The 57,671-nt window shown below is 72.5% G+C and carries 45 protein-coding genes, 1 pseudogene and 1 riboswitch (1 of these 47 running past the window's edge); of the genes and pseudogenes, 12 read left to right on the forward strand and 34 right to left on the reverse strand.

Annotated features, from left to right (window positions below; all coding sequences use genetic code 11):
• A pseudogene (locus ABZ449_RS22735) lies at positions 1 to 210 on the forward strand (ATP-binding protein); the annotation flags it as partial.
• Positions 211 to 277: 67 nt separating this feature from the next.
• Here ABZ449_RS22735 and cimA read toward each other — a convergent pair.
• The 23 genes from cimA to ABZ449_RS22850 form a co-directional block, all read right to left on the reverse strand.
• A complete protein-coding gene (cimA, locus tag ABZ449_RS22740; protein ID WP_360348702.1) occupies positions 278 to 1,882 on the reverse strand; it encodes a citramalate synthase in 1,605 nt (534 codons plus the stop codon).
• 330 nt (positions 1,883 to 2,212) lie between these two features.
• Positions 2,213 to 2,752 (reverse strand): Uma2 family endonuclease, encoded by a 540-nt coding sequence (locus ABZ449_RS22745; RefSeq protein WP_360348869.1) that lies wholly within the window; start codon positions 2,750 to 2,752, stop codon positions 2,213 to 2,215.
• Positions 2,753 to 2,878: 126 nt separating this feature from the next.
• Positions 2,879 to 3,991, reverse strand: coding sequence for a branched-chain amino acid aminotransferase (locus ABZ449_RS22750; RefSeq protein WP_360348705.1), 1,113 nt, complete (start codon positions 3,989 to 3,991; stop codon positions 2,879 to 2,881).
• 247 nt (positions 3,992 to 4,238) lie between these two features.
• Positions 4,239 to 5,276: a 3-isopropylmalate dehydrogenase gene (locus tag ABZ449_RS22755; protein ID WP_360348708.1), complete on the reverse strand. Its 1,038-nt coding sequence runs from the start codon at positions 5,274 to 5,276 to the stop codon at positions 4,239 to 4,241.
• A 220-nt stretch (positions 5,277 to 5,496) separates the two neighbouring features.
• Complete coding sequence (locus tag ABZ449_RS22760) at positions 5,497 to 8,880, reverse strand: S8 family serine peptidase (protein WP_360348711.1); 3,384 nt, start codon at positions 8,878 to 8,880, stop codon at positions 5,497 to 5,499.
• Positions 8,881 to 9,145: 265 nt separating this feature from the next.
• A complete protein-coding gene (locus ABZ449_RS22765) occupies positions 9,146 to 9,307 on the reverse strand; it encodes a hypothetical protein (RefSeq protein WP_360348714.1) in 162 nt (53 codons plus the stop codon).
• 286 nt (positions 9,308 to 9,593) lie between these two features.
• Complete coding sequence (gene serA, locus ABZ449_RS22770) at positions 9,594 to 11,192, reverse strand: phosphoglycerate dehydrogenase (RefSeq protein WP_360348717.1); 1,599 nt, start codon at positions 11,190 to 11,192, stop codon at positions 9,594 to 9,596.
• Positions 11,193 to 11,437: 245 nt separating this feature from the next.
• On the reverse strand, positions 11,438 to 12,436 hold the full coding sequence (gene ilvC, locus ABZ449_RS22775) for a ketol-acid reductoisomerase (RefSeq protein ID WP_360348720.1): 999 nt from the start codon (positions 12,434 to 12,436) through the stop codon (positions 11,438 to 11,440).
• Positions 12,437 to 12,540: 104 nt separating this feature from the next.
• The gene (gene ilvN / locus ABZ449_RS22780; protein ID WP_049657946.1) at positions 12,541 to 13,065 is read right to left on the reverse strand and encodes an acetolactate synthase small subunit; all 525 of its coding nucleotides are present in this window, start codon (positions 13,063 to 13,065) and stop codon (positions 12,541 to 12,543) included.
• Between the two features lie 41 nt (positions 13,066 to 13,106).
• On the reverse strand, positions 13,107 to 14,960 hold the full coding sequence (locus ABZ449_RS22785; protein ID WP_360348723.1) for an acetolactate synthase large subunit: 1,854 nt from the start codon (positions 14,958 to 14,960) through the stop codon (positions 13,107 to 13,109).
• 330 nt (positions 14,961 to 15,290) lie between these two features.
• Positions 15,291 to 18,269: an EAL domain-containing protein gene (locus tag ABZ449_RS22790; protein WP_360348872.1), complete on the reverse strand. Its 2,979-nt coding sequence runs from the start codon at positions 18,267 to 18,269 to the stop codon at positions 15,291 to 15,293.
• 494 nt (positions 18,270 to 18,763) lie between these two features.
• A complete protein-coding gene (locus tag ABZ449_RS22795; RefSeq protein WP_360348725.1) occupies positions 18,764 to 21,805 on the reverse strand; it encodes an AAA family ATPase in 3,042 nt (1,013 codons plus the stop codon).
• Positions 21,806 to 21,957: 152 nt separating this feature from the next.
• Positions 21,958 to 22,116 carry a hypothetical protein gene (locus ABZ449_RS22800; RefSeq protein WP_158077676.1) on the reverse strand — a complete coding sequence of 53 codons (159 nt, stop codon included), beginning with the start codon at positions 22,114 to 22,116 and terminating at the stop codon, positions 21,958 to 21,960.
• A gap of 223 nt (positions 22,117 to 22,339) precedes the next feature.
• Positions 22,340 to 23,842, reverse strand: a complete 1,503-nt coding sequence (gene gatB, locus ABZ449_RS22805) for an Asp-tRNA(Asn)/Glu-tRNA(Gln) amidotransferase subunit GatB (RefSeq protein ID WP_360348728.1) — start codon at positions 23,840 to 23,842, stop codon at positions 22,340 to 22,342.
• Between the two features lie 130 nt (positions 23,843 to 23,972).
• Positions 23,973 to 24,233 (reverse strand): hypothetical protein, encoded by a 261-nt coding sequence (locus ABZ449_RS22810; protein WP_360348731.1) that lies wholly within the window; start codon positions 24,231 to 24,233, stop codon positions 23,973 to 23,975.
• Positions 24,230 to 25,723 carry an Asp-tRNA(Asn)/Glu-tRNA(Gln) amidotransferase subunit GatA gene (gene gatA / locus ABZ449_RS22815; protein WP_360348733.1) on the reverse strand — a complete coding sequence of 498 codons (1,494 nt, stop codon included), beginning with the start codon at positions 25,721 to 25,723 and terminating at the stop codon, positions 24,230 to 24,232. Before gatA ends, ABZ449_RS22810 begins: the two co-directional genes overlap by 4 nt.
• Before the next feature lie 5 nt (positions 25,724 to 25,728).
• Positions 25,729 to 26,025, reverse strand: coding sequence for an Asp-tRNA(Asn)/Glu-tRNA(Gln) amidotransferase subunit GatC (gatC, locus tag ABZ449_RS22820; protein ID WP_030057414.1), 297 nt, complete (start codon positions 26,023 to 26,025; stop codon positions 25,729 to 25,731).
• A gap of 252 nt (positions 26,026 to 26,277) precedes the next feature.
• On the reverse strand, positions 26,278 to 28,074 hold the full coding sequence (locus ABZ449_RS22825) for a bifunctional diguanylate cyclase/phosphodiesterase (protein WP_360348736.1): 1,797 nt from the start codon (positions 28,072 to 28,074) through the stop codon (positions 26,278 to 26,280).
• Positions 28,075 to 28,396: 322 nt separating this feature from the next.
• A complete protein-coding gene (gene ligA / locus ABZ449_RS22830) occupies positions 28,397 to 30,685 on the reverse strand; it encodes an NAD-dependent DNA ligase LigA (protein WP_360348739.1) in 2,289 nt (762 codons plus the stop codon).
• Positions 30,686 to 30,704: 19 nt separating this feature from the next.
• The gene (locus tag ABZ449_RS22835; protein ID WP_360348741.1) at positions 30,705 to 31,715 is read right to left on the reverse strand and encodes a methionine synthase; all 1,011 of its coding nucleotides are present in this window, start codon (positions 31,713 to 31,715) and stop codon (positions 30,705 to 30,707) included.
• Positions 31,716 to 31,948: 233 nt separating this feature from the next.
• Positions 31,949 to 32,638 carry an SDR family oxidoreductase gene (locus ABZ449_RS22840; protein ID WP_360348744.1) on the reverse strand — a complete coding sequence of 230 codons (690 nt, stop codon included), beginning with the start codon at positions 32,636 to 32,638 and terminating at the stop codon, positions 31,949 to 31,951.
• A 13-nt stretch (positions 32,639 to 32,651) separates the two neighbouring features.
• Positions 32,652 to 33,176 carry a TIGR00730 family Rossman fold protein gene (locus ABZ449_RS22845; RefSeq protein WP_360348747.1) on the reverse strand — a complete coding sequence of 175 codons (525 nt, stop codon included), beginning with the start codon at positions 33,174 to 33,176 and terminating at the stop codon, positions 32,652 to 32,654.
• An 81-nt stretch (positions 33,177 to 33,257) separates the two neighbouring features.
• The gene (locus tag ABZ449_RS22850; RefSeq protein WP_360348750.1) at positions 33,258 to 33,707 is read right to left on the reverse strand and encodes an NUDIX domain-containing protein; all 450 of its coding nucleotides are present in this window, start codon (positions 33,705 to 33,707) and stop codon (positions 33,258 to 33,260) included.
• A gap of 124 nt (positions 33,708 to 33,831) precedes the next feature.
• On the opposite strand from ABZ449_RS22850, the gene ABZ449_RS22855 reads away from it, so the two are divergent.
• From ABZ449_RS22855 to ABZ449_RS22870, 4 genes are all read left to right on the forward strand, one after another.
• Positions 33,832 to 35,016 carry a helix-turn-helix transcriptional regulator gene (locus ABZ449_RS22855; protein ID WP_360348753.1) on the forward strand — a complete coding sequence of 395 codons (1,185 nt, stop codon included), beginning with the start codon at positions 33,832 to 33,834 and terminating at the stop codon, positions 35,014 to 35,016.
• 104 nt (positions 35,017 to 35,120) lie between these two features.
• Complete coding sequence (locus ABZ449_RS22860) at positions 35,121 to 35,552, forward strand: ATP-binding protein (RefSeq protein ID WP_360348756.1); 432 nt, start codon at positions 35,121 to 35,123, stop codon at positions 35,550 to 35,552.
• A 180-nt stretch (positions 35,553 to 35,732) separates the two neighbouring features.
• The gene (locus ABZ449_RS22865) at positions 35,733 to 35,870 is read left to right on the forward strand and encodes a hypothetical protein (RefSeq protein WP_360348759.1); all 138 of its coding nucleotides are present in this window, start codon (positions 35,733 to 35,735) and stop codon (positions 35,868 to 35,870) included.
• Positions 35,867 to 37,012 carry a methyltransferase domain-containing protein gene (locus ABZ449_RS22870; RefSeq protein ID WP_360348762.1) on the forward strand — a complete coding sequence of 382 codons (1,146 nt, stop codon included), beginning with the start codon at positions 35,867 to 35,869 and terminating at the stop codon, positions 37,010 to 37,012. The genes ABZ449_RS22865 and ABZ449_RS22870 overlap by 4 nt, the downstream gene beginning before the upstream one ends.
• Here the strand turns inward: ABZ449_RS22870 and mnmA are convergent.
• Both mnmA and ABZ449_RS22880 read right to left on the reverse strand, forming a co-directional pair.
• On the reverse strand, positions 37,002 to 38,138 hold the full coding sequence (gene mnmA, locus ABZ449_RS22875) for a tRNA 2-thiouridine(34) synthase MnmA (RefSeq protein ID WP_360348765.1): 1,137 nt from the start codon (positions 38,136 to 38,138) through the stop codon (positions 37,002 to 37,004). The two genes, ABZ449_RS22870 and mnmA, sit on opposite strands and share 11 nt — an antisense overlap.
• Before the next feature lie 81 nt (positions 38,139 to 38,219).
• Positions 38,220 to 39,401, reverse strand: coding sequence for a cysteine desulfurase family protein (locus tag ABZ449_RS22880; RefSeq protein ID WP_360348768.1), 1,182 nt, complete (start codon positions 39,399 to 39,401; stop codon positions 38,220 to 38,222).
• Positions 39,402 to 39,608: 207 nt separating this feature from the next.
• Here ABZ449_RS22880 and ABZ449_RS22885 point away from each other — a divergent pair, with 207 nt between their 5' ends.
• Complete coding sequence (locus ABZ449_RS22885) at positions 39,609 to 40,385, forward strand: IclR family transcriptional regulator (protein ID WP_360348771.1); 777 nt, start codon at positions 39,609 to 39,611, stop codon at positions 40,383 to 40,385.
• Here ABZ449_RS22885 and ABZ449_RS22890 read toward each other — a convergent pair.
• Positions 40,291 to 40,950, reverse strand: a complete 660-nt coding sequence (locus tag ABZ449_RS22890; RefSeq protein ID WP_360348774.1) for a trimeric intracellular cation channel family protein — start codon at positions 40,948 to 40,950, stop codon at positions 40,291 to 40,293. The genes ABZ449_RS22885 and ABZ449_RS22890 overlap by 95 nt on opposite strands.
• Before the next feature lie 127 nt (positions 40,951 to 41,077).
• On the opposite strand from ABZ449_RS22890, the gene ABZ449_RS22895 reads away from it, so the two are divergent.
• Positions 41,078 to 42,463, forward strand: a complete 1,386-nt coding sequence (locus tag ABZ449_RS22895) for an acyltransferase (protein ID WP_360348777.1) — start codon at positions 41,078 to 41,080, stop codon at positions 42,461 to 42,463.
• 76 nt (positions 42,464 to 42,539) lie between these two features.
• On the opposite strand, the gene ABZ449_RS22900 is transcribed toward ABZ449_RS22895, so the two are convergent.
• From ABZ449_RS22900 to ABZ449_RS22930, 7 genes are all read right to left on the reverse strand, one after another.
• The gene (locus ABZ449_RS22900) at positions 42,540 to 43,619 is read right to left on the reverse strand and encodes a dipeptide ABC transporter ATP-binding protein (RefSeq protein WP_360348780.1); all 1,080 of its coding nucleotides are present in this window, start codon (positions 43,617 to 43,619) and stop codon (positions 42,540 to 42,542) included.
• A gap of 34 nt (positions 43,620 to 43,653) precedes the next feature.
• Positions 43,654 to 44,724, reverse strand: coding sequence for an ABC transporter ATP-binding protein (locus ABZ449_RS22905; RefSeq protein WP_360348783.1), 1,071 nt, complete (start codon positions 44,722 to 44,724; stop codon positions 43,654 to 43,656).
• Positions 44,721 to 45,731: an ABC transporter permease gene (locus tag ABZ449_RS22910; RefSeq protein ID WP_360348786.1), complete on the reverse strand. Its 1,011-nt coding sequence runs from the start codon at positions 45,729 to 45,731 to the stop codon at positions 44,721 to 44,723. Before ABZ449_RS22910 ends, ABZ449_RS22905 begins: the two co-directional genes overlap by 4 nt.
• Positions 45,732 to 45,829: 98 nt before the next feature.
• Positions 45,830 to 47,602, reverse strand: a complete 1,773-nt coding sequence (locus tag ABZ449_RS22915) for an ABC transporter substrate-binding protein (protein WP_360348789.1) — start codon at positions 47,600 to 47,602, stop codon at positions 45,830 to 45,832.
• Between the two features lie 88 nt (positions 47,603 to 47,690).
• The gene (locus ABZ449_RS22920) at positions 47,691 to 48,680 is read right to left on the reverse strand and encodes an ABC transporter permease (protein WP_360348792.1); all 990 of its coding nucleotides are present in this window, start codon (positions 48,678 to 48,680) and stop codon (positions 47,691 to 47,693) included.
• 445 nt (positions 48,681 to 49,125) lie between these two features.
• Positions 49,126 to 50,052 carry an enhanced serine sensitivity protein SseB C-terminal domain-containing protein gene (locus ABZ449_RS22925; protein ID WP_360348795.1) on the reverse strand — a complete coding sequence of 309 codons (927 nt, stop codon included), beginning with the start codon at positions 50,050 to 50,052 and terminating at the stop codon, positions 49,126 to 49,128.
• Between the two features lie 119 nt (positions 50,053 to 50,171).
• On the reverse strand, positions 50,172 to 50,978 hold the full coding sequence (locus ABZ449_RS22930) for an enhanced serine sensitivity protein SseB C-terminal domain-containing protein (protein WP_360348798.1): 807 nt from the start codon (positions 50,976 to 50,978) through the stop codon (positions 50,172 to 50,174).
• A gap of 210 nt (positions 50,979 to 51,188) precedes the next feature.
• Positions 51,189 to 51,290, forward strand: a riboswitch (glycine riboswitch).
• Positions 51,291 to 51,519: 229 nt separating this feature from the next.
• Here ABZ449_RS22930 and gcvT point away from each other — a divergent pair.
• The 4 genes from gcvT (at position 51,520) to ABZ449_RS22950 (ending at position 56,015) form a co-directional block, all read left to right on the forward strand.
• Positions 51,520 to 52,641, forward strand: coding sequence for a glycine cleavage system aminomethyltransferase GcvT (gene gcvT, locus ABZ449_RS22935; RefSeq protein WP_360348801.1), 1,122 nt, complete (start codon positions 51,520 to 51,522; stop codon positions 52,639 to 52,641).
• Positions 52,642 to 52,741: 100 nt separating this feature from the next.
• The gene (gene gcvH, locus ABZ449_RS22940) at positions 52,742 to 53,116 is read left to right on the forward strand and encodes a glycine cleavage system protein GcvH (protein WP_360348804.1); all 375 of its coding nucleotides are present in this window, start codon (positions 52,742 to 52,744) and stop codon (positions 53,114 to 53,116) included.
• Between the two features lie 85 nt (positions 53,117 to 53,201).
• Positions 53,202 to 54,482 carry a serine hydroxymethyltransferase gene (glyA, locus tag ABZ449_RS22945; protein WP_360348807.1) on the forward strand — a complete coding sequence of 427 codons (1,281 nt, stop codon included), beginning with the start codon at positions 53,202 to 53,204 and terminating at the stop codon, positions 54,480 to 54,482.
• A gap of 165 nt (positions 54,483 to 54,647) precedes the next feature.
• A complete protein-coding gene (locus ABZ449_RS22950) occupies positions 54,648 to 56,015 on the forward strand; it encodes an L-serine ammonia-lyase (RefSeq protein WP_360348810.1) in 1,368 nt (455 codons plus the stop codon).
• A 154-nt stretch (positions 56,016 to 56,169) separates the two neighbouring features.
• Here ABZ449_RS22950 and ABZ449_RS22955 read toward each other — a convergent pair whose 3' ends face one another.
• Complete coding sequence (locus ABZ449_RS22955) at positions 56,170 to 57,105, reverse strand: DMT family transporter (RefSeq protein ID WP_360348813.1); 936 nt, start codon at positions 57,103 to 57,105, stop codon at positions 56,170 to 56,172.
• Positions 57,106 to 57,500: 395 nt separating this feature from the next.
• On the opposite strand from ABZ449_RS22955, the gene ABZ449_RS22960 reads away from it, so the two are divergent.
• A protein-coding gene (locus tag ABZ449_RS22960) for a hypothetical protein (RefSeq protein WP_360348816.1) crosses the window boundary here: on the forward strand, positions 57,501 to 57,671 show its 5' end (the start). Its footprint extends 1,080 nt past the window's final position; the window shows 171 of its 1,251 coding nt (coding positions 1–171); it begins with the start codon at positions 57,501 to 57,503; its stop codon lies beyond the right edge, outside the window.

Consider the following 57,671-nt stretch of genomic DNA (forward strand, 5'->3'; position numbering starts at 1 on the left):
CTCGACTACTTCGAGAACAGCGGACTGCCCTTCGTCGTCGCCCTCAACGGCTTCGACGGACACCAGCCCCACACCCCCGACGAAGTCCGCGAAGCACTCCAACTCAGCGCCGACACCCCCGTCATCACCCTCGACGCCCGCCGCCGCGACAGCGCCAAGAGCGCCCTCATCACCCTCGTCGAACACGCCCTGCTGGCCCGACTGCGGTGATCGCACACCGCAGTGGCCCGCGGGACTTCCTCCGAAGTCCCGCGGGCCACAGGCGTGTTCGGACCGACTACTCGGTGGGCTCCAGGCCGGCCCGGATCAGGCCGTAGGTGTACGCGTCCTCCAGCGCCAACCAGGAGGCGGCGACCACGTTGTCGGCCACCCCCACCGTCGACCAGGTGGCGGCGCCGTCGGTGGACTCGATCAGCACCCGGGTCTTGGAGCCGGTGCCGTGCTGGCCCTCCAGGATGCGGACCTTGTAGTCCACCAGCTCGAAGGTGGCCAGCGGCGGGTAGATGCCCTCCAGGGCCGCGCGCAGCGCCTGGTCCAGGGCGTTGACCGGGCCGTTGCCCTCGCCGGTGGCGATCCGGCGCTCGCCCTTGGCCCACAGCTTGACGGTGGCCTCGTTGCCCGTGAAGCCCTTCGGGCCCTGCTCGCTGATGGTCCGCCAGGACTCCAGCGTGTAGAAGCGGTCCCGGCCGCCGCGCACCTCGTCGCGCAGCAGCAGCTCGAAGGAGGCGTCGGCGGACTCGTAGGTGTAGCCGAGGTTCTCCTGCTCCTTCACCTTGGCCACCACCCGGCCGGCCAGGTCCCGGTCGCTGGAGAGGTCGTAGCCGAGTTCCTTGCCCTTGAGCTCGACGGAGGCCCTGCCGGCCATGTCGGAGACCAGCATCCGCATGGTGTTGCCGACCCGCTCGGGGTCGATGTGCTGGTACAGGTCCGGGTCGACCTTGATCGCGGAGGCGTGCAGGCCCGCCTTGTGGGCGAAGGCCGAGAAGCCGACGTACGGCTGGTGGGTGGAGGGGGTCAGGTTGACCACCTCGGCGATCGCGTGCGAGATCCGGGTCATCTCGGCCAGCCGGCCCGCGGGCAGCACCCGGCGGTCGTACTTGGTCTCCAGCGCGCCGACCACCGGGAACAGGTTGGCGTTGCCGACCCGCTCGCCGTAGCCGTTGGCGGTGCACTGCACGTGGGTCGCGCCGGCGTCCACCGCGGCCAGGGTGTTGGCCACCGCGCAGCCGGTGTCGTCCTGGGCGTGGATGCCGAGCCGGGCGCCCGTCGCGGCGAGCACCTCGGCGACGATCTCCCGGACGCCGGCCGGCAGCATCCCGCCGTTGGTGTCGCAGAGCACCACGACGTCCGCGCCGGCCTCGTGCGCGGTGCGGACCACCGACACCGCGTACCCGGGGTTCGCCTTGTAGCCGTCGAAGAAGTGCTCGCAGTCGATGAACACCCGCCGGCCCTGGGAGCGCAGGAACTCGACGCTGTCCCGGACCATCGCCAGGTTCTCGTCCAGGGTGGTGCGCAGCGCGAGCTCCACGTGCCGGTCGTGCGCCTTGGCCACCAGGGTGACCACCGGGGCGCCGGAGGCGACCAGCGCGGCCAGCTGCGGGTCCTGCGCCGCCTTGCCACCGGGCCGGCGGGTGGCGCCGAAGGCGACCAGCCGGGCGTGCTCCAGCTCCAGCTCGGTGGCGGCGCGGGCGAAGAACTCGGTGTCCCGCGGGTTGGCCCCGGGCCAGCCTCCCTCGATGAAGCCGACCCCGAACTCGTCCAGGTGCCGGGCGATGGCCAGCTTGTCCGCCACCGTCAGGTTGATGCCCTCCCGCTGTGCTCCGTCGCGCAGCGTGGTGTCGAACACGTGGAAACTGTCGTCGGTACGGGTGACCTCGGTCATGACCCCTGGTTCTCCGTTTCGGGGAGGAAGGTACTGCTTGCCGGACTTTCTGGTCCCGGCTCCACTGTCCATGGTCCCGCGCGCGGTCCCGGTGTCCCCGGGCCCCTTGTGAGGGCCGTCGGCCGGTCCGGGAGAAACAAAAAGACCCCTCGCGGGTGCGAGAGGTCTGCGCGCGGGTCTGGACGCTCGTGGTCGCTCCGCATCGGGTCGTGCGGAAGCGGTCACTGCGGACCGGCGCGCCTGCTGCTAATGATCAGCGAAAGCGAGGACACGCTCGAAGTCTGGCACAGCTTCCGGGATCCGGCCCGCGCGTCTCGGGATGCGAAACGGCTACTCGACGAGGGCGGCGGTGTCGAGGGTGAAGCCGAAGGGCTCGGGCAGGTCGAGCGGGCTGCCGATGGGCACGGCGGTGGTGGCGAGGTAGTCACCGTCTCGTGGTTCGCCGAACAGGACGACCTGGTTCTTGTCCCGGTCGATCAGCAGGAACAGCGGGATCCCGGCCGCGGCATAGACCTTGCGCTTCGTGACCCGGTCCTTGTCCGGCCTGCTGGAGGTGACCTCGGCGACCATCAGGACGCCGTCCGGTTCGGACCAGGAGCCGCACTTGCTCATGGCTCCCCAAACGGCGAACGTGGCGTCCGGAATGAACCGCCCCGAGGGAACGATCAGTCCCTTGCCCGGGGCGAAGTCGATCTCCCCGGACGCCTGGCGCGCGACCTGCCGAGCGAGCCGACCGACCGCCGTCTCGTGTTCACCGTCCGGCGGTGGAGCCACGACGATCTCCCCCTCGATCAGCTCGGCCTTGAACCCCGGGGGGGTGTCAAGCGCCAAGAAGGCTTCGAGGAGGTCATGTTCCGGGGCGCACGACATCTCGGCGTACCCGTGCGGCAGTGCGGTCACGGTCCCTCCCGCTGTGTTCGCCGATTCCAACGAGCGGAACGTTTCGAGGTCACGGCCACGGGCGCCCCGGTGTCGCGGGGCGCCCGGGCCACGTGATCAGGCGATCTTGTGCAGCCAGCCGTGGGTGTCCGGGGTCTGGCCGCCCTGGATCGACAGCAGGGCCTTGCGCAGCTCCATGGTGACCGGGCCGGGCTCGCCGGTGCCGACGGTCCAGTCGGCGGCGGCGGACTTCACCGAGCCGACCGGGGTGATGACGGCGGCGGTGCCGCAGGCGAAGACCTCGGTGAGGGTGCCGTCGGCGTTGCCCTGCTGCCACTCGTCGGTGGAGATCCGGCGCTCCTCGACCGCGTAGCCGAGGTCGGCGGCCAGCTGGAGCAGCGAGTCGCGGGTGATGCCGGGCAGCAGGGCGCCGGACAGCTCCGGGGTGACGATCCTGGCGTCCTCGCCCTCGCCGAAGACGAAGTACAGGTTCATGCCGCCCATCTCCTCGATCCACCGGTGCTCGGCGGCGTCGAGCCAGACGACCTGGTCGCAGCCCTTCTCGGCGGCCTGGGCCTGGGCGACCAGCGAGGCGGCGTAGTTGCCCGCGCACTTGGCGGCGCCGGTGCCGCCGGGCGCGGCCCGGACGTACTCCTTGGACAGCCAGACCGAGACCGGCTTGATGCCGCCCTGGAAGTAGGCGCCGGCCGGCGAGGCGATGATCATGAAGAGGTAGGAGTTGGCCGGGCGGACGCCCAGGCCGACCTCGGTGGCGAACATGAACGGACGCAGGTAGAGGCTCTGCTCCGGCTCGTTCGGCACCCAGTCCTGCTCCTGGCGCACGAGCAGCTCGACGGCCTCGACGAACGTCTCCACCGGCAGCTCCGGCATCGCCAGGCGGCGGGCCGAGGCCTGGAAGCGGGCGGCGTTGGCCTCAGGGCGGAAGGTGGCGATGGAGCCGTCGGCCTGGCGGTAGGCCTTCAGGCCCTCGAAGATCGCCTGGCCGTAGTGCAGGGTCATGTTGGCCGGGTCGATCTCCAGCGGCGCGTACGGCGCCAGCTGGGCGTCGTGCCAGCCCACGCCCTCGGTCCAGCGGATGGTGACCATGTGGTCGGTGAAGACCCGGCCGAAGCCGGGGTTGACCAGCCGGGCCTCGCGCTCCGCTGCGGACAGCGGGTGGGCGGAGGGCTTGAGGTCGAACGTGATGGGCGCCTGGGTGGCCGTGCTCATGGCTGTTTCCTTCACCGTGGGGTTGGTCCGGGCCGCCACCGCTGCAGATACGTTTCGGCGAAATTCGCCGGAATGGACGCACAACGGCACGACCCACTGTCGATACTCGCATCCAGAGGGCCGTGCCGAACAGCCGTCCGACCTTTTTCGAGGGCGGTGAGCTGCGCTTGTGCGGTCCGGCCCGCCGGGCCGGAAACCTTGTCGGTTCCGGCCCGTCAGCCGGAACTCCGCTCCTGGATCCGGCCCGTCAGCCGGATACTCGGGCGGCGAGCGCGTCGCCGACCTGGGAGGTGCTGCGGGTGCCCGAGCGCTCGGCCAGGTCCGCCGCGACGGCGGCCTCGACCACGGCGGCCTCGGCGGCGAAGCCGAGGTGCTCCAGCAGCATCGCGACCGACAGCACGGTGGCCGTCGGGTCGGCCTTGCCCTGGCCGGCGATGTCCGGCGCCGAACCGTGCACCGGCTCGAACATGGACGGGAACTCGCCGCTCGGGTTGATGTTGCCGCTCGCGGCCAGGCCGATCCCACCGGTGACGGCGGCGGCCAGGTCGGTCAGGATGTCGCCGAACAGGTTGTCGGTGACGATGACGTCGAAGCGCTCCGGCTGGGTGACGAAGAAGATCGTCGCCGCGTCGACGTGCAGGTAGTCGGTGGTGACCTCGGGGAACTCCGCGCCGACCTCGGCGAAGATCCGCGTCCACAGGTGCCCGGCGTGCACCAGCACGTTGTTCTTGTGCACCAGGGTGAGCTTCTTGCGCGGCCGCGCCTGCGCCCGCCGGTAGGCGTCGCGCACCACGCGCTCGATGCCGTACGCGGTGTTCAGGCTGACCTCGGTGGCCACCTCCTGCGGCGTCCCGGTGCGCAGCGTGCCGCCGTTGCCGACGTACGGGCCCTCGGTGCCCTCGCGGACGACCACGAAGTCGATCTCCGGCTGACCGCCCAGGGGGGACCGCACCCCGGGGAAGAGCCGGCCCGGCCGCAGGTTGATGTGGTGGTCGAAGGCGAACCGCAGCTTGAGCAGCAGCCCCCGCTCCAGCACGCCCGACGGCACGCTCGGGTCGCCGATGGCACCCAGCAGGATCGCGTCGTGCGACTTCAGCTCCGCCAGCACGTCGTCCGGCAGCGTCTCCCCGGTCCGGTGGTAGCGCCGGGCGCCGAGGTCGTACTCGGTGGTCTCCAGCTTCACGTCGGCGGGAAGCGCGGCGCCCAGGACCTTGAGGCCTTCGGCCACCACTTCCTGGCCGATGCCGTCACCGGGGACAACTGCGAGACGAATGGTGCGAGACATGCTCGGACCCTACTCCGCCGTCCCAGGTACTGACACCTGCCGTCCACCATGCGGACGATCAGGTCGGGTCGACCTCGCTGGGAACGGCCCGCCGCCCATGGTTCCTCCCCGTACGGGCACCTTGGTGGCCCTCCCGGGCCGCTCGGGCCGCTCGGCAGGACCGCCCCCGCGGTCACTCCGTCGAGGGAGCGCGCGGGGGCGGTCGTACGCGGTTCGGGCGTCAGGGCAGGTCGAGCACCTGGGCCCGCCGCTCGGCCGGGTCGAGGTGGTGCAGCAGCAGGAGCCGCGAGGTGTCGCCCGGCGGCCGGTGCACGGCGAGGACGGTGCCCGGGCCGGCCGGGACCACCACCGCGGCCGGGCCGGTGAGGCCGGCCCGTACGGTGAGCGCGGGCCGCAGCACGTCGAGCGGGACGGTCGGGGCGGTGCCGTCCAGCCCGATGGCGGAGAGGGCCTCGGCCGCGTCCGGCGTCCCGGCCCCGGCGTAGCCGGTCCACACGCCGTAGCGGACGGTGCTGTGCCCGGGCGCGACGCCGGGCAGGGCGCTCAGCCGGACGGGCAGCACCAGGACGTCGCTGTCGAGCAGGGCGGTGTCGGTGTCGCCCCAGTGGGCGTTGAGCGGCTGGACGTCCAGCTCGGCCCCGGTGCGGGCGTCCAGGGCGCGGGAGACCAGCACGTCGCTGCCGCGCAGCCGGTCGGCCTTGAGGACGACGTCGGTGCTGCCGTCCCCGTCGGTGTCCAGCGCCACCCGCACCCCGTACAGCCCCACCGGGGTGGCCGCGGGCGCCCACGACTGCACTCCCACGTACAGCAGTTCGGAGTCGACGGCGGCACCGGCCGCGCGCAGGTCGGCGGCCCGCTCGCCGGGGTGCTCGACGCAGACCTCCTGCTCCGGGTCCGGCTCCTCCCCGGTGCCCTTCGGCCGCAGGCCCGCACCCGGTGCGAGGGCCGCGCCACCGCCGCCGGGCGGGCAGTCCGGCCAGCGGATCCCCTCGCCGCCGAGCGCGAAGGCGCTGACCAGCCCGGGTCGTTCGCCGGGCGCGGCGCGGCCGCCGAGGGCGATCAGGGTGCCGTCCCGGGCGGTGCGGACGGTGGCCGTCGCCGTGAGGTCGCCGGTCGGGTGCGGGGCGGCCAGCACCGGGATCCGCAGCTGCGGCAGGGCGTCGTCCCCGACGGGTGTGAGCAGCACCCGGCCGGAGAGCTCGCCCCGGTAGCCGCGGGCCCGGCCGCCCTGGACGGTGTCGATGGTCGGGTCGGGCTCCCGTCCGAGCTCCCCCGGTACGGACAGCGTCACCCGCACCCGGGCGGTGCCGCCCGCCGGGACGTCCACCCGGGCCGGCGTCACCCGGTAGGAGGCGCCGGGCAGCCGGGTGGCGGCCGCGTACGAGGTGCGGTAGGCCAGCGGCGCGTCCGAGGTGTTGCGCACCTCGATCTCCCGGGTCGTCGCCGTCGGCCCGCCGACCTCGACCGGCCCGAAGGAGACGCCGACGACGCCCTCCACGGCCCCCTCCCCCGCCGCGTAGGCGACGGCGGGCGTGCGGACCGCCCGGTCCACCCGGACCCGCCCGGCGCCGGTGCGCTCGGGCCCGTAGACCGGCCCGCCGCGGTCGTCGCCGAGGAAGGTGTCCACGGTGGTGTTCATCAGCGCGGCCTTGACCTGTTCGACCGGCCAGTCCGGGTGCGCGGCGCGGACCAGCGCGGCGAGCCCGGCCACGTGCGGGGTGGCCATCGAGGTGCCGCTCTCGCGCTGGCCCCCGGCGCCGCTGCCGACCAGGCTGGACCAGATGCTCTCGCCGGGGGCCGCCAGGTCGGGCTTGACCACGCCGGGCACGCCGATGCCGCGGGAGGTGAAGTCGGTCAGGGTGTCGACCCGGTCCGGCTGGTCCTGCGCGACCGAGCCGTGCAGCGGGTTGCCGGGCGCGGCGAGCCGGATCCGCACCGGGCCGGCGGCCGCGGCCTGCCGCAGTCGGTCGCCGTCGGCGCGCGCCAGCAGCGCGGCCGGGATCCGGTCGTCGCCGGAGATCTCCGCCAGGTGGTCGGAGTCCGCGGCGTACAGCGCGCCGATCGCGCCCGCGTCGGCGGCGTGGTCGGCGCGCGGGCCGGAGTTGCAGGCCCGGTCGGGCTCCCGGGTGTGCCAGGCGAGCAGCGCGATCCGGCCCTTCAACCGCTGCCGGTCGGCCTCGCTGAACTCGGTGCAGCCGTCCGACTGGTCGGCGGGAAGGGCGAGTTCGCCGCTGACGTCTGCGGTGGACCAGCCCTCGTAGCGCTCGCTCCAGTGCGCCGGGACGACCCCGGCCTGCGCGGCCGGGGCGAGCACGGTGATGCCGTCCACGTCGGCGTGCCCGTGCACCGAGGCGGCGACGGTGACCGCACGGGCGGCGGTGCCGGGGCTGCCGCCGATGCCGTAGACGTCGCCGTCGTTGCCCGCCGCCGCGACCACGACGGTGCCCAGTTCGGCGAGCCGGTCGACGGCCAGGGCGTCGGTGTCGTCGGTGCTGCCGAAGTGGCTGCCGAGCGAGAGGTTGACGACGTCCAGGCGGTCGCTCAGGTCGCCGTTCCCGTCGGGGTCGGCGGCCAGGTCGAGCGCCTCGGTGACCCGGTCGGTGGAGCCGTCGCAGCCGAACACCCGGATCGCGTACAGCTGGGCGCCGGGGGCGGTGCCGGGGCCGATCCGGAAGCCGGCCGGGTCCAGCCCGGGCCCGTACGGACCGGTGTACGGGCGGCCGTCGGCGGTGACGCCGTACCCGGCCGCGGTGCCGGCCACGTGGGTGCCGTGCCCGTTGCGCACGCAGTCGATCGGGTTGTCGCTGGGGTGCGGCACCGGCTGGTGGTGCGGGGAGGCCGGGTCGGGGTCGTAGTCGTCGCCGACCAGGTCCTTGCCGCCGACCACCTTGGCGTTGGGGAAGAGCGCGGGCGGCGCGGGCCGGCCGCGCTCGACCGAGCGGAAGGCCTCCTCGGTGCCGGGACCGCCGAAGTCGGCGTGGGTGTAGTCGATGCCGCTGTCGATGATCCCGATCCGCGTGCCCTGCCCGGTGCCGACCGCGCGGTCGCCGGCCCAGACCTGCGGGGCGCCGGTCAGCGGGACGGAGTGGGCGTTGTCGCGCCGCTTGGCGACGATCGGGTGGACGGCCCGGACGCCCGGCAGCGCCCGCAGCGCGGCCACCCGGTCGGCGGGCGCGCTGACCGCGAGCCCGGTGAGCAGGGTGCGGGTGCGGTAGAGCTCGCGCGCGGCGGGCACCGCCCGGTGGACGGCCCCGGCGAGCCGGTCGAGCGCGCCCCCGGCCCGGGACCGCTGGGCGGCTCCGGCCCGCGCGGCCTCCCGGCGGACGTCCTCCGGGGGGCGCTGGGCCCGCCGGGCACCGTCGGCGGCGCGCCGCCAGGCGGAGCCGGTCGTCTCGGTGGTGAGTTCGATCAGGACGGACGCCGTTCGGCCCGGCCCCGGCGCTCCGGCGGACGGCGGTCCGGCGGACGGCGGTCCGGCCGTCGGCGGGCCCTCGGTCGGTGGGCCGCCGGCCGCCGGGGTGGCGGCGAGGACGGCGCTTCCGGCCAGCAGGGCCAGGGTGAGGCCGATCCGGGCGGCGGGTCGGCGGACGGGTGGCAGACGCACTGGGCCCTCTCCCCCGGCAGGGGGACTGATCCGCACTCCGTGTCGCTGACGCCCGCCCACGCGGACGTCGATCACCCCTCCGAGGGTCCCAAATTAGGATGATCGCGCCGACGGGGACGAGCAACTTCCCTCGGACGGAATGAGGTTGCACTCTACTGGGTGACGTTCCGCCGACCCGTACGGCCCATTCGGCGGATGAACGCCACCGACGGCACCCGCCGGCCCGACGGCGGAACCGCTCAGCGGCCCGCTCGGCACCGGCCGCTCAGTGGTGCCCGGTCACACCGCCGTTGTCCCGGCGGTCCATCGACCGCTGCAGGGCGGCGGCCGCGAAGGGGTTCCGCTCGGCGGCCCGGCGCCGGCGCGGGGCGCGGACGGGGGTGGCGGCGGGGGCGGACGTGGCGTGACGGTCGGCGGTCGGCGACATACCGGGCTCCTTGGGAACGGCGCTGCGCAGGGCGAGCGCGAAGAGGGGGGAGGGAGCGCGGGAGCGGGGGTCACCCGCTCGTGAAGGCGCACGCGCACACGGGCCGCACACCCTGGCTACAGGGGCGGCACGCCGTATGGCAGTTCCACGGTACGGCCGGGCCCGGGCCGTGTCTGCACGAATACTTGGATTTCCTAGTATCTGAGACGGCTGTCACCCGGGAGGACGCAGCAGGGCCCGGACCGCCGTTCGAACGGCGGTCCGGGCCCTGCGGGAGCCGGGAGGATCAGCCCAGGTCGACCGAGCGCGCGAAGTGGGCGCCGATCTCGGCGGCGATGGCCGAGAGCACCTCCTGCGGGATCTCGGTGTCCACGGTGATGGAGGCCAGCGCGCTGCCGCCGTCGCGGGCGACCTGCATGCCGGCGATGTTGATGCCCGCGTCGCCGAGGTGGCGGCCGAGCACGCCGACCACGCCGGGGCGGTCCTCGTACTTGAAGAAGGCCATGTGGTCGGTGAGCGCCACGTCCACGTCGAAGGCGTCCACGCCGACGATCTTCTGGGTCAGCTTGGGGCCGGCCAGCGTGCCGGAGATGGCGATCTCCTCGCCGCCCGAGAGCGTGCCGCGGACGGTGATCACGTTGCGGTGCTCGGGGCTCTCGCTGGAGGTGGTCAGGCGCACCTCGACGCCGCGCTCCTGGGCGAACAGCGGGGCGTTGACGTAGGACACCGTCTCCGCCACCACGTCCTCGAACACGCCCTTCAGCGCGGACAGTTCGAGCACCTTCACGTCGTGCTGGGTGATCTCGCCGCGGACCTCGACGTCGAGGCGGACGGCCACCTCGCCGGCCAGCGCGGTGAAGATCCGGCCGAGCTTCTCGGCCAGCGGCAGGCCCGGGCGGACGTCCTCGGCGATCACGCCGCCCTGGACGTTCACCGCGTCCGGTACCAGCTCGCCGGCCAGCGCGAGGCGCACCGACCGGGCGACCGCGATGCCGGCCTTCTCCTGCGCCTCGTCGGTGGAGGCGCCCAGGTGCGGGGTGGCGACCACGTTGTCGAAGCCGAACAGCGGGGAGTCGGTGCACGGCTCCTTGGCGTAGACGTCCAGGCCCGCGCCGGCCACCCGGCCCTCGCGCAGGGCGCCGGCCAGCGCCTCCTCGTCCACGATGCCGCCGCGGGCGGCGTTCACGATGCGGACGGTCGGCTTGACCTTGTGCAGCGCCTCGTCGCCGATCAGGCCGATGGTCTCCGGGGTCTTGGGGAGGTGGACGGTGATGAAGTCCGAGACCTCCAGCAGCTCCTCCAGGGTGACCAGCTTGACGCCCATCTGCGCCGCGCGGGCGGCCTGGATGTAGGGGTCGTACGCGACGATCTTCATCCCGAACGCGGACATCCGCTGGGCGACCAGCACGCCGATCCGGCCGAGGCCGACGACGCCGAGGGTCTTCTCGCTCAGCTCGACGCCGGTGTACTTGTTGCGCTTCCACTCGCCCTGCTTGAGCGCGGCGTTGGCCGGCGCGATGTTGCGGGCGACGGAGATCAGCAGGCCGCAGGCGAGCTCGGCGGCGGTGACGATGTTGGAGGTCGGCGCGTTGACGACCATCACGCCGGCCTTGGTGGCGGCGGAGACGTCCACGTTGTCCAGGCCGACGCCGGCCCGGGCGACCACCTTGAGCTTGCGGGCGGCGGCCAGCGCCTCGGCGTCGACCTTGGTGGCGGAGCGGATCAGGATCGCGTCCACGTCGGCGATCGCGGTGAGCAGCTCGGTGCGGTCGGCGCCGTTGCAGTGGCGGATCTCGAAGTCGGGGCCGAGGGCGTCGACGGTGGCGGGCGAGAGCTCTTCGGCAATCAGAACGACGCCGGTCTTCACAGTGGTCGCAGTGCTCACGACAGTGGGTCCTTAACTGTCCGGTTCCCCCGGGCACGTAGGTGGCGTGGAGGGCGGGGGAAGGTGGCATGCCGCGTAGGTAGACGCACGACGCTGTGGGCCTGACGCGCACTCGGAGTGTATCGACGGGCTGGATAGCGGGCTGCTCCCGTCCGGCGAAATCACCCGGACGAGAGCAGCCTACTTGTACAAGGGAGTTGCGGAATCGGAGCCGGCGGCGGAGCGGGTACCGGCCCGGAAGGGGGTCAGGCCTTCTCGTTGACCCAGCTCATCAGCGAACGCAGCTTCTTGCCGGTGGTCTCCAGCAGGTGGTCCTCGTCGGCCTTCTTGTACTCGTTGTACTTGGGCAGACCCGCCTTGTACTCGGCGATCCAGGTCTTGGCGAAGGTGCCGTCCTGGATCTCGGCGAGGACCTGCTTCATCGCGGCCTTGGTGTCGGCGGTGATGATCCGCGGGCCGGTGACGTAGTCGCCCCACTCGGCGGTCTCGGAGACCGACCAGCGCATCTTCTCCAGGCCGCCCTCGTACATCAGGTCGACGATGAGCTTCAGCTCGTGCAGGCACTCGAAGTAGGCGATCTCCGGCTGGTAGCCGGCCTCGACCAGGGTCTCGAACCCGGCCTTCACCAGGGCGGCGGTGCCACCGCAGAGGACGGCCTGCTCACCGAACAGGTCGGTCTCGGTCTCCTCGGTGAAGGTGGTCTTGATGACGCCGGCCTTGGTGGCGCCCAGGCCCTTGGCGTACGACAGCGCCAGGGCGAAGGCGTTGCCCGAGGCATCCTGCTCGACCGCGACGATCGCGGGGACGCCGCGGCCCTCCTCGTACTGGCGGCGGACCAGGTGGCCCGGGCCCTTCGGGGCGACCATGCAGACGTCGACGTCCGCCGGGGGCTTGATGAAGCCGTAGCGGATGTTCAGGCCGTGGCCGAAGAACAGGGCGTCACCGGCCTTCAGGTGCGGGGCGATGTCGGCCTCGTAGACGTCGGCCTGGATCGGGTCCGGGACGAGGATCATGATGACGTCGGCCTCGGCCGCCGCCTCGGCCGGGGTGACGACGCGCAGGCCGGCCTCCTCCGCCTTGGCACGGGAGGTGGACTCCGGCTTCAGGCCGACCCGGACGTCGGCACCGGAGTCGCGCAGCGACAGCGCGTGGGCGTGGCCCTGGCTGCCGTAGCCGATGACCGCGACCTTGCGGCCCTGGATGATGGACAGGTCGGCGTCGTCTTCGTAGAACAGCTCGGCCACGGGGGCACATCTCCTTGCGTGATGGTTGCCGGGTACGCGGTATTCACCGTATGCGGTACCGGCGGGGGTGTGGGTCTTCGCTTCGAAAGGTGAGACAGCGCGGGTTACGCGCTGCGGTCGAGGGCGCGCAGCGAGCGGTCCGTGATGGAGCGCGCGCCGCGGCCGATGGCGACCAGGCCGGACTGGACCAACTCCTTGATGCCGTAAGGCTCCAGCATCCGGAGCATGGCCTCCAGCTTGTCCGAACTGCCGGTGGCCTCGATGGTCACCGCTTCGGGCGACACGTCGACGGTCTTGGCACGGAAGAGCTGGACGATCTCGACGATCTGCGACCGGGTCTCGTTGTCGGCGCGGACCTTCACCAGGACCAGTTCCCGCTGGATCGCAGCGGACTGGTCGAGTTCGACGATCTTTATCACGTTCACGAGCTTGTTGAGCTGCTTGGTGACCTGTTCCAGCGGGAGGTCCTCGACGTTGACCACGATCGTCATCCGGGACACGTCCGGATGCTCGGTCGAGCCGACGGCGAGGGAGTCGATGTTGAAGCCCCGCCGGGAGAACAGGGCGGCGATGCGGGCGAGCACGCCGGGCTTGTTCTCGACCAGGACGGAGAGGGTGTGCTTGGACATGGGGTTCCTCAGTCGTTCCACAGTCGTTTCCGGAAGGGGGGTCAGTCGAGGTCGTCGCCGAAGTCGGGGCGCACGCCCTTGGCGAACTGGATCTCGTCGTTGCTGGTGCCGGCCGCGACCATCGGCCAGACCATGGCGTCCTGGTGGACGATGAAGTCGATGACCACCGGGCGGTCGTTGATCTCCATCGCCTGCTTGATGACCGCGTCGAGGTCCTCGGGGCGCTCGCAGCGCAGACCGACGCAGCCCATCGCCTCGGACAGCATGACGAAGTCGGGGATGCGGGTGCCCTGGGCCGGCGGCTCGATGCCGTCGTGGCCGGGGCCGGAGTGCAGCACCGTGTTGGAGTAGCGCTGGTTGTAGAACAGCGTCTGCCACTGCCGGACCATGCCCAGCGAGCCGTTGTTGATGACCGCGACCTTGATCGGGATGTCGTTCAGGGCGCAGGTGACCAGCTCCTGGTTGGTCATCTGGAAGCAGCCGTCGCCGTCGATGGCCCAGACCGCGCTCTCCGGACGGCCGGCCTTGGCGCCCATCGCCGCGGGGACGGCGTAGCCCATCGTCCCGGCGCCGCCCGAGTTGAGCCAGGTGCCCGGCTTCTCGAAGCGGATGAACTGCGAGCTCCACATCTGGTGCTGGCCCACGCCCGCGGCGTAGATCGCGTCGGGGCCGACCATCCGGCCGATCCGCTCGATGACCTGCTGCGGGGAGAGCTGCCCGTTCGGGGCCGGCTCGTAGCCGAGCGGGTAGGTCTTCTTCCACTCGTCGAGCCGCTCCCACCACTCGGTGTAGTCGCCCTTGTGGCCGGCGTCGAACTCGGCCTGGACGGCGACGATCAGGTCGGCGAGCACCTCGCGGGCGTCGCCGACGATCGGCACGTCCGCCGGGCGGTTCTTGCCGATCTCGGCCGGGTCGATGTCGGCGTGGACGACCTTGGCGTTGGGGGCGAAGCCGTCGAGCTTGCCGGTGACGCGGTCGTCGAAGCGGGCGCCGAGGGTGAACAGCAGGTCCGACTTCTGGAGCGCGGTGACCGCCGGGACGGAGCCGTGCATGCCGGGCATGCCCAGGTGCTGGGGGTGGCTGTCCGGGAAGGCGCCGAGCGCCATCAGGGTGGTGACCACCGGGGCACCGGTCAGCTCGGCGAGGATCCGCAGCTCGGCGGTGGCCCGCGCCTTGATCACGCCGCCGCCGACGTACAGCACCGGGCGCTTGGCGCCGACCAGCATCTTCGCGGCCTCGCGGATCTGCTTGGCGTGCGGCTTGGTCACCGGGCGGTAGCCGGGCAGGGCGGTCTCGACCGGCCAGCGGAAGGTGGTGGTCGCCTGGAGCGCGTCCTTGGCGATGTCGACCAGGACCGGGCCGGGGCGGCCGGTGGCGGCGATGTGGAAGGCCTCGGCGATCACCCGGGGGATCTCGGCCGGGTCGGTGACCAGGTAGTTGTGCTTGGTGATCGGCATCGTGATGCCGCAGATGTCCGCCTCCTGGAAGGCGTCGGTGCCGATCGCCTTGGAGGAGACCTGGCCGGTGATCGCGACGACCGGCACCGAGTCCATGTACGCGTCGGCGATCGGGGTGACCAGGTTGGTCGCACCCGGGCCGGAGGTCGCCATGCAGACCCCGACCCGTCCGGTGGCCTGGGCGTAACCGGTGGCGGCGTGACCGGCGCCCTGCTCGTGCCGGACCAGGATGTGGCGCACCTTGACGGAGTCCATCAGGGGGTCGTACGCGGGAAGGATGGCCCCGCCCGGAATGCCGAAGACGGTGTCCGCGCCCACGGCCTCCAGCGAGCGGATGAGCGACTGGGCGCCGGTCATGGTCTCGACGACGTGCTGGGGAGCGGGAGCGTTGGCGGCCGGGTTGTCCCCGCGGCGGGGGGATGCGGCGTGCTCGGTCATCTGCCTGTCTCTTCTCGGGTTTTGCCGACCCGGTGCTGCGGGCCCCGTGCTGCGAGGGTGGGGTCCCGGTCCGGGGCGAGCGCCGGCTCTGCCTCAATCGTCCCGCTCGATCCGACAAATCGGACCTGTTCGGGCGGCCGAGGCCAGGGGTCTTGCGGAGGTGGAACAGCGTCAGTGCAACAAAAAACCCCTCGTGCCCAAGGGCATGCGAGGGGTGGCGCGTCGGTCTGTCACGAGCAGGGCGTACGAGCCCACTCAGCCGACGCGCCCGCCAAGTACGAGAATTCGGGTGCGCATGGCAACGACCTTCCTCCCGTGCGGGGCGACGTGTCAAGCAGGCGGGATGACCGTCTCGCCATGCGGACCTCCCGACGGACCAGTAACGGCACGGTGTTCGGGCAGGTCAGGGCCGCCGTGGTGATGTGCGCCACGTCCCGGCGCGGCGTCCGTGCGGCCGTTCGTCCGGCCACTCGTCCGGGTGTCGTCGTCGGCGGGCGGGTACGGGCGGCGGCGGGCCGGGGGCGGGCCCGCGGGGGCGGGCGGCGGGTCGGCCGGGGCCGGCAGCGGGTAGCCGCGGCGGGCCAGCGCCCGGCGCAGCCGGGGCTCGTCGAGCGGCGGGGCGAAGGCCGAGCCCTGGGCCTGACCGCAGCCCAGCTCCTGCAGCGCGACGACCTGGCGGGGCAGGTCCACCCCCTCGGCGGCGGTGGCCATCCCGAGGTCGCGGCCGAGCCGCAGCGCGTGCCCGGCGAGGGTGCGGCTGAGCGGGGACTCCCCGAGGTCCTGGACGAGCGTGCGGTCCAGCTTGAGCCCGTCCAGCGGCAGCCGGGCGAGGGCGCCGAGCGAGCCGCCGCCGGCGCCGTACCCGGCCAGCCAGGTGGAGACGCCCAGCCCGCGCAGGGCGGTGAGCCGGCGGCCGAGTTCGTCGGCGAGCGAGTCCGGGCCCATCCGGGCCACCTCGATCACCAGTTCGTCGGCCGGCAGCCCGCTGTCCCGCAGCGCCGCGGCCACCGTCTCGTACAGGCCGGGCGAGCAGAGCCGCTCCACGGAGAGCCGGACGGCCACCGGGACGGACTCCGGCGTGCCCCGGCCCCTGCCCGGCAGGCCGCGCCGCTCGACGGCCGCGCTGACCGCCTCCAGGACCAGCCAGCGGGAGAACCGGGTGGCCGCGTCGCCGTGCTCGGTCGAGCGCAGGAACTCGGCCGGGGTGAGCAGCAGGCCGCCCACCGAGCGCCAGCGGGCCTGCGCCTCGACGCCGGTCACCGCACCGCTGCGCAGGTCCACCACGGGCTGGTGGAGCAGGGTGAAGCCGCCCTCCCGGACGGCCAGTCGCAGCCGTTCCTCCAGTTCGGTGCGGCGTTCCAGGTCGGCCCGCATCGCGGGGGTGTAGAGCACCACCCGGCCCTTGCCCTCGGACTTGGCCCGGTACATCGCGAGGTCGGCGTTGCGCATCAGCTCGTCGGCGACGGCTCTGGGGTCGGCCGCCGGGCCGCGCTCAGGAGTGCCGAAGGCGATGCCGATGCTGGCGGCGACGCTGAGTTCGGCGCCGCCGATCCAGTACGGCTCGGAGAGCGCCAGGCGCAGCCGCTCGGCCAGCTCCTGGACCTGGAGGCGGCCGAGCGGGCCGCAGACCAGCGCGGCGAACTCGTCGCCGCCGAAGCGGGCGACGGTGTCCCCGCAGCGGACGGCGCTCTGGAGCCGGCGGGCGGCCTGCACCAGCAGTTCGTCGCCGACCTGGTGCCCGGCGGTGTCGTTGACCGCCTTGAAGCCGTCCAGGTCGAGGAAGAGCACCGCGATCCCGGCGCCCGTCTCGTCGCCCTGCTGGCCGCGGGAGCCGAGGGCGGCCCGCAGCCGCTGGGTGAACAGTGCCCGGTTGGGCAGGTCGGTGAGCGGGTCGTGGAAGGCGTTGTGCTGCAGCTGGGCCTGGAGCATGACGCGTTCGGTGACGTCGCGGCTGTTCAGCAGCAGGCCGTCGCGGTGTCTGCTGACGGTGGACTCGACGTGCAGCCACTCGCCGGCGCCGGAGCTGATCCGGCACTCGACCCGGGCCGAGGGCTCGGCGGTGCCGGGGCCGCGGTGGGCGGTGAGCCGGACCCTGGCGAGGTAGCGGCGGACCTCGGAGAGCACCCGGCCGACGTCCTCGGGGTGGACCAGGTCCAGCAGGTTGCCGCCGACCAGTTCCTCCGGATCCCGCCCGTAGACGCCGAGCGCGGCCGGGGAGACGTAGGAGAGCACGCCGTTGGCGCCGGCGATCATGATGACGTCGCTGGAGCCCTGCACCAGGGAGCGGAAGTGCGCCTCCTTGTGGGCGAGTTCCTGGGCCAGCGACAGGTTGTCCAGGAGCATCACGCCCTGCCGCAGGATCAGCGCCAGTCCGACGGTGCAGGCCGCCGCGGCCACCACGCGGTCCAACTCCCGCCCGCCGAGCGCGTTGTAGAGGATGCCGGCGGTGCAGACCGCGGCGGCCGCGTACGGGGTCAGCGCGCTGAAGGTGGTGGCCACCCGGCGGTGCGGCAGCCCGCCGGCCGAGGGGTGCTCGCGCAGCGGACGGCGCCAGCGCGGCGACCACGGCGCCCAGCCCAGCAGCAGGCTGCCGGCGAACCAGCCGGCGTCCAGCAGTTCGCCCGAGTGGTAGCCGCTGCGCAGCTCCGGGGAGGTGAACAGGGCGTCGCAGGTAACGGTGACGGCGAGCGCCACCATCGCCGTGTGCACCGCCGCCCGGTTGCCGTCCCGGCCGCGGAAGCGCAGCCCGACCACCAGGCTGACCAGCAGGATGTCCAGTACCGGGTAGGCCAGGTTGAGGGCCAGGCGCAGCGGTGAGCAGTCCTCGCCGGCCGCGATCCGGCCGAGCGCCAGGCTCCAGCTGAGGGTGAACAGCGAGCCGGCGATCAGCCAGCCGTCGAGCAGCAGGCAGAGCCAGCCGGCCGCCGTGCGCGGGTGTTGGGCGAGCACCAGGACGCCGGTGATGGCGAGCGGGGCGAAGAGCAGGAAGGCGTACTCGGCGAGCGAGTCCCGGGGCAGCGCGGTGCGCACGACCAGCTCGTACCAGCCCCAGGTGCCGTTGCCGAAGGCGACCATGAGCGAGGAGAGGCCGAACAGCAGCCAGGCCGGGCGGGCGTGCCCGCCGACCGTGCAGCCGTACACCAGACAGGACAGTGCGGCCGCCAGGGCCGCTGCGGCCAGTCCGAAGTCGCCCATGAAGACGGACAGTTGGCGCGATCCCCAGCCGACGGAGGCGCCCGCGGCGTAGGCCAGGCAGAGCCCGCCCAGGACGAGCCCGGGCAGGGCCCGGCTGGTTCTGAGCCGGCACATCGCGCCCCGGCGGGCGGGCGCGGGCACGTCGACGGCGGACGTGTCGGTGTGCGGCGCGTCCGGCCGTCCGGTTCCGGGCAGCACCGTTTCGGTGGAGCTCACGAGGCCTCTCCCCCTCCGGCCCGGGGCCTCGCGCCCCGGCCACGGGCCACCGGCCGCGCACCTCTCGGACGTACGCGATGGCCTGGCGCCCCGTCAGGACGGCGGCCCAGGGGGTGGACGGCCTGCCGGTCGCCGCACCGTACCGATGCTCCCAAAATGGACCCTACACCAATTCCGTCACTCAATGACACGCACACTCAACTTAGAGTAATGGCGAAAGGGTGGGGAAATGCCCCCGATTCCTACGGATCGGCCCGGTTGGCGGCGGCGCGCGGACGGGGGCTCACGCGGCGCGCACGGGAGCACGCGGCGGCGCCCGAACACCGGTGCCAGGACGGACACACGGCGGACCCGGGCCGGCCGAAGCCGGTCCGGGTCCGTGGGGCGCCTGTTCAGCGGCCCGAGGGGGCCAGATCGTCCGGGAACAGCCGCAGCCGGTGCGCCAGCGCGGCCGCCTCGCCGCGACCGCCGACGGCGAGCTTGCCCAGGATGTTGGAGACGTGCACGCTCGCGGTCTTCGGAGAGATGTACAGCTCCTCGGCGATCTGCCGGTTGGTCCAGCCGCGCGCGAGGAGTCGGAGCACGTCCCGTTCACGGGGGGTGAGGTTGAAGGAGTCCCCGGCGGCCGGGGCCGGCACCGTGGCCGTCCGCTCGGCCGGGGCGAGGCTCAGCCCGGCCCGCTCGGCCAGCGCGGCGATCTGCCCGCCGAGCAGCCGGTCGTCCCGGACGGCCGCCAGTTCGGCCGCCTCGCGCAGCAGTTCGGCGCCGGCCTCGCGCCGCCCGGCCTGCACCTCGGTCTCGCCGGCCCGCAGCAGGGCGAGCGCCAGCGGGTAGGGCAGGCCGGTCGGCCGCAGCGCCTCGACCGCGGCGGCCCACTCCTGCGCGGTGTCCGCGCCCTCGGCACGGGCCAGTTCGGCCTCCAGCAGCCGGGCCCAGCCGTGGTGCAGCGGCGCCCTGGGCCGCAGCCCGGCGGCGGCCCGGTCGATCGCGGCCAGCGCCTGCGCCCGGCCCGCCTCGGCCTGCGGCAGGCCCCGGCTGTCCGCCTCCACCCCGGCGGCCTCGGCCAGCAGCGGGTAGACGTCGGACTCGTGGCCGAGCCGGCCCTCCTCCTCCAGCGCGGCGAGCAGCTCGGCCCGGGCCTCCAGCGGTCGGCCGCCGAGCGCCGCGAGCCGCACCGCGAGCCGGCTGATCGGCACGCTGTGCTGGACCTGGCCGACCCGGTTGGCCGCCCGGGCCTGCGCCAGCATGGTCGCCGCGGTGGCCAGGTCCCCCTTGAGCAGGGCGAGTTCGCCGCGCATCCGGTCCAGGAACTCGGCGTGGGTGCCGCTCAGGCTGGTCAGCTCCCAGCCGGCGAGCACCTCGGCGGCCTCCCCGACCCGCCCGAGGTCGGTCAGCGCCTCGACCAGGTTGCCGGTCAGGATGGTGCCGATGTTGCGCAGCAGGCCGTTGCCGTCCGCGAACTCCAGGCCCTCCCGGGCCAGCCGGACCGCGTCCTCGGGCCGCCCCAGCCCGCGCTGCATGCTGGCCAGGTTGTTGATGCCGCGCAGCAGCAGGTCGGGCACGCCCAGCCGGCGGGCCCGTTCGACCGCCCCGGCGAGCTCGGCCAGCCCGCCCTCGGCGTCGCCCTGCACGTCGTAGCGCAGGCCGCCGAGGGTCATCCGGGCGTGCACCTCGACCGAGTGCGCGCCCACCTCCTGGGCGATCCGGATCGCCCGCTCGGCCAGCTCGATCGCCTCGGGGGTGGGCTTCTTGAGCATCGCCGTCCCGGCGCCGAGCGCGAGCACCTCGGCCTGGACCGCGGTCGGCGGCAACTGCTCCACCAGCCGCAGCGCGTGCGCGATCTCCGCCTCGTCGCCGGAGCGGCGCAGGCTGCCCAGCATCCGGGCCCGGTTGATCCGGAACCAGGCCGCGCGCACCGGGTGCTGCGTCTCGTCGACCAGCCGCAGTCCGCGCTTGGCCAGGCTCAGGCCGCGCTCGCGGTCGCCGCAGCGCCGGGCCGCGACCACCGCCTCGGCCAGCACGTCCTCCAGCTGGATCCGGTCGCACTCCGGGTCCGCGGCGTTGTGGTCGCGGGAGCCGGGCGGGTAGGTCTCGGCCCAGTCGTACGGGCGCAGGGTGTGTGCCAGGACCTCCTCGGAGACCAGGTCCCACAGCTCCAGGGCCCGCTCCAGCATGCCGAGCTGCTCGGCGAAGGCGTTGCGGCGCCGGGCCGCCCGGGCGGCGTCCAGGGCCGTCGGCAGGGCGCGGGCCGGATCGTGCGCGTGGTACCAGTAGTTGGCCAGCCGGGCGGCCAGCGCGTCGCCCGGGACGAGCTGCGGCTCGGCCTCCACGGCGAGCGCGAACTTCCGGTTGATCCGGTGCCGTTCGCCGGGCAGCAGGTCGTCCGAGACCGCCTCGCGGACCAGCGCGTGGCGGAAGCGGTAGCCCTCGCCCTCGCTGTCCGGGCGCAGGATGTTGGCGCCGACGGCCGCCCTCAGCGCCTCGATCAGCGCCTCCTCGTCGTCGTCCAGGACGGCGGCCAGCAGGGCGTGTTCGACGTGCGAGCCGCCCTCGGCGGCGATCCGCACCACCTTCTGGGCCTCCTCGTCCAGGCCCTCGACGCGCACCAGCAGGATGTCCCGCAGCGAGTCGGTCAGCCCGGCGCCGCAGCCGTCCTCGAAGGCGGTGGCCAGCTCCTCGACGAAGAACGGGTTCCCCTCCGAGCGGCGGTGGATGCGGTCCACCAGCTGGCGGTCGGGGGCGGCGGTACCGAGGATGCCGGCCAGCTGGGCGGCCACCTCGCGGCGGTCGAACCGGGCCAGCTCCAGCCGCTGGACGGTGCGCAGCCGCTCGAGCTCGGCCAGGAAGGGGCGCAACGGGTGCCGGCGGTGCAGGTCGTCGGTGCGGTAGGTGGCGACCAGCAGCACCCGGGACCGGTGCAGGGTGCGCACCAGGAAGGCGAGCAGCTCGCGGGTGGAGCGGTCGGACCAGTGGAGGTCCTCGACGGCGAGGACGAGGGTACGCTCCGCGCCGAGCCGTTCGAACAGCCTCGCGGTGTGCTCGAACAGCCGGGCCCGGCTGTACTCGTCGTTGGGTTCGCCGTCCACCTCGCCGAACTCGGAGAGCAGCCGGGCCAGATGCCCCTCGCTGCCGGCCGCGGCGGCCTCCAGCTCGGCACCCAGCGAGCGGTGCAGTCTGCGCAGGGCGGCGGCCAGCGGCGCGTACGGCAGGCCCTCGGCGCCGACCTCCAGACAGCTGCCGAGCGAGGTGACCGCCCCTCGGGCGGCCGCCCGCTCCAGGAACTCCTCCAGCAGCCGGGTCTTGCCGACCCCCGCCTCGCCGCCGATCAGCACGGCCTGCGGGCTTCCGGTGCCCGCGCGGCGCAGCGCGTCGGTCAGCTCGGTGATCTCGCTGCCGCGGCCGACGAAGACGGGGCTGACCGATGTCTGCTGCATGGAGGCGAGCATGCCATAGCCGGTGGGGCCCGGCCGAGGGGTTATCTCCCCTGGCGAACGGGGGAAAGTGCCCGAACGCCCGGAGGGGGAGACGCTCACTCGCAGCGTCTCCCCCTCCGGAGCTCCTTCGGCACCGTCGTGGTGCCGCACCGTCAGCATTCGGGCCGACGCACGGGGCGCCGCTGGAAGCGGGCGGCCACCGGGCGCTGCCGCAGTCGGCGGGCCTCCTTGGCCTCGCGCACCAGGCGCTCGTGCTCGGCGCGGGCCACGAGCTCGTGGGCCTGTTGCTGGAAGGTCTGGTACTCGATCATTTCCGGTTCCCCCTGTGGGCTTCGCCGTGCTCCGCTGTTTCCCTGACGAGTAAGAGCTTCCTCCGCCAGTGGGGGGTGCCGCATCGGGAGCGTGCCCCATCTTCCGGGGCCGGGATGCCTTAGATCGGGCGCCGAGAAAGGTTTAAGGCCCCATCCCACCCAGATACATAGGTGAGATGGGGCCTTAGGCCTTACTTAGAGGGCCTTAGATGCCTTAGTTGCCTTAGGAAGCCAGCTTCTCCAGGATCAGGTCCTTCACCCGGGCGGCGTCGGCCTGGCCACGGGTGGCCTTCATGACCGCACCGACCAGCGCGCCCACGGCCTGGACCTTGCCGTCGCGGATCTTGGCGGCGATCGCCTCGTTCTCGGCGATGGCCTGGTCGACGGCGGCGCCCAGCGCGGAGTCGTCCGAGACCACGGCCAGGCCGCGCTTCTCGACGATCCCGTCCGGCTCGCCCTCGCCGGCCAGCACGCCCTCGATGACCTGGCGGGCCAGCTTGTCGTTGAGCTTGCCCTCGGCGACCAGCGCGGCGACCCGGGCGACCTGCACCGGGGTGATCGGCTGCTCGCTCAGCTCGGTGCCGGTCTCGTTGGCGCGACGGGCCAGCTCGCCCATCCACCACTTGCGGGCCTGGTCGGCCGGGGCACCGGCCGCGATGGTCTCCTGGATCGGGCCCACCGCACCGGCGTTGAGCACCGACTGCATGTCCTTGTCGGACAGGCCCCACTCGGCCTGCAGCCGGGCGCGGCGCACCCGCGGCAGCTCGGGCAGGGCGGCCCGCAGCTCCTCGACCCACTCGCGGGAGGGGGCCACCGGCACCAGGTCCGGCTCGGGGAAGTAGCGGTAGTCCTCGGCGTTGTCCTTGATCCGGCCCGAGGTGGTGCTGCCGTTGTCCTCGTGGAAGTGGCGGGTCTCCTGGACGATGGTGCCGCCGTCGGTCAGCACGGTGGCGTGCCGCTGGATCTCGAACCGGGCGGCCCGCTCCACGCTGCGCAGCGAGTTGACGTTCTTGGTCTCCGAGCGGGTGCCGAAGGTCTCGGTGCCGTTCGGGCGCAGCGACAGGTTGACGTCGCAGCGCATCTGGCCCTTGTCCATCCGGGCCTCGGAGACGCCGAGCGAGCGGATCACCTCGCGCAGCTCGGCGACGTACGCCTTGGCGACCTCGGGGGCGCGCTCGCCGGCGCCGACGATCGGCTTGGTGACGATCTCGATCAGCGGGATGCCGGCCCGGTTGTAGTCGAGCAGCGAGTGGGTGGCGCCGTGGATGCGACCGGTGGCCCCGCCGACGTGGCTGGACTTGCCGGTGTCCTCCTCCATGTGGGCGCGCTCGATCTCCACCCGGAAGGTCGAACCGTCCTCCAGCTGCACGTCGAGGTAGCCGTTGAAGGCGATCGGCTCGTCGTACTGCGAGGTCTGGAAGTTCTTGGGCATGTCCGGGTAGAAGTAGTTCTTCCGCGCGAACCGGCACCACTCGGCGATCTCGCAGTTCAGCGCCAGGCCGATCTTGACGGCCGACTCCACGCCCACCGCGTTGACCACCGGCAGCGAGCCCGGCAGGCCCAGGCAGGTCGGGCAGGTCTGGCTGTTCGGCTCGGCACCCAGCTCGGTCGAGCAACCGCAGAACATCTTGGTCTTGGTGCCCAGCTCGACGTGGACCTCAAGGCCCATCACCGGGTCGTACGACGCGAGAGCGTCCTCGTAGGAGACCAGGTTCATGACGCTCACAGCGTCCCTTCGTTCAAAAAGACTGTGGGAGGTACGGGCCCGGCCGCCGCTCGCGCGGGGCCGGGCTGGGGCGTGTCCCGCGGGTCCTTGCCGGGTGCGCGACCGGGCCCGCGGGACACGCCCGGGGCGCTCAGCCCAGCAGCACGTCGTCGGAGCCCAGCTGACGCAGCTCCCGCACCAGCAGGGCCGTGCCGGTGATCAGCGCGGCCGCGCCGACCAGGGCGTTCACCAGCTTGAGGGTGTCGCTCTCCTCGCGGGCCTTGCGGACGTCCTTGGCGACGGAGATCGCGCCGAACGCGCTGGTGCCGATGGACAGCCACAGGCCGGGCTTGCTGTGCTTCCACCCCTTGAGCGAAGCGGACTGGGCCTTGGCCTTCTCGATCTTGCTCACAGTGCCGGTGCCTCCTCCAGCAGGGTGTGCCCCCACTTGTCGTTGAGTGCGGCCTCGACGGCGCCGCCCACGCGGTACAGGCGGTCGTCCGCCATCGCGGGTGCGATGATCTGGAGGCCGACCGGGAGATTGTCCTCCGGCGCCAGGCCCACCGGCAGCGACATGGCCGCGTTGCCCGCCAGGTTCGACGGAATCGTGCACAGGTCGGCCAGGTACATCGCCATCGGGTCGTCGGCGCGCTCGCCGATCGGGAAGGCGGTGGTCGGCGTGGTCGGCGAGACCAGGACGTCCACGCCCGCGAAGGCCGCGTCGAAGTCGCGCGAGATCAGCGTGCGGACCTTCTGGGCCGAGCCGTAGTAGGCGTCGTAGTAGCCCGAGGACAGCGCGTAGGTGCCCAGGATGATGCGGCGCTTGACCTCGTCGCCGAAGCCGGCCTCACGGGTCAGGGCGGTGACCTCCTCGGCCGAGCGCGAGCCGTCGTCGCCGACCCGCAGGCCGTAGCGCATCGCGTCGAAGCGGGCCAGGTTGGAGGAGCACTCGCTCGGCGCGATCAGGTAGTACGCCGGCAGCGCCAGGGTGAAGGACGGGCAGGAGACCTCGACGACCTCGGCGCCCAGCTGGCGCAGCAGCTCCACCGACTCGTTGAAGCGCTGCATCACGCCGGCCTGGTAGCCCTCGCCGGCGAACTCCTTGACCACGCCGATCCGCATGCCGCGGATGTCGCGCATCTTCGCGGCCTCGACCACGGCCGGGACGGGCGCGTCGATCGAGGTGGAGTCCAGCGGGTCGTACCCGGCGATGGCCTCGTGCAGCAGGGCCGCGTCCAGCACGGTGCGGGCGCACGGGCCGCCCTGGTCCAGGCTGCTGGAGAAGGCGACCAGGCCGTAGCGGGACACCGAGCCGTAGGTCGGCTTGACGCCGACGGTGCCGGTGACGGCGCCGGGCTGGCGGATCGAGCCGCCGGTGTCGGTGCCGATCGCCAGCGGGGCCTCGAAGGCGGCCAGCGCGGCGGCCGAACCGCCGCCGGAGCCGCCGGGGATGCGGGAGAGGTCCCACGGGTTGCCGGTCACGCCGTACGCGGAGTTCTCGGTGGAGGAGCCCATCGCGAACTCGTCCATGTTGGTCTTGCCGAGGATGACCACGCCGGCGTCCTTGAGACGGCTGGTCAGCGTGGCGTCGTACGGCGGGATCCAGCCCTCGAGCATCTTCGAGCCACAGGTGGTCGGGATGCCCTTGGTGGTGAACACGTCCTTGAGCGCGAGCGGGACGCCGGCCAGCGGGCCCAGCTCCTCGCCCTTGGCGCGCTTGTCGTCGACGGCCTTGGCCGCGGCCAGCGCGCCCTCGGTGTCGACGTGCAGGAAGGCGTTGACCTTCTCGTCGACCGCGGCGATGCGGTCCAGGTGCGCCTGCGCGACCTCGACGGCCGACACCTCACCCTTGGCGACGGCGCTCGCGGTCTCGGCCGCGGTGTAGCGAATCAGCTCGGTCATCTCGCTCAGTCCTCCCCGAGGATCTGCGGCACACGGAAACGCTGCTCCTCGGCGGCGGGGGCGCCGGACAGCGCCTGCTCCGGGGTGAGCGACGGCCGCACCTCGTCCGCACGCATGACGTTGGTCAGCGGCAGCGGGTGGGAGGTCGGCGGGACGTCCTGTCCGGCGACCTCGGAAACGCGGGCGACCGCGCCGATGATCACGTCGAGCTGCTCGGCGAAGTGGTCCAGCTCTTCGGGCTTCAGCTCAAGACGCGACAGCCGGGCGAGGTGGGCGACCTCCTCGCGCGTGATGCCAGGCATGCAGCGATCCTCAGGGTGAGTTCTGGTGAGACCCGGCGGTGCCTTGCGAGCGGTGCCGGGCCCGGGCAGGAGCAGCCGGGTTCGGCGCTCCGTCCTCATGGTCTTTGGACCCCATCCTATGGGGCCCGTCCCCCGCCCCGGCCAACGAGTGAGCCGCGGCGCCCGTCACCGGGCCTCCCCGGGTCGCGCCGCGGCGTCCGGGCGGGCTTCCCGGGACCGCGGCGCGGCGGACCACCGGGGCCGCGCCGCGGGCTACTGCGGCCGGGGGCGGGCCCAGCCCTGCGGCTTGATCTCCCGGTGCGCGGCCTGCACCACCTGGGCCACCGGCGGCAGCGTGGGCGGGATGACCGGCGGCCGGACCGGCGGGAGCGTCGGCGGCAGCACCGGCGGCCTGGCCGCCTGGGCGACCGGCCTGGCGCTCTGGGCCGGCTGGAAGCCCGCGTGCAGCTGGGGCGGCACGCCGCACCGCTCCACCGGCGGCGCGCCGGTGCGGTGCACCCGCAGCCAGGCGGTGGCCTGCTCGGCCGGCAGCGCGGCCGACACCAGCCAGCCCTGGACGGCGTCCACGCCCATGCAGTGCAGCCGCTCCCAGGTCTCGTCGTCCTCGACGCCCTCGGCGACCACGGTCAGGCCCAGCGAGTGGGCGAGCTCCACCGAGCAGCGGACCACCGCCGCGTCGTGGTCGTCGGCGACCATCCGGGAGACGAAGGAGCGGTCGATCTTCAGCTCGCCGACCGGAAGGCTGCGCAGCCGCACCAGCGAGGAGTGCCCGGTGCCGAAGTCGTCCAGGGACATCCCGACGCCGTAGCCGCGCAGCTCGGCCAGGGTGTCGGCGGCCCGCCGGGAGTCGTCCAGCAGCAGCCGCTCGGTGATCTCCAGCTGGAGCGCGTGGGCCGGCACCTGGTGGCGCACGAGGTGGCCGGCCACCCGCTGGGCGAAGCCGGGGTTGAGCACGTCGCGCGGCGAGACGTTGACCGCGACCTGCACCTGGAGGCCCTGTTCGCGCCAGTACGCGAGCTGGCCGACGGCCGCCTCCAGCACGTAGTCGGTGAGCCGGGGCATCAGGCCGCTGGACTCGGCGAGCCCGACGAACTCGTCCGGCGAGACCTTCCCCTGGCCGGGCCGCTCCCAGCGCAGCAGCGCCTCCAGGCCGACCACCCGGCCGTCGAAGGCCACCTTCGGCTGGTAGTGCAGCTGCACCTCGCCGGTCTCCAGCGCCCGGCGCAGGTCCCCCAGCAGTCCGATCCGGTACGGCGTGTCGGCGTCCTGGGTCTCGTCGTACTGGGCGACGCCGCTGCATCCGCGCTGGGCGTGGCCCATCGCGACGTCGGCCCGGCGCAGCAGGGCCTCGGCGTCCTGGGCGTGCTGGGGGTAGACGCAGACGCCGCCGCTGGCCTCCAGGACGAGCAGCAGCCCGTCCAGCCGGATCGGGGCGGCCAGTTCGGCGATCAGCGCCTTGGCGACCCGCTCCAGGCTGTCCGGGCAGTTGATGCCGGGCAGCAGGACGGCGAACTCGTCGCCGCCCATCCGGGCCACCATCGGGCGGCCGCGGCGGTAGTGCCGGGGCAGGCCGGCGAAGACGTCGTCGATGGACTCCCGGGTGGCGCTGCCGGCCGGGCCGCCGGAGCGCAGGGCCCGGTGCAGCCGGCGGGCGATGTGAACCAGCAGCCGGTCACCGGCCGTATGACCGAGTGTGTCGTTGAGTGATCGGAACCGATCGAGGTCAAGCAGGATGAGACCGACGCTGTAGCCCTCCTCGCACTCCGCGATCGCCTCCTGGGCGGCCAGCAGCAGGGCCTGACGGTTGGGCAGGTCCGTCAGCGGGTCGGTCAGCTGGTCGCGGGCGCGGTCCCGGGCGATCCGCCAGGCCGCCACCAGCACCGCCAGGGGCACCGCGAACAGCGGCAGCAGCTCGGGTTCGTACCGGTAGACCAGGACGGCCAGCGGGATGAGCGGCGCTGCTCCGGCCAGCAGCACGCCGAGCAGCAGGACCGCACCCGCCACCCCCTGCGGCGGGCGTGTGGGCGCACCGCCGGTCGTACGATCCATAAGCCCTGTCCTCCGTCGGGCCCGCCCCGTCAGGCCGCCTTACGGTGAGGCACCGTGCCGGTACCGACAGCTGCCGGGCATGGAGCGACCCCGAGGAGCACCGGCCCAGCCGGTGCCCCCACCCCTGCTGACACTCTGTTGCGCTCCAGGGTAAGCCGGTGTCCACCCGGTGGGCAGACTTTCGGACAACCGGAAACGCGCCACCGCTCTCGGGTGCCGCACAGTGACACAATGCCCGCTTTCACTCTGCGGCACCCGGTGACGTTGCATCAGGACGATAACAACACCGATCCGGTCACGGACCGCTCGGGTCCGCTCCGGGTCAGTCCTCGACGGGCTCCTTCTTCGCCTCCCCGGCCTCCTCCGGCTCCGGAAGTCCCAGGTGGGCACGGGCGGCGGACGGCCCGTCGGCGAGCAGGACGGCGAATCCGGCGTCGTCCAGAACCGGCAGGCCGAGCTGAACAGCCTTGTCGTACTTGGACCCAGGGTTGTCACCAGCGACCACAAAATCGGTCTTTTTCGAAACCGAGCCGGTCACCTTCGCTCCGCGCGACGTCAGCGCCTCCTTGGCGCCGTCCCGGGTGTGGCCGGCCAGGGTGCCGGTCACCACGACGGTCAGGCCCTCCAGCGGGCGCTCCGCCTCCTCCTCGTCCGCGAACTCCTCGGTGAAGCGGACACCGGCCGCCTTCCAGCTCTCCAGGATGTTCCGGTGCCACTCCTCCGCGTGCCACTCCCTGATCGAGCGGGCGATGATCGGGCCGACCCCCTCGACGGCCGCCAGCTGCTCCTCGCTCGCCTCGAAGATCTTCTCCAGGTCGCGGAACTCCCGGGCCAGCGCCTGCGCGGCGACCGGGCCGACGTGCCGGATCGACAGGCCGTTGACGAACCTCCAGAGCGGCCGCGTCTTCGCCGCCTCCAGGTTGTCGATCAGGGCCTGGAGCGACTTCTTCGGCTCGCCCTTGGTGGTGGCGAAGAAGAAGACCTCCTTCTCCTTGCCCGTCTTGTCGTCCGGCTTCGGCATGCCGGTCTTCGGGTCCCGGACCAGCACCTTGATCGGCAGCAGCTTCTCCTGCGTCAGCCCGAAGATGTCCGCCTCGTTCCGCACCGGCGCCTCGGCCGGCTCCAGCGGCTGGGTCAGCGCGGTGGCCGCGACGTAGCCGAGCCCCTCCACGTCCAGGCACTGCCGACCGCCGAGGAAGGCGATCCGCTCCCGGATCTGGGCCGGGCACAACCGCGCGTTCGGACAGCGCAGGTCGATGTCCCCCTCGGACATCGGCCGCAGCTCGCTGCCGCACTCCGGGCAGTGCGAGGGCATCACGAAGGCCTGCTCGGTGCCGTCCCGCAGGTCGTAGACCGGGCCGAGGATCTCCGGGATGACGTCGCCGGCCTTGCGCAGCACGATGGTGTCGCCGAGCAGCACGTCCTTGGCCTTGACGACGTCCTGGTTGTGCAGCGTCGCGTACTGCACCATCGAGCCGGCCACCTTCACCGGCTCGGCCAGCACCGCGTACGGGGTGGCCCGGCCGGTGCGCCCGATGCCGACCTTGATCTCGGCCAGCTTGCCGGTGACCTCCTCCGGCGGGTACTTCCAGGCGATCGCCCAGCGCGGGGACTTGGAGGTGGCGCCGAGCCGGCCCTGCAGGGCGATCTCGTCCACCTTCACCACGACGCCGTCGATCTCGTGCTCGACCGAGTGCCGCTGCTCGCCGAAGTGCGCGATGAAGGCCCGCACCTCGGCGAGCGTCTTCACCACCTTGTTGTGGCGGGCGGTGGGCAGGCCCCAGTCGTGCAGCAGCCGGTAGGCGTGCGACTGGTTGTCGATGTCGAAGCCGACCCGGGCGCCGATGCCGTGCACCACCATGTGCAGCGGGCGGGAGGCGGTGACGTGCGGGTCCTTCTGGCGCAGCGAACCGGCGGCGGCGTTGCGGGGGTTCATGAACAGCCGGATCATCGCCCGGGGCCGCTTGCCCTCCTTGGCGCGCTCCTCGTTCTCCTGCCGGCGGCGCTCGTTCTCCTCCGCGAAGGAGGCGTTGAGCGCGTCGAAGGCCTCGGTCGGGAAGTAGACCTCGCCGCGGATCTCCACCAGCTCGGGGACGTCGTCGCCCTTGAGCTGGTGCGGGATCTCCTTGATGGTGCGGACGTTGGGGGTGATGTCCTCGCCGACCCGGCCGTCGCCGCGCGTCGCCGCCTGCGTCAACTGGCCGTTCTCGTACGTGAGGTTGACGGCCAGGCCGTCCACCTTGAGCTCGCACAGGTAGTGGTAGTCGATGCCGTGCAGCTCGGTGGCGACCCGCTCGGCCCAGGCGGCCAGCTCCTCGTCGTCCATCGCGTTGTCCAGGCTGAGCAGCCGCTCGCGGTGCTCGACCTCGGCGAACAGCCCGGTGGCCGCGCCGCCGACCCGCTGCGTCGGCGAGTCCGGGGTGACCAGGGCCGGGTGCTCGGCCTCGATCCCCTCCAGCTCCCGCATCAGCGCGTCGAACTCGGCGTCGCTGACGACCGGCGCGTCCTGCTCGTAGTACCGGGCCCGGTGGTCGGTGATCTCCTGCGCCAGCTCGGCGTGCCGCCCGCGCACCTCCGCCGGGACGTCCTCCCAGCCCTCGACAGCCGTCACCGCAAGCCCTCCTGCATTCTCATTCCGGGTTGTCCACCAGGCTCTGCGCCGCCCGCACCGCGGAGGACAGCGCCCTGCGCGCGTACGCCGGGGAGGCCCCGGCCAGTCCGCAGGTCGGCGTCACCAGCACGCGGCGGCCCAGCAGCTCCGGGGCGAACCCGAGCCTGCGCCACAGGGTCCTGACACCCTGGACACTACCGGCAGGGTCGGACACCGCCTGGTCAACGGCGGGGACGACACCGGCGAGGATCATCGTGCCGCCCTCCACGGCCTCGCCGAGATCGTCGTCCTGGCGCTCGGTGAGGAGGGAGAAGTCGAGCGAGATCCCGGCGACGCCGGCGCGGCGCAGCAGCGGGACCGGGACGTCCGGGGCGCAGCTGTGCACCACCACGGGCGCGTCGAGGTTCCGGACCACCTCGCGCAGCACCTCCTCGGCGACCTGCCGGTCGACGGCGCGCAGCCGCTGGAAGCCGCTGGCGGTCTTCACCGACCCGGCCAGGACGGCGGGCAGCGAGGGCTCGTCGAGCTGGAGGACCGGTTGCGCGCCGGGCACCCGCTTGCGGACGTCCGCGAGGTGGCGGCGCAGCCCCTCGGTGAGCGAGCCGGCGATGTCGCGGCACGCGCCGGGGTCGGCGAGGGCCTTCTCGCCGTGCTTGAGCTCGATGTTCGCCGCCAGCGTCCAGGGGCCGACGGCCTGGACCTTGAGCGCGCCCTGGTAGCCCTGGGTGAACTCCTCCAGCGCGTCCAGGTCCTCGCCGAGCCAGGAGTGGGCGCGCCGGGTGTCCCGGCCGGGACGGTCGGTGAACCGCCAGCCGCTCGGCTCGGTCTGCGCGAACAGCTCGACCAGCAGGCCGGCGCCGCGCCCGATCATGTCGGCGCCCGGGCCCCGGGCGGGCAGCTCGGGCAGGAACGGCAGGTGTTCCAGGGCCCCGGTGGAGGTCTTGGCGGCCTCCCGGGCGTCGGTGCCGGGCAGCGAGCCGACGCCGGTGGCGGCGCCGCGCAGGTCGGGGAAGGGGTGTGGGGTGCTCACCCGCCCGAGCCTACTCAGCCGGACGGCCCCGGTGCCGGGCGCGGGCCCGGTTCCGGGGCCGTCCGGGAGCGGGGCGGGGCGGCGGCATCGCACCGCTCGGCGGCCCTTGCCGTCCGGACCTCCCGGGGCAGGGTGCGGTCACCCTGCCCCGGACGGGTGGCCGGTGCCAGGAGGTTTCGTCGAACCGGGTGCGTGCACGGGAAGTCGGCCGGGCCGACTTCCCGTGCACGGACCTACCGTCCGGGGCGGACGGTGATGTCAGTGATCTCCGCGTCCCGGGAGGCGTCGAGGGCCGCGAGGATCGCCCTGGCGACGGACTCGGGCTCGATCCAGCGGTCGGCGTCGTACTGCTTGCCCTCCTGCTGGTGCACCTTGACCTGCATCGCGGTGGCGGTGCGGCCGGGGTAGACGGAGGTGACCCGGACGCCGTTGGCGTGCTCCTCCTGGCGCAGCGCGTCGGCGAGCGCCTTGAGGCCGTGCTTGCTGGCCGCGTACGCGGACCACTCGGCGTGGGCGTTGAGGCCGGCGCCGGAGTTCACGAAGAGCACGTGGCCCTTGACCAGCCGGATCGACGGCAGCAGGAGGCGGGTCAGCTCGGCGGGGGCGACGAGGTTGACGTTGAGCGTCTCCTGCCAGGCCTTGGGCGTCAGGTCGCCGACCGGGCCGAGCTCGACCGTGCCCGCGACGTGCAGGAGGGAGTCCAGCTCGACGGGCAGCTGCTGGTGCCCGAAGGCCCAGGAGAGCTTGCCCGGGTCGCCGAGGTTCCCGACGAGCGTCTTCGCCCCGGGGAAGCGCTCGCGCAGCTCGGCGGCCCGACGGGCGTCGCGGGCCAGCAGCCAGAGCTCGTCCCCGCGCTCGGCGAGCTTCTCGGTGAGGACGGCGCCGATGCCGGAGCCGGCGCCAGTGATCAGATGTGCAGCCATGGTCCTGATCCAATCAGGCCTTGAGCTGGGCGAAGACCTCGGCGGGCGTGTCCGCGAAGGTGATCAGCTCGGCGAGGGGGCGCGGCAGGAAGCCCTCGGCGTCCATCCGCTCCATCTGGGTGCGCAGGCCCGAGTAGAAGCCCTCGGTGTCCAGGACGACCACCGGCTTGTCGAACATCCCGTGCTTCTTGAGCTCCAGGACCTCGGTGACCTCGTCCAGGGTGCCCAGCCCGCCGACCAGCACGACGACCGCGTCCGCCCGCGAGGCCAGCTCCGCCTTGCGCTCCGGCAGGTCGGCCGTCCAGACGAGTTCGTCGGCGCCGGTGTACGCCTTGTGCCGCAGCATCTCGACCATCACGCCGACCAGCCGCCCGCCCGCCGCCTTCACCTCGTCGGCGAGCAGCCCCATCAGCCCGGCGTTCGAGCCGCCCCATATGAGGGTGTGCCCGCCCTCCCCCAGCAGCCGGGCGAACTCCGCGGCGGGGACGGAGTAGCGGTCGTCGAGTGAGTACGCGGAGCAGAAGACAGAGATGTTCATAATCCGACTGGTCTATCACGCGCCGCAGCCCCACCTCACCGGGGTTTGCCCGGCGGCCTGCTCCGCGAGCAGGCCGCCGGGTCACAGCAGGTGCCGCCCGTCATGGGTGCGGACGGCCGGGGCCGGGTCATTCCGGAGTGCGTCCAGGACGCGTACGGCGTAGACCTCCGCCATCCGCTCGGAGACCTCGGCCGGGGTGAGCCAGTCGACTTCGGCGGACTCGTCCGAGAGCCGCTCGGCGCCGCCTTCCGGTCGGCAGCGGAAGACCAGGGCGACGATGCCGCGACTCACGTTCTTGTACACGCCGGTCAGCCGTTCCACTCCAACCTTGATCCCGGTCTCCTCGTAGACCTCCCGGCGCACACCGTCCTCGACGGCCTCCGCCAGTTCCAGGACCCCGCCCGGCGGCTCCCAAGTCCCGTTGTCGGCCCGGCGGATCGCCAGGACCCGGCCGTCTTCTCGAACCACGACCCCGGCGACGGACACCGAGTGGAGCGACGCTGACGTGGCTCTCCCCGCACTGTCACTCATGGGCAGGACCACCCTTCCCGACTCCCAGCGGAAGCGACGAAGCTCCGTTGCGCTTTCACCTGGAGTGTTCCCGCCACCTTCGGCGAGTATCGTCCGCAGTGGTCGCTACGAACGGAGTTCCAGTATGCCCAGGCACACCTCCGAGCACACCGGCGAACGCATCGCCCAGTATCGCAAGCTTCGCCACCTGACGCAGCGTGAACTGGCTGCTCGCGCGCACATTTCGTACAGCATGCTCACCAAGGTCGAGCAGGGCGCCAAGCCGGCCACACCCGCCGTACTCGCCGCCGTCGCGCGGGCCCTCTCCGTGCAGACCGTCGACCTCACCGGCCAGCCGTACCTGACCGAGCTGCGGCAGGACGAGCTCGATGTGCTGATCCAGCCGATCCGCGAAGCGCTCGACCTGTACGACCTCGGCGCCGACCCCGACGTCGCCACCCGCCCGGCGGATGAACTCCATGCCGATGCCGAGCAGTTGTGCGCACTGGTTCGCGAGACGCGCATCAAGGATGCTGCCCGCGCATTGCCCGCCCTGATCGCCGAGGCGACGACGGCCGCACACCTGGCGCCCTCCGAGAAGGCGTGGCAGGTGCTGGCCAGCACCTATCGCACGGCCTATGACATCACCACGAAGCTGGGTTTCGCGGATCTGTGCGTGGTGGCCCTGGACCGGATGGCCTGGGCGGCCGAGCGCGGATCCGACCCGGTGCTCGCGGGAGTTCGCCAGTATCTCCGCTCGCTGGTCTACCTGCGCTCGGGCCAGTACGAGATCGGGAAGCGACTCGTCGCGGTCGGCGCGCACACCCTCGGACAGGCGGACTCCGGACGAGTCCGGGACGTCGCGGTGGGCCAACTCCACCTCGGCGCGGCCGTCCTGGCCGCACGATCCGGGGATGGCGACACGGCCGCAGGACACATCTCGGAGGCCACGCGGATCGCCGAGATCACGGGCGAGGCCGCACGGGTGCACTGGCTCTCGTTCGGCCCGACCAATGTGGCCGTGCACCGGGTGGCAACGCTCTCCGAGCAGTACCGCTACGCGGAAGCCGTACGGGCCGCAGAGCAGATCCAGATGCCTGCGGAGTGGCCGGCTTCACGGGTCGCCGCCCATCTCGCCGAGGTGGCCCGAGCCCAGCTGTGGATCGGCCGCTCCGATGAGTCGCTGAAGTCCTTGCAGCGCGCACGGGAGCTCGCGCCCCAGCAGATGCGCTACCACCCGATGGTGCGCGAGACGGTCGCCGGGCTCGTCTCCGCGCGCCGGTCGACGCCGGGCACGCTCAGCGGCATGGCTCACTGGGTCGGCATCTGACTATCACTTATTGGAGCAGGACTATCACCAGAGAGTGATAGTCCTGCCCTCCTCCTGTGGCGATGCTCTCCGTAGCGAGATGACTACGCCAAGGAGAAGCACTGATGACCCTCCTCTCCAACGTCGTGAGGGGCAACGCCGCCCTCCCGCCCCCGGAGCCGGCGACCATGTGCCTTCCTTACCGGGCCGAATCGGTGAGGGCTGCCCGCCGCTTCGTCTCCGGCAGGCTGCGAGAGTGGGGGCTGGACGATCTCGTGGACGACGCCTCGGTCGTTGTCAGTGAGCTCACCACCAATGCGGTCAAAACCGGGTGCCAGACGCGCATGGTCGTGGCCGTGCGCCGGCCGAGCGACCACATCATCCGCATCCTCGTCGGGGACGGTTCCCGGGTCATGCCGGTGCTGGTCAAGGCCGGGCCCGACGCCACCTCGGGGCGGGGGCTGGCGATGGTCGACCGCCTCACCCGTGGCCGCTGGGGTGTCACGCCCCTCCCCTTCGGCAAGGTCGTCCACGCCGATCTTCCGGTACCCCGCTGAACCCCCGCTCGCGCCGCCGAGCCGGCGGCGCGAGCGGGAACACCAACCCACCTCTCCCCTACGCGAAGGAGCACCGCCATGCCCTGGCCCGAGCCGAAGCCGCCCCCGCCGCCCCCGCCGCAGAGCCCGCGCACGCCCAGGCCCCCCGACAGGTAGTCGACAACCAGCAAGGAGCCCCCCATGGGTTGGGGAACCGACAAGCCCAGTGACGGCAAGCACGGCGGGAAGAAGGACCCGGGCACGAGCAAGCCCTCCCCCGACAGCGCCCGCCCGGCGCCCGAGCCGAAGCACAAGCAGAAGGACGGGACCACCAAGTGACGCATCGACCGGAGCAGGCCGCGAACAGCGCCCTGCTCCGGGCCGTCGGCGACGCGCTCGACGGCCCGGTCCCCCGCGAGTGGCAGGCGGCCGTCACCGCCGTCCCCCGCCACCACTTCCTCCCCCACCGCGTCTGGCTGCCGGATGCCCAGGGCACCTACGAGCCCTGCGACCTCTCCACCGACCACGACCGCTGGTTCGAGGCGGCCTACGCCGACGTCCCGGTCGTCACCCAGGTCAACGACGGCCAGCCGCCACCCGACCCCACCGATGTCTGGCCGTCCTCCTCCGCCTCGGCCCCCTCGATGGTCGTCCGCATGCTCCGCGACCTCGATGTCCGCCCCGGCATGAACGTCCTGGAGATCGGCACGGGCACCGGATGGAACGCGGCACTCCTGGCCCACCGCCTCGGCGCCGGTCACGTCGCCTCCGTCGAGGTCGACCCCGACGTCGCCCGGAAGGCCTGGGCGTCCTTGAACGCCGCGGGCCTCGACGTCGAAGTGGTCTGCGGGGACGGCGCCGACGGCTGGCCCCTCCGGCAGCCGTACGACCGGATCCTCTCCACCTGCTCGGTCCGCCGCGTCCCATGGGCCTGGATCGAACAGACCCGGCCCGGCGGAATCATCCTCACCCCATGGGACAACCCCATGCTCTGCTGGGGCCTGCTGAAGCTCACCGTCGAACCCGGCCGGGCCCTCGGCCGGTTCAGCCCGCACTCCGCCTTCATGCTCATGCGCGGCCAACGGCAGGACCTGCGGATCTACCGTGACGTCTTCCGGGACGAGCACGTCCCGGAGGAGTCCGAGACGGTCCTGTCACCGCACGACATCACCGGCGACCAGTGGGAGGCCAGGTTCGCCCTCGGTCTGCACGTCGGCGACGTCTGGACCGCATGGGACGACGAGCGGCTCTGGGTCGCGACCACCGACACCCGCTCCTGGGCGGCCGTCGACGCGGACGGTGATCACCCCACCGTCCGGCAGTACGGCCCGCGCCGTCTCTGGGACGAGATCGAGGCCGCCCACCGCTGGTGGGAGGAGCACGGCTGCCCGGGCCCCGAGCGTTTCGGGCTCACGGTCACCGAGGAGTCCCAGTGGGCCTGGCTGGACCGGCCCTCTCAAGTCCTCCCGCTCAGGCGGTGACGGCCGGGCGCTCGGTGGTGGCGATGGTGGCGGAGCCGACGACGCGGGTGCCGTCGTAGAGGACCACGGCCTGGCCGGGGGCGATGCCGCGCACCGGGGTGTCGAGTTGCACGCTCAGCTCGCCGTCGACGACCGAGGCGCTCACCGGCACCTCCTCGCCGTGGGCGCGCAACTGGGCGGTGTAGCGGCCGTCCGCGAGGGGCTCGGTGCCGCACCAGCGGGGGCGGATGGCGGTGAGGCCGGTGACGTCGAGGCCCTCGACCGGGCCGACCGTCACGGTGTTGTTCACCGGGGAGATGTCCAGCACGTAGCGCGGCTTGCCGTCGGCGGCCGGGCGGCCGATCCGCAGGCCCTTGCGCTGGCCGATGGTGAAGCCGTACGCGCCGTCGTGCTCACCGAGCTTGGTGCCGTCGACGTCGAGGATGTCGCCGGTCGCGGTGCCGAGGTGCTTGGCCAGGAAGCCCTGGGTGTCGCCGTCGGCGATGAAGCAGATGTCGTGGCTGTCGGGCTTCTTGGCGACGGCCAGGCCGCGGCGCTCCGCCTCCTCGCGGATGGCTTCCTTGGTGGTGTCGCCGAGCGGGAAGAGGGAGTGGGCGAGCTGGTCGGCGTCGAGCACGCCGAGCACGTAGGACTGGTCCTTGGCACCGTCGACGGCCCGGTGCAGCTCGCGCGAACCGTCCGGCAGGTCGACGATCCGGGCGTAGTGGCCGGTGCAGACGGCGTCGAAGCCGAGGGCGATCGCCTTGTCCAGCAGCGCGGCGAACTTGATCTTCTCGTTGCAGCGCAGGCACGGATTGGGCGTGCGACCGGCCGCGTACTCGGCGACGAAGTCGTCGATCACGTCCTCGCGGAAGCGCTCGGCGAGGTCCCAGACGTAGAAGGGGATGCCGATCACGTCAGCCGCGCGCCAGGCGTCCCGGGAGTCCTCGATGGTGCAGCAGCCGCGCGCGCCGGTCCGGAAGGACTGCGGGTTGGCGGAGAGCGCCAGGTGGACGCCCGTCACCTCGTGCCCCGCTTCGACGGCGCGGGCGGCGGCGACGGCGGAGTCGACTCCGCCGGACATCGCCGCGAGCACGCGCAGACGGCCGGTGGACGGAGTGGTCGGGGCACCCGGGAAGTCAGTCATGGTGAGTACAAGCCTACGGGTCCGCCGGACATGCCCGCCCGCGCGAGGGAACCACCGCACACGCCCGCCCGCGCGGGAGTGCTACCGCCGCACCGACGCCAGCCCGGCGTTGCGCGCCCGCTCGACGACCGGCCCGATGGCCTTCCCCAGCGCGGTGACGTCCTCCGGCACCGAGGTGTGCCCGAGCGAGAACCGCAGCGAGGCGCGCGCCAGCAGCGGGTCGACGCCCATCGCGAGCAGCACGTGGCTGGGCTGCGGCACCCCGGCGGAGCAGGCCGAGCCCGTCGAGCACTCGATGCCCTGGGCGTCCAGCAGCATCAGCAGCGCGTCGCCCTCGCAGCCGGGGAAGGAGAAGTGCGCGTTGGCGGGCAGCCGGCCCTCGGCCGACGGGTCGCCGTTGAGCACCGCGTCCGGCACGGCGGCCAGCACCGAGGCCACCAGTTCGTCCCGCAGCGCGCCCAGGGTGACGGCGTGCTCGGCCCGCCGCTCCACGGCGAGCGCCGCAGCGGCGGCGAAGCCGGCCGAGCCGGGGGCGTCGAGGGTGCCGGACCGCACGTCGCGCTCCTGCCCGCCGCCGTGCAGCAGCGGGACGGGCGCGGCGCCCCGGGAGAGCAGCAGCGCGCCGATGCCGAACGGGCCGCCGATCTTGTGCCCGGTGACGGTGAGCGCGGTGAGGCCCGACTCGGCGAAGGAGACCGGGACCTGACCGAGCGCCTGCACGGCGTCGGCGTGCACCGGAATGCCGTACTCGGCCGCCACGGCGGTCAGTTCGCGCACCGGCTGGACGGTGCCGACCTCGTTGTTGGCCCACATCACGGTGACCAGCGCCACCGCGGCGGGGTCCCGCTCGATCGCCTCGCGCAGCGCCTCGGGGTGCACCCGGCCGTACCCGTCCACCGGCAGGTACTCGACGTCGGCGCCCTCGTGCTCGGAGAGCCAGTGCACCGCGTCCAGCACCGCGTGGTGCTCGACGGGGCTGCACAGCACCCGGTTGCGGGCCGGGTCGGCGTCCCGGCGGGCCCAGTACAGGCCCTTGACCGCCAGGTTGTCGGACTCGGTGCCGCCGCCGGTGAACACGATCTCGCTGGGGCGCGCGCCCAGCGATTCGGCCAGCGATTCCCGGGACTCCTCGACGACCCGGCGGGCCCGGCGGCCGGCCGCGTGCAGGGCCGAGGCGTTGCCGACCACCCCCAGGTGCGCCGTCATCGCGGCGATCGCCTCGGGCAGCATCGGCGTGGTCGCCGCATGGTCCAGGTATGGCATAACCATCCGATTGTAGAGCGCGGCGCCGCGCGGCCCTCCGGGGCTACGCATCGATCCGGCCACGGCCCGCCTCCCGACCGTGCCGCCGACCGCACACCGGCCCGGACGCACCACTGCCGGACGGCCGCGTCCGGCAGTGGTTTGTACCACTGAGCCACCCACCGGTTAGCCTGACGCCACCAGTCAGCCGGATCCACGGGGAACGCCATGTCGCAGTCGGTCGACCGCGCGCTGACCCTGCTCGACGCACTCGGCGACGCGCCGCTCTCGCTGGAGCAGGCCGCCAGCAGCCTCGGGGTGCACAAGTCCACCGCCCTGCGGCTGTTGCGCACCCTGGAGGAGCACGGCTTCGCCCGCCGCCAGCCCGATCTGCGCTACCGGATCGGCGGCCGGGTGCTCTCGCTGGCGCACCGCGCGCTGGAGGACTTCGACGTCCGGCAGGTCGCCGCGCCGTACCTGGCCGCGCTCAACGCCCGCTGCGGCTACACCGTCCGGCTGGCCGTGCTGCACGACGGCGAGGTGCTCTACCTGGACGAGGTGGCCGGGCCGCCGGGCTCCGAGCCCTCCCGGATCGGGCGCCGGGCCCCGGTCGACGGGACGGCGGTCGGCCGGGTGCTGCTCGCCGGGCTGTCCGCGGACGACGCCCGCGGACAGGAGCTGCCGGAGGAGTTGGCGGCGGTGCGCCGCCGGGGCTGGGCGGCCGAGTCCCGCGAGCACCGGGAGCCGGTGACCTGCGTGGCCGCGCCGGTCGCGGGAAGCGGCGGACGGACGGTCGCGGCCTGCGCGCTGAGCGCCCCGGCGAGCGAGGTGCCGCCCGCCGAACTGGCCCGGATGGTGCCGGAACTGCTCTGCACCGCCGAGGCGATCTCGCTCGCGTACGGCGGCTCGCCTACTCCTCGCTGGTGCGAGAACCGTTGCGGTGCCAGGCCCGCGGGGCACGCCAGCCGTACTTCAGGGCGAGCATCCGCAGGCCGAAGGCGGTGAGCGCGGCCGCGGTGCCGGTCAGGCCGGTGAGGCGGTTCGCGCCGATCAGCAGCGCGACCACGGTGGCGCCGACCAGGGCCGGGACGGCGTAGATCTCGCGGTCCCAGCGCAGCAGCGAGGGGATCTCCCCGGCCAGCACGTCGCGGATCACACCGCCGCCGGCCGCGGTCACCATGCCGAGCGCGATCGCCGCGACCGCGCCGAGCCCGAAGTCGTGGGCCTTGGCGGTGCCGGTCACGCAGAACAGCCCCAGCCCGAGCGCGTCCAGGGTCTGCACCGCCCGGTTGATCCGCTCGACCTCCGGGTGCAGGAAGAACACCACCAGCGCGGCGGCCAGCGGGGTCACGAAGTAGCCGAGGTTGGTGAACGCGGCGACCGGGGTGGCGCCGATCACCAGGTCGCGCATCACCCCGCCGCCGAGGGCGGTGACCTCGGCCAGCACACAGATGCCGAAGATGTCCATGTTCTTGCGGACGGCGAGCAGACCCCCGGAGAGGGCGAAGACGAAGATGCCGACGAGGTCCAGCGACTGCTGCACGTCGGTCGGGAAGAGCTGGGATGTCACCGTCCATGTGTACCCGATTCGCCCGGGTGTTCCGGTGACTGCTCACGCTCCGGACACGAACGTCCGACGCGCGGCCCGGCGGAGCCCGCGCGCCGTGGGGCCGGACGGATTCCGCTAGCCTCCGCCTGTGAAGCTCGTGAAGCGCCCGTCGACGCCGAACTCACCGTCGCGCTCGACGCCGAAGCCACCGCCGCGGTCGACGCCGAAGCCACCGGACTCCCCCGCCGCCTCCCGGCTCGGCTGGCTCGACGCGCTGCGCGGCATCGCCGCCCTCGCCGTCGCCATGCACCACTTCGGGCTGCTCGACAAGATCCCGCACGCGGGGTGGGTGCCGCAGTACCTGGACCTCGGCTTCTTCGGCGTGATGCTGTTCTTCCTGGTCAGTGGGTACATCATCCCGGCCTCGCTGGAACGGCGCGGCGACGTCCGGGCGTTCTGGACCGGACGCCTCTTCCGCATCTACCCCGCGGTGGCCGTCGCGGTGGCGGCGAGCCTGCTGGTGCTGCCCCGCAGCGGCCAGATCGTCCAGGGCTTCGCCTTCGACCACCCGGCGCTGTCGCTGGCCGCCAACGGCCTGCTGCTCCAGGACCTGCTGGGGGTGCCCAGCGCGCTCGGGGTGATGTGGTCGCTCACCTACGAGATGGTCTTCTACTACTTCGTGTCCGCCCTCTTCGTACGGGGTTGGCACCGCAACAGCGCGCCGATCGCGGTCGGCTTCGCGTCCGTCGCCCTGGTCCTCGGCACCTGGCTGCCGGTCGGCGGCCTCTCGGTGGACCCGGCTGCCACCCGGCACCTGGTGGCCGCCGGCGGGATCGTGGTGCTGATGGCGCTGGCCTGCATCGCCACCGCCCGCCCGGACCTGACCCGTTGGGGCGCGTCACTGCTCGGCGGCCTGGGCCTGGTCCTGATCACGCTGAACAACCGGACCTTCGGCTTCGAGACCATGCTGATCTTCGCGACCATGTTCGCCGGCACGGTGCTGTACCGGCTGGAGCACGGTCGGCTCGACCGGCTCCCGGCCCTGCTCTGCTGCGCCTTCGTGATCGTCACCGGCGTCACGGTCGGCTACCTGTACAACCGCGACACGGTGCTGTGGCACACCTGGACGCCCTCCTGGCAGGCCTTCTCGTACGCCTACCTGGCCGCCTGGGCGCTGTTCGCGGGCGCCATGCTGCTGCGCCGCCGTCGCTTCCCGCGCTGGCTCAGCGGACTCGGCACGATCAGCTTCTCGGTCTACCTGCTGCACGGCCCGCTGATGTTCCTCCTCGGCTGGAAGCTGCAGAGCTTTCCGCCGATCGTCGGGCTGGAGGGGCAGGCCGCGCTCACCCTCGGCTACCTCGGGGCGCTCGTGGTACTCGCCTACCTCTCGTACCGGCTGATCGAGATCCCCTTCCAGAACCTCGGCCGCCGGGCGGTCAGGGCGATGAACCGCCGCTTCCCGGCGCCCGCCCCGACGCCGCTCGCCACCGCCGCCCCGGGGCCCCGCGAGCCCGAGCCGACCGGCGGCGCCTGACCCGCGGACGCCGGAGAGGCCGCCCGCCCGGGATTCCCGGGCGGGCGGCCTCTTTCGTGCGAGTTGCCCGCGGACCTCAGGCGGTGACGTCCGCCGAGGCGTTCCCCTCGCCCGGCTCGGGGAAGTGACAGGCCACCTGGTGCCCGGTCTCGAGCGCCGTCAGCACCGGCTCCTGGCTCGCGCACACGTCCTGTGCCTTCCAGCACCGGGTGCGGAAGCGGCAGCCGCTGGGCGGGTTGATCGGCGAGGGGACGTCGCCCTTGAGCAGGATGCGGTCGCGGCCCGCGCGCTGGCGGCGGCGCGGGTCGGGGACGGGCACGGCGGACATCAGCGCGTTGGTGTACGGGTGCATCGGGCTGCGGTAGAGCGAGTCCCGGTCGGCGATCTCCACGATCTTGCCGAGGTACATCACCGCGACCCGGTCCGAGACGTGCCGGACCACCGAGAGGTCGTGCGCGATGATCAGGTAGGTCAGCCCGAGTTCCTGCTGGAGGTCGTCCAGCAGGTTGACCACCTGGGCCTGGATCGAGACGTCCAGCGCGGAGACCGGCTCGTCCGCGACGATCATCTTCGGCTTCAGGGCGAGCGCCCGGGCGATGCCGATGCGCTGGCGCTGGCCGCCGGAGAACTCGTGCGGGTAGCGGTTGTAGTGCTCGGGGCTGAGCCCGCACAGCTCCAGCAGCTCCTGGACGGCCTTCTTGAGCCCGCCCGCCGGCACCGCGTCCTGGAGCCTGAACGGCGCGCCGACGATGGTGCCGACGGTGTGCCGGGGGTTCAGCGAGGAGTACGGGTCCTGGAAGATCATCTGGATGTCGCGGCGCAGCGGCCGCATCGCCCCGACACCCAGGTGGGTGATGTCGGTGCCCTCGAACTCGATGCTCCCGCCGGTCGGTTCGTCGAGCCGGGTGACCAGTCGGCCCATGGTCGACTTGCCGCAGCCGGACTCGCCCACGACGCCCAGCGTCTCGCCGGCGTTGACCGTGAAGTCGATGCCGTCGACCGCCCGCACCGCGCCGGTCTGGCGCCGCAGCAGCCCGCTGCGGATCGGGAAGTGGCGGGTGAGGCCGGCCACCTTCAGCAGCGGCTCGCGGCCGGGGGCGGGTGCCTGCGACGCCCCTTCTCCGTGGGCGGCCGGGGCCGTCTGAGTGTCCGTCATCGGTTCTCTCCAGAAAGGTGGTACGAGGCCGGGCTCACAGCCGGGGCGCGATCTCTTCGGCGAAGATGCGGTGCCGTTCGCCGGCCGCCAGGTGGCAGGCCGCGAAGTGCCCGGGCGCGGCCTCGGCCAGCACCGGGACCTCGCCCGTGGAGCGCCCGCCGGTCTGGCCGGCGTACGGGCAGCGCGGGTGGAAGGCGCAGCCGGACGGCACGTTGATCAGGCTGGGCGGGGTGCCCTTGACCGGCACCAGCCGGTCCTGGAGCTCCCGGTCCAGTCGCGGCATCGATCCCAACAGCCCCCAGGTGTACGGGTGTTCGGGGGCGTCGAAGAGGGTCTCGGCCGGGCCGCGCTCGATGCACTTGCCGCCGTACATGACCAGGATGTCGTCGGCCAGCTCGGCGACCACCCCGAGGTCGTGGGTGATGATGATGACGGCGGAGCCGAACTCCTCCTGGAGGTCGCGGATGAGGTCCAGGATCTGCGCCTGGACGGTGACGTCCAGGGCGGTGGTGGGCTCGTCGGCGATCAGCAGCGAGGGGTCGTTGACCAGCGCCATGGCGATCATGGCGCGCTGACGCATGCCGCCGGAGAACTGGTGCGGGTAGTCGTCCACCCGGCGGTCGGGCTGCGGGATGCCGACCCGGTCGAGCATCTCGACCGCGCGGGCCCTGGCCTGCTTCTTGGAGGCCTGGGGGTGGTGCACCCGGTACGCCTCGACGATCTGCTGCCCCACGGTGTAGTAGGGGTGCATCGCGGTCAGCGGGTCCTGGAAGATCATCGCCATCTCCCGGCCGCGCAGTTGGCGCACCCGGTCCGGGCCGGCCGCGATCAGGTCCTCGCCGCCGAGCCGGATCTCACCGCTGATCCGGGCCCGCTTGGAGCGGTGCAGGCCCATGATGCCCAGCGAGGTGACGGACTTGCCCGAGCCGGACTCGCCGACGATGCCGAGGGTGCGCCCCTTGTGGAGGTCGAAGCTGACCCCGTCCACCGAGCGGACCAGGCCGTCGTCGGTGTCGAAGTGGATCCGCAGGTCGCGCACCGACAGGAACGGGTCGCCCGACGGGGCCTGCGCGGCGTCCGCCGGGGTCTTCTGGAGGTCGGTCACGAGAGCCTCACCCGGGGGTCGACGAGGGCGTACAGGAGGTCGACCACGAGGTTGCAGGCGACGATGAAGAAGGCGGCGAGCAGGGTGACGCCGAGGATCTTGGGCAGGTCGTTGTCGGAGATCGCCTGGACGGCGAACTGGCCGACGCCCTGGAGCGAGAAGACCTGCTCGGTGATCAGCGCACCGCCGAGCAGCAGCCCGAGGTCCATGCCGAAGATGGTGACGATCGGGGTGAGCGCGGCGCGCAGTCCGTGCCGGGCGACGACCTTGCGCTCGACCAGGCCCTTGGCCCGGGCGGTGCGGATGTAGTCCTCGCTCATGGTCTCCAGCATTCCGGCGCGGGTGAGCCGGGCGTAGAGCGCGGAGTAGAGGAAGGCCAGCGAGATCCAGGGCAGGATCAGGTTGCGGGCCCACATCAGCGGGTCCTCGGTGAAGTCGACGTAGTGCAGGTTGTCCAGGATCGGCCACTCGTAGCTGAACAGCGTGAGCAGCAGCGCGCCGGTGAAGAAGACCGGCAGCGAGACGCCGGCGAGCGCGACGCCCATGGAGAGCCGGTCGAAGATCGAGCGCGGCTTGAGGGCGGAGACGACACCGGTGGCGACGCCGGAGACCAGCCAGAGCACCGCCGCGCCCGCGGCGAGCGAGATGGTGGTCGGGATGCGCTTGGTCAGCTCGGGCCAGACCTCCAGGTGGTTCTTGAAGGAGTAGCCGAAGCAGGGCACGTGGCAGGTGGCCGGCTCGGGTCCGAACTTGTACTCGGCGCCGCTGACCAGCCCCTTGAGGAAGTCCCAGTACTGGGAGTACAGCGGCTCGTCGAGGCCGAGGTTCTTCTTGACCGCGGCGATCGCCTCGGGCGAGGGGTTCTTCCCGATGTACTGGGCGGCCAGTTGGTCGGCCGTCTCTCCGGCGAGTCGCGGGAGCAGGAAGAAGATCGCGAAGGTGACGGCGCTGACGACCAGCAGCAAAATCGCCGCCGCGATGATCCTGCGGATGATGTAGGCAAACACAGTTGGGCGGCTCCGGCGGCCCGCCGCCGTCCGGGATCCTCCGGACGGCGGCGGGCGCCGCTGCCTTCACCTGCCTTCAGGGATGCGGAGCCAGGCTCTTACTTGGTGGTGCCGATGTTCAGGTAGTCGTACTCACCCGAGAACGCCGAGGTGGAGACCATGTTGGTGGCGTTGTCCGGGCGGTACAGGAAGACCTTGAAGTAGGTCAGCGGGACGTAGACCGCCTGCTCCATGACCTTCTTGTCGATGTCGCCGTACATCTTGTCGCGGGCCGCCTTGTCGGGGTTGATCGCGACGTCGTCGATCAGCTTGTTGACCCCGGGGTCGTCCAGCTGGGCCAGGTTGTTGTTGCCGGACGGCTTGATGGTGCGGCCGTCGACGATCTGCTGGAGGAAGCCGTAGCCAGTCGGCCAGTCGGCGCCCCACTGCATCATCATCAGGCCGATGTTGTGCTCGGCGGCGAACTGCGGCGAGCCGGCGCTGTCGGTCAGGTACTTGCCCTGCGGGTACTGCTGGATCTCGGCGTTGATGCCGACCTTCTTCAGCGCGGCCTGGATCGAGGTGGCCGCGGCGACCTCGGTGGCGCGCTCGGTGCGGGCCGACAGGACGGTGTTGATGCCGCCCTCCTTGCCGCAGGCCTTCAGGGCCTCCTTGGCCTTGGCCTCGTCGCCCTTGTTGTCCTTGGTCTCGTACAGGTTGAAGTCCTGGTGGCCCGCGATGTCCGGCGGGAGCACCGTGTTGGCGATCTGGCCGCGGATCGGGCCGCCGACCGCGGTCTGCACCGAGACCTTGTCGACCGCGTACTGGACGGCCTTGCGGCACTCGATGTTGTCGAACGGCGCGAGCTTGGAGTTGATCGCCATGTACACCAGACGGCCGCCGTAGGCGTTGTCGGTGCTGGCCTTCAGCTTCGGGTTCTGCAGGATCTGCGCCTGGGTCTGCGGGTCGACGCCGCCGCCCACCAGGTCGACCTGGGCGTTGCCGGCCAGCAGGTCCTTGTCGATGGTGGCCTGGTCGATGTTCATCTTGAGCACGAGCTTGTCCGCGAGCTGCTTGCGGATCGGGTCGGTGCTCGGGTCCCAGTTGGTGTTGGGCACCAGGACGGCCTGCTTGCCGTCCTCGTAGCTCTCGAACTTGTAGGAGCCCGAGGACACGATCTTCTTCACGTAGTCCGCGCCGGTGTCCTTGGCCTGCGGGACGGGCGCGGTCTGCGGGGCGCTGACCAGGTAGTCGAAGTCGGCGAAGGGGTGCTTCAGGTGGAAGACGATCGTGGTGTCGTCGGGCGTCTCGATCGAGTTGAGGCCGCCCTCCTTGTCCTTGTACGGCCCCGCGTACGGCGTGGCGTTGTCCACCAGCAGGTCGTGGAAGTAGACCGGGCCGTTGGAGTTCACCTCCAGCGCGTAGTTCGAGCGCTCGATGGCGTACTTGACGTCCTTCGAGCTGATCGGGGTGCCGTCGTCGTACTTCAGCCCCTTGCGCAGCTTGTACGTCCAGGTCAGGCCGTCCGCGCTCGTCTGGCCCATCGACTCGGCGAGGTCGGGGACGAGCTTGTTGCCCTCCTCGCCCGGCGCCGGGTTGAAGGTGGTCAGCGGGCGGGCGTACAGACGCGAGAAGTTGTAGATGTACGCGTAGTACGTGTTGCCCGGGTCGAGCGAGTCCGGGGTGCCCTTCATCTCGAAGGTCACCGTCCCGCCCTTCTTGTCCGAGGCGTTGACGATGCCCTTGGTGGCCGCGTTGGCACCGGAGCCGCCCTCGGCGGAACCGGAGGCCGAGGAGGAGCCTCCGCTCTTCGACGAACTGGTGCAACCGGTCACGACCAGGACCGCGGCGGCGGCCGCCGCGGTCAGGGCGACGGTACGGGACCTACGCATGGGTGAGATCAACCCCTTGGGGATGTGGAGGCGGTGGAGAGGGAACTGACGCACCGTCGTATGACGCATGGTCAGAGAGGGACGCGTGTCAGTTGCTCTTGGGATCGAGGGCGTCGCGCAGGCCGTCGCCGAGCAGGTTGAAGGCGAGCACGGTGATGAAGATCGCCAGACCGGGGACCACCATGTACTGGGGGTCCACCTGGTAGTACCGGATCGCGTCCTGGAGCATCCCGCCCCAGGAGGCCTGCGGGGGCTGGATGCCGACGCCGAGGAAGCTCAGCCCGGCCTCGAAGAGGATGTTGGTCGGGATCAGCAGGGTCGAGTAGACCAGGATCGGACCGACCAGGTTGGGCAGCAGTTCCTTGAACAGGATGAACGGGCCGCGGGCGCCCAGGCTGCGGGCGGCGTGGACGAACTCCCGCTCGCGCAGCGAGAGCGTCTGTCCGCGCACGATCCGGCCCATGTAGGGCCAGTTGAAGAAGCCGATCACGAAGATCAGCACCAGCATGTGCAGCGGCAGACCGTGCAGGCCGAACGCACCGCCCTGGAGCGAGGTCGAGATCGCGATCGCGAAGAGCAGCAGCGGGAACGCCAGGAAGACGTCCATCACCCGGCTGATCAGGGTGTCCACCCAGCCGCCGTAGTAGCCGGCCATGATGCCGAGCACGGTGCCGATGGTGTTGGACAGCAGGGTCGCGCCGAAGGCGACCAGCAGGGAGACCCAGGAACCCTCGATGACGCGGGTGAGCAGGTCACGACCCTGGAGGGGGTCGACACCGAGCGGGTGCTCCCAGCTCATGCCGCCCCAGTCACCGAACGGCAGACCGCCGAGGTCGGCGTCCAGCAGGTCCTGGTTGAGGGCGTCCGGGTCCAGCCCGAACATCGACTCGATCGGCTTGGCCAGCACGGCGAGCAGGATCAGCAGGATCACCACGACGCCGCCGGCGACGGCGGCCTTGTCCCGCTTGAAGCGGGTCCAGGCGATCTGGCCGAGGGAGCGGCCCTCGATCTTCTTGGCCGGGCTCGCGGCGGCGGGTGCCTCCGGCTCGTTCCCGGCGGTGGTCACGGATGCGGTCATGGTCAGTTGGTCCCCTCGCCGACGGTGGCCGGCCCACGGGTGCCGGTCGCCGGCTTCGGCGGTGCGGCTGCGGACGTGCGGAGGTGCTTAGGAGGAGCGGGTGTTGACGGCAGTGCGTCGTGCACGGGGCACTGCCACCACGCGGGATGGGCGTCGCGTGGACGGGCTGTCGGCGTGCGCGCTCACCTTTGTGGGGTTCAGCACGCGCGGTGCGTTGCGCAGAACTCTCTGCCATCCGAACTGGCTTGCGCCAGCCCTGCCAACCGACAGATGCCCAACTGTGATCTGCGTGCATGCACCTCCCGGATCGTCGGCATATACCTCTTCACATGGCTGTAGCCGCCATGTCAAGATGACCGGGTGACACATCCGGAAATTCGTCCGGAAAGCATCGAAGCCGACTTGACGGACAATCAAGTCGGCTTCGGAGAATGGGTTTTGGGAATCAGCGCCCGGGGTAGCCGGGCCACGGCCGCTGCGGCGGCTGCTGCTGCCAGCCCTGCGCCGGCGGCTGGGTGCCGTACCCGTAGCCCGGCATCGACTGCCCCGGGTACGGCGGCGGGGGCACCGGCGGGTACGGGCCGGTCGGCGGGCGGCCCGCCTCCCGGTCGAAGAACGGCCGCGCGTTGGCACGCATCCACAGCGCCACCGGGTCGAACTCGTCCGACATCGCCACCGTGGACACCGCGAGCCCCTCCGGGGCCACCGCGATCGCGCGCTGCATCAGCGCCCGCACCGCCTCCACCGCCGGCGGCGAACTCTCGTACAGGTCGAGGCCGATGGCCAGGTACGGCTCCCCGACCGCGGGCTGCACCCAGGCCCGGCGCAGCGCCCGGACCGCGCGCACCTCGGCGGCCTGCCGCTCCAGCAGCGCGAAGAACGGCTGGGCGTTCAGCTGCGGCTCGCTCAGCTTCAACGGCCCGGCCGGCAGCCGGTCCAGGCCCGCGGCGACCCGTCGCAGGTCCGCCCAGGGCACGCCGACGCCGCCGCCGGGCGCGTGCGGGTTGAGCCACAGGCCCCAGCGGGTGCGGTAGAGCGAGGCCGCGATCTCCCGGCCGGAGATGACCTCGTGGGCCCGCGCCCAGCCGGAGGCGGTCAGCTGCTCGGGCGAGGTGACGGCCGGCGCGTAGCCGTGGCCGCTGATCTCCATGTTCCCGTACTGGGCGTCCGGGCTGCCGGGCGTGCCGTGCCACAGCAGCATCCAGACCTGGCCGTCCGCCAGCGCGTGCAGCAGCCGCTCGTACGCGTCGTAGCGCTCCGGCGCGACGTCGCGCAGGGCGCGCTCCAACGCGCCGGGATCAGCTCCCGGGCGCCCGGCCGGTGCCTGGCCCCAGGGCCCCGGCACACCGCCCGCTCCCGTTCCCGCACTCATGCGCCCACCTCGCCGCGCCTCTTTCCCTCAACCCGCCGAGCCCGTCGGCCGTCTGCACGCACCCTATGGGCGCGGCACCGGCCACCGCCACGGCGACGTGCCTTTGATACGAACCCCGCTCAGACCCGCGAATAGAACGGCAGTACCCGGGTGAGCAGCCACTCGACCACCGGGTCGTCGGCGAGGTCGAGCAGTACGAGGTGGACGCCGCCGGGCAGCGGCGCGGTTCCCAGCGCTCGTCCGAGCGCGTCGTTCACCGCGGCCGGGCCGGCCGGCGCCGCCGGGTCCAGCTGGACGCCCACGAACATCACGGTCGGCTCGCCCTCGATGCTGGCCAGCGCCCTGCGGGCGGTCAACACCCCGGGCAGCGCCGACAGCTCCGCCCGACAGGCGGTCAGGAAGTGCTCCGGGTCCTCGCCCGGCACCGGCTCGCGCAGCGCCACCCGGCCGCCGGTCGGCGCCAGAGCGTCGTCGGCGGCCTCCCAACGGGCGGCATCACGCGGACCGCGGCGCAGCTCGGCGACCCCCTGCGGCGGCACCGGGAGCCCGACGGCCGCCTCCGGGTTCACCGCGATGCCCACGCCCAGCGGCAGCCCGCGGGCGAACTCCCAGACCGGCGCGATCGCGAAGGCCATCCCCGGCGCCTGCTGGAGGAACACCTCCTGCGAGGAGAACACCGGCACGTACGGGTCACCGCCCAGCTCGACGGTCGGCAGGTCCAGCGACTGCCCCTGCGGATCGGCCCCGGCCGGCAGCGGCACCCACACCTGGCTGCGCGCCAGCACCTCCATCACCCGCGCCGTGGCCCCCGGGTCGCCCAGGGCCGCGGTCAGCACCTGCTCCAGCTCGTTGGCCGGCCAGGAACCGCCCGACGGCGCCTCCTCCGGTCCGCCCCACCCCTGCTGCTGCTCCACCGGGTACCCCATGCGCCGCCGATTCCGCCCTCTGCCGGTCGGCCGCCCTCTGCTGCGCCGACGCGCAGCAGTCTAGGGCCCCCGGGCCTTGCTCCTTAGGGCTCGTGTTCGGGTGCCGTGCGGTGTGACCGGGTCCCCCCTCCCCTCTCCGTCCCGGACGTGCCATGATGTGCGCGTCCGACGGCATGCGCCGCGGGCCCCCACAACTCCATACCGGCCGCTCGAACCCGCGCGGGAGAGCCCGGAGTGCCGTTCAGGTACAGCCGGCGCCGAAGGAGCAAGTCCTCCCCGGAATCTCTCAGGCACCCCTACCGCACGGGTTAGGCACATCTGGAAAGCGGCGCCCGGCCCTGTCGTGCGCCCACCCACGGTGCAAGCCGTCATGCTGTCCCCCAAGCTGGAAACAGCTGCGGGCGGTGGGCGGTGAAGCTCTCAGGTTCGACGACAGATGGGGAGACCCACGCCGCCGCATGCCCGCGCGCAGGGTCGGTCCCCGAGCGGGTCCGGTCCGGTGCGTGCACCCCTGAGTGCCCCGACCGAGGAGTTCCTGGCCATGTCGTCCCTCCGCCTGACCGCGCTCGACGCGCTGCACCGCGCCCTCGGCGCGACCATGACCGACTTCGCCGGCTGGGACATGCCGCTGCGCTACGGCAGCGAGCGCGAGGAGCACCTCGCGGTCCGCACCAAGGCCGGTCTGTTCGACCTCTCGCACATGGGCGAGATCACCGTCACCGGCCCGCAGGCGGGCGAGATGCTGGACCACGCGCTGGTCGGCTTCGTCTCCGCGCTGGGCGTGCTGCGCGCCCGCTACACCATGATCTGCGCCGAGGACGGCGGCATCCTGGACGACCTGATCGTCTACCGCCTGCGCGAGGACGCGTTCCTGGTCGTCGCCAACGCCTCCAACGCCCAGCTGGTCCTCGACGAGCTGATCGCCCGCGCCAAGGGCTTCGACGCCGTCGTCACCGACGACCGCGACACCTACGCGCTGATCGCCGTCCAGGGCCCGGAGTCCACCGGCATCCTCGCGGAGACCACCGACGCCGACCTGCCCGGCCTGAAGTACTACGCGATCCTCCCCGCCCGGGTGGCCGACCACGACGTGCTGCTCGCCCGCACCGGCTACACCGGCGAGGACGGCTTCGAGATCTTCTGCCGCCCGGCCGACGCCGAGGAGATCTGGCAGGCGCTGACCGCCGCGGGCGAGGGCCGCGGCCTGATCCCGTGCGGCCTGTCCTGCCGCGACACGCTGCGCCTGGAGGCCGGCATGCCGCTGTACGGGCACGAGCTGTCCACCGACCTCACCCCGTTCGACGCCGGCCTGGGCCGGGTCGTCCGCTTCGACAAGACCACCAACGAGGGCGCCTTCATCGGCCGCAAGGCGCTGGAGCAGGCCGCCGCCGCGGCCGAGACCAACCCGCCGAAGGTGCTGGTCGGCCTGGTCTCCGAGGGCAAGCGGGTGCCGCGCGCCGAGTACACCGTGGTCTCCACCGAGGGCGAGCCGATCGGCCGGATCACCTCCGGCGCGCCGTCCCCGACCCTGGGCAAGCCGATCGCGATGGCCTACGTCGACGCCGCCCACGCCGCCCCCGGCTCCACCGTCGCGGTGGACGTGCGCGGCAAGCACGAGCCCGTCCAGGTCGTGGCGCTGCCGTTCTACAAGCGCGCCCGCTGAGCCTGCACCGAGGCCCCGGTTTTCCCATACACGCACGTCGCGGCCGTCCGCGCGGCGGCCCGCTTCGTCGTACCCGCTTCCCATCCTGGAGAATGACGCCATGAGCAACCCCCAGCACCTGCAGTACACCAAGGAGCACGAGTGGCTGACCGCGGCCGAGGAGGGTGTCTCCACGGTCGGCATCACCGAGCACGCCGCCACCGCCCTCGGTGACATCGTCTACGTGCAGCTGCCCGAGGTCGGCGAGACCGTGACCGCCGGCGAGACCTGCGGCGAGCTGGAGTCCACCAAGTCGGTCAGCGACCTGTTCTCCCCGGTGACCGGCGAGGTCACCGAGGTCAACCAGGACGTCATAGACGACAACTCCCTGGTCAACAGCGCCCCGTTCGAAGGCGGCTGGCTGTTCAAGGTGCGCGTCGAGGCCACCGACGCGCTGCTCAGCGCGGACGAGTACACCGCCTTCATCGGCGGCTGAGAGGTCTGACCGGGGCGGCCACCGTGCGGCGGCCGCCCCGCCCCAGCCGCGGCCCCCTTTCCTCCTCCACCGGGAAGACCACACCATGACGGTTCTCAACCAGTCCCTGCACGCCCTCGACCCGGAGATCGCCGCCGCGGTCGACGCCGAGCTGCACCGCCAGCAGACCACCCTGGAGATGATCGCCTCCGAGAACTTCGCCCCGGTGGCGGTCATGGAGGCCCAGGGCTCGGTGCTCACCAACAAGTACGCGGAGGGCTACCCCGGCCGCCGCTACTACGGCGGCTGCGAGCACGTCGACGTGGTCGAGCAGATCGCGATCGACCGCATCAAGGCGCTGTTCGGCGCCGAGCACGCCAACGTCCAGCCGCACTCCGGCGCGCAGGCCAACGCCGCCGCGATGTTCGCGCTGATCCAGCCGGGTGACACCATCCTGGGCCTGAGCCTGGCCCACGGCGGTCACCTGACCCACGGCATGAAGATCAACTTCTCCGGCAAGCTCTACAACGTGGCCGCGTACCACGTGGACGAGAAGACCGGCCAGGTCGACATGGCCGAGGTCGAGCGCCTCGCCAAGGAGCACCAGCCGAAGCTGATCATCGCCGGCTGGTCGGCCTACCCGCGCCAGCTCGACTTCGCCGCGTTCCGCCGGATCGCCGACGAGGTCGGCGCGCTGCTCATGGTGGACATGGCGCACTTCGCCGGTCTGGTGGCCGCCGGGCTGCACCCGAACCCGGTGCCCTACGCGGACGTGGTCACCACCACCACCCACAAGACCCTGGGCGGCCCGCGCGGCGGCGTCATCCTGTCCAAGGCCGAGTACGCCAAGAAGATCAACTCGGCGGTCTTCCCCGGCCAGCAGGGCGGCCCGCTGGAGCACGTGATCGCCGGCAAGGCGGTCGCCTTCAAGGTCGCGGCCTCGGAGGAGTTCAAGGAGCGCCAGCAGCGCACCCTGGACGGTGCCCGCATCCTCGCCGAGCGCCTGCTCCAGGTCGACGTGGCCGAGGCCGGCGCCAGCGTGCTCTCCGGCGGCACCGACGTCCACCTGGTCCTGGTCGACCTGCGCAACAGCCAGCTCGACGGCCAGCAGGCCGAGGACCGGCTGCACGAGGTCGGCATCACCGTCAACCGCAACGCGATCCCGAACGACCCGCGCCCGCCGATGGTCACCTCGGGCCTGCGCATCGGCACCCCGGCGCTGGCCACCCGCGGCTTCCAGGCCGAGGACTTCCGCGAGGTCGCCGACATCATCGCCGAGGCGCTCAAGCCCGCCTTCGACGAGACCGTCGCCGCCGCGCTGAAGGCCCGGGTCACCGCCCTGGCCGAGAAGTACCCGCTGTACCCCACCCTGGCCAACCAGGAGTAGTCCGGCCCGGTCGGGCTCATCGGATCAGGTGACCGGCCTCACCCCGCCGGCGTACCTGGGACTCCGGGGCACCGCGCACACTGGAGAGTGCGTGCGGTGCCCCGTCCCGTGTCAGCCCTCCCCTGCCAGCAAGTCCTTCCACGAGACCAGACAAGGACGTCCCCCGTGGCCATCAGCGTCTTCGACCTCTTCTCCATCGGCATCGGCCCGTCGAGCTCCCACACCGTGGGCCCGATGCGCGCCGCCCGGATGTTCGCCCGCCGACTGCGCTCCGAAGGCCTGCTGGACGGGGTGACGGGCGTGCGCGCCGAGCTGTACGGCTCGCTCGGCGCCACCGGCCACGGCCACGGCACCCCGAAGGCCGTCCTGCTGGGCCTGGAGGACGCCTCCCCCCGCACCGTCGACGTCGACCAGGCGGACAAGGACGTCGAGCGGATCATCGCCGAGAAGCGGATCAGCCTGCTCGGCGAGCACACCATCGACTTCGACCCGGACAGCCAGCTGATCCTGCACCGCCGCCGCTCGCTGCCGTACCACGCCAACGGCATGACCCTGTGGGCGTACGCGGCCGACGGCTCGACCCTGCTGGAGAAGACCTACTACTCCGTCGGCGGCGGCTTCGTGGTGGACGAGGACGCGATCGGCGCGGACCGGGTCAAGCCCGACGACACCGTGCTGAAGTACCCCTTCCGCACCGGTGACGAGCTGCTGCGGCTCAGCCGGGAGACCGGGCTGTCGATCTCCGGCCTGATGCTGGAGAACGAGAAGGCCTGGCGCAGCGAGGAGGAGATCCGGACCGGGCTGCTGGAGATCTGGTCCGTGATGCAGGAGTGCGTGCGGGCCGGCATGTCCCGCGAGGGCATCCTGCCGGGCGGGCTGAAGGTCCGCCGCCGGGCGGCCGCCGCGGCGCGGGCACTGCGCGCCGAGGGCATCGGGCCGGCCAACGCGATGGAGTGGGTGACCCTCTACGCGATGGCGGTCAACGAGGAGAACGCCTCCGGCCGCCGGGTGGTCACCGCGCCGACCAACGGCGCCGCCGGGATCATCCCCGCCGTCCTGCACTACTACCTGAACTTCATCCCGGGCGCCGACGAGGACGGCATCGTCCGCTTCCTGCTCGCGGCCGGTGCCATCGGCATGCTCTTCAAGGAGAACGCCTCCATCTCCGGCGCCGAGGTCGGCTGCCAGGGCGAGGTCGGCTCCGCCTGCTCGATGGCCGCGGGCGGCCTCGCCGAGGTCCTCGGCGGCACCCCCGAGCAGGTCGAGAACGCCGCCGAGATCGGCATCGAGCACAACCTCGGCCTCACCTGCGACCCGGTCGGCGGCCTGGTCCAGATCCCCTGCATCGAGCGCAACGGCATGGCGTCCGTCAAGGCCGTCACCGCGGCCCGGATGGCCCTGCGCGGCGACGGACGCCACCACGTCTCGCTGGACAAGGCGATCAAGACGATGAAGGAGACCGGCGCCGACATGAAGATCAAGTACAAGGAGACCTCGCGCGGCGGCCTCGCCGTGAACGTCATCGAGTGCTGACCCCGGCGTCCTGACGGACCCCGGCGGAGCCCCGCTCCGCCGGGGTCCGTCGTGTTCTCCGTCCGTTCCCTGTCCGCTCCCCGGCTCAGGCCACGACCGGGCGGGTCGGCCACTGCGCGGGAAGTCGGCCGGGCCGACTTCCCGCGCACCGCTGCTACCTCCGGCCGGGCAGCGCCAGGAAGGCCAGGCCCCCGGCCAGGACGGCGAGTCCGCACCAGGAGACGGCGGGGAGGCGCTCGCCCAGGGCGGCCACGCCGAGGACGGCGGCGACGGCCGGTTCGGCGAGGGTCAGGGTGGTGGCGGTCCGGGCGGTGGTGTGCCGCAGGCCGTGGCCGAACAGCCAGTAGGCGACGAACGTGGTGACCACCGCGAGGTGCAGTACCACGCCCGCCCCGCGCGCCGAGGCGAGCCACGCCAGGTCGCCGATGAGGAGCACTGGCAGGACGATCAGCGCTCCGCCGCCGAACATCGCGCCCATCACCCCGCCCGAGGGGTGCCCGGCCGCGATCAGCCGTCCGCCGATCAGCGAGTACACGGCGTACGAGAGCCCGGAGAGCGCCGCCGACAGCACCCCCAGGGGGTCCACCGCCGTACCGCCCCCGGCGAGTCCGGGGCCCAGCACCAGGACGGCGCAGCCGAGCACGGCCAGCGCCGTGGCCCCGGCCCACCGCCCGTCCGGCCGCCCCTGCCGGGTGAGCCAGCCGAGCAGTCCGGTGAACACCGGCGCGCTGCCGAGCGCGATCACCGTCGCGACCGCCACGCCGGTACGGCTGACCGCCGGGTAGAAGGTCAGCGGGTAGCCGGCCACCGCGACGGCGCCGGCCGCGAGCAGCCACCGCTCGCGCGGCGCGCAGCGCCGGGGCAGGGTACGGGCGGTGCGGTCGGTGAGGAACAGCAGCAGCCCGCCGAGCACCAGCCCGGCGGCCCCGATCCCGGCCGCCGGGGCACCGGAGGGCGCCAGCGAACTGGCCGTCCCGGTGGTGCCCCAGAGCACGGCGGCGATCAGGATCGGCAGCGCGCCGCCGCTCGGACGGGCGCGGCGGGGAGCCGTGGGCAGGGGACAGGCAGGCGAGGACAAACGATTCGGCACAGTCGTGAACTTCCGTCGTCGAAGACCGTCGGGGAGGAGGTTTCGAGAACGGGCGCACGCCGTCAGCCCACGGCGGCCACCATCAGGCCGAGCCGGGGTCGCAGGGGATCAAGCCACCGGAGCGCGCGCCCGATCAGGCGCTGAGCGGTGGCAGCACGACGTGCCAGTACAGGTTCACGGGCCCGATGCTATCCGCCTGCGCACGAAGTCGACAGGGCCGACTTCCTGCGCGGGCGTCCCACCCGCCTCCGGGAGGTCGCCCCACCCCTCCCGGGGGCGCGTTGCTTCCCGCGTGCAACCACTGGCGGCCCAGCGCCCGGCTTTCACCCGTGGCGGACCGTCAATCAGTCCCTACGCTGAGTGTCAGCCCATCGGCTCACCGGAAGGACCCGCTCATGCGCCGCTCCCGCCTCGTGCTGCCCTTGGTCCTGGCCGTTGTGGTCGGCTCCGGCCTGGTCGCCGCCGATGTGGTGCAGGACGAGCCGTACCTGTCCGTGAGCCTGCCGGTGCTCCGCGATCCGGAAGCCCAGCAGGTCCTCCACCGCATGACGGACCCGGTGCAGGAC

The sequence above is a fragment of the Kitasatospora sp. NPDC005856 genome (assembly GCF_040629945.1).
Taxonomy (GTDB): domain Bacteria; phylum Actinomycetota; class Actinomycetes; order Streptomycetales; family Streptomycetaceae; genus Kitasatospora.

Coding starts and splice junctions, on each gene's coding strand:
- gatC (WP_030057414.1), bottom strand. CDS start 26,025: ATGCCTGGCATCACGCGCGAGGAGGTCGCCCACCTCGCCCGGCTGTCG.
- glyA (WP_360348807.1), top strand. CDS start 53,202: ATGACGGTTCTCAACCAGTCCCTGCACGCCCTCGACCCGGAGATCGCC.
- ABZ449_RS22825 (WP_360348736.1), bottom strand. CDS start 28,074: ATGGATCGTACGACCGGCGGTGCGCCCACACGCCCGCCGCAGGGGGTG.
- ABZ449_RS22855 (WP_360348753.1), top strand. CDS start 33,832: ATGCCCAGGCACACCTCCGAGCACACCGGCGAACGCATCGCCCAGTAT.
- ABZ449_RS22925 (WP_360348795.1), bottom strand. CDS start 50,052: ATGAGTGCGGGAACGGGAGCGGGCGGTGTGCCGGGGCCCTGGGGCCAG.
- ABZ449_RS22845 (WP_360348747.1), bottom strand. CDS start 33,176: ATGAACATCTCTGTCTTCTGCTCCGCGTACTCACTCGACGACCGCTAC.
- ABZ449_RS22840 (WP_360348744.1), bottom strand. CDS start 32,638: ATGGCTGCACATCTGATCACTGGCGCCGGCTCCGGCATCGGCGCCGTC.
- ABZ449_RS22865 (WP_360348759.1), top strand. CDS start 35,733: ATGGGTTGGGGAACCGACAAGCCCAGTGACGGCAAGCACGGCGGGAAG.
- ABZ449_RS22790 (WP_360348872.1), bottom strand. CDS start 18,269: ATGTGCCGGCTCAGAACCAGCCGGGCCCTGCCCGGGCTCGTCCTGGGC.
- ABZ449_RS22880 (WP_360348768.1), bottom strand. CDS start 39,401: ATGCCATACCTGGACCATGCGGCGACCACGCCGATGCTGCCCGAGGCG.
- ABZ449_RS22755 (WP_360348708.1), bottom strand. CDS start 5,276: ATGTCTCGCACCATTCGTCTCGCAGTTGTCCCCGGTGACGGCATCGGC.
- ABZ449_RS22885 (WP_360348771.1), top strand. CDS start 39,609: ATGTCGCAGTCGGTCGACCGCGCGCTGACCCTGCTCGACGCACTCGGC.
- ABZ449_RS22785 (WP_360348723.1), bottom strand. CDS start 14,960: ATGACCGAGCACGCCGCATCCCCCCGCCGCGGGGACAACCCGGCCGCC.
- gcvH (WP_360348804.1), top strand. CDS start 52,742: ATGAGCAACCCCCAGCACCTGCAGTACACCAAGGAGCACGAGTGGCTG.
- ABZ449_RS22750 (WP_360348705.1), bottom strand. CDS start 3,991: ATGAGCACGGCCACCCAGGCGCCCATCACGTTCGACCTCAAGCCCTCC.
- ilvN (WP_049657946.1), bottom strand. CDS start 13,065: ATGTCCAAGCACACCCTCTCCGTCCTGGTCGAGAACAAGCCCGGCGTG.
- ABZ449_RS22930 (WP_360348798.1), bottom strand. CDS start 50,978: ATGGGGTACCCGGTGGAGCAGCAGCAGGGGTGGGGCGGACCGGAGGAG.
- ABZ449_RS22800 (WP_158077676.1), bottom strand. CDS start 22,116: ATGATCGAGTACCAGACCTTCCAGCAACAGGCCCACGAGCTCGTGGCC.
- ABZ449_RS22920 (WP_360348792.1), bottom strand. CDS start 48,680: ATGACCGCATCCGTGACCACCGCCGGGAACGAGCCGGAGGCACCCGCC.
- ABZ449_RS22795 (WP_360348725.1), bottom strand. CDS start 21,805: ATGCAGCAGACATCGGTCAGCCCCGTCTTCGTCGGCCGCGGCAGCGAG.
- ABZ449_RS22915 (WP_360348789.1), bottom strand. CDS start 47,602: ATGCGTAGGTCCCGTACCGTCGCCCTGACCGCGGCGGCCGCCGCCGCG.
- cimA (WP_360348702.1), bottom strand. CDS start 1,882: ATGACCGAGGTCACCCGTACCGACGACAGTTTCCACGTGTTCGACACC.
- ABZ449_RS22900 (WP_360348780.1), bottom strand. CDS start 43,619: ATGACGGACACTCAGACGGCCCCGGCCGCCCACGGAGAAGGGGCGTCG.
- ABZ449_RS22860 (WP_360348756.1), top strand. CDS start 35,121: ATGACCCTCCTCTCCAACGTCGTGAGGGGCAACGCCGCCCTCCCGCCC.
- mnmA (WP_360348765.1), bottom strand. CDS start 38,138: ATGACTGACTTCCCGGGTGCCCCGACCACTCCGTCCACCGGCCGTCTG.
- gcvT (WP_360348801.1), top strand. CDS start 51,520: ATGTCGTCCCTCCGCCTGACCGCGCTCGACGCGCTGCACCGCGCCCTC.
- gatA (WP_360348733.1), bottom strand. CDS start 25,723: ATGACCGAGCTGATTCGCTACACCGCGGCCGAGACCGCGAGCGCCGTC.
- ABZ449_RS22745 (WP_360348869.1), bottom strand. CDS start 2,752: ATGTCGTGCGCCCCGGAACATGACCTCCTCGAAGCCTTCTTGGCGCTT.
- ABZ449_RS22765 (WP_360348714.1), bottom strand. CDS start 9,307: ATGTCGCCGACCGCCGACCGTCACGCCACGTCCGCCCCCGCCGCCACC.
- ABZ449_RS22850 (WP_360348750.1), bottom strand. CDS start 33,707: ATGAGTGACAGTGCGGGGAGAGCCACGTCAGCGTCGCTCCACTCGGTG.